Consider the following 54,968-nt stretch of genomic DNA (forward strand, 5'->3'; position numbering starts at 1 on the left):
ATTTCTCGGACGCAAGGGCGATGGCGAGCCTGGTGTGAAGAGCATTTGGCTCGGACTGCAGCGCATCAGAGACGTGGCAGCCGGGATCAAATACGCCAAAGAATCTCATGACTTATGAAGATGTGTGTAATGAGATGGCCTTAACGCGCGCTGTAACCCGACCTACGGGTAGCATTTTCCGGAGATCACCTTATCGGCAATCGAATACCGAAACGCAGCGAGATGCACACAAAAAGCCATATCAAAAAGATAGCCGCAGCCAGACTATCCATATATCAAAAGACCAAGCTGCCTACCATTCGACCTCAGATGCTAACTGCGGGGATCTTCGGGGCTTTCCTTGGATTCTGCTACGTCGTTTGGCTGCTACCAACCGATTTCCTGCTTGGCCAAAGCGGCTTATGGAGTATCGGAGACCCTGGCGCCTACGTTTCCGCTTTACATGCCTATTTGAACGATTCCTGGCATTATCCGCCATTAAAAACCACTTCACTCAATTACCCCGAAGGGGTCAATGCAGCATTCGCTGATATTTTACCGATCCTCGCGCTACCAATCAAGCTCTTGCGCTCATGGATTCCGCAAGACGTCAATTATTTTGGCTACTGGATTGTGCTTGCCTACACAATGCAAGGCATGTTCGCCGCCTGCTTAATGTACCTGATGGGCTGCCAAAGATGGACGTGGCTCTTGCTCACGACCACCATCTTCATCATGTCGCCAGCCATGCTGTTCAGAGTGCATGCGCATATTGCGCTAACGTCACACGCTTATATATTGCTCGCGTTACTTATCTACTTCCTCATGACTCGAGGAAGCATCAAATTCTGGAATAGCGTGATCGCTTACATCAGCCTGACTAGTGTCGCCTTACTCACACACCCATACCTATTTGCGATGGTGTATCCAATATATCTGGCCAGTATCATTGACTGCCTGCGATTGGGACTGTGCTGGGAAAAGGCGTTGGCAGCCATTGCACTCTCAGCAATCATCATTCTTGGACTGCTATGGTTTGGAGGCTATATATCGCACGGAGCAACATCGTTGAGCGGCGGCGGAGGATTTGGATCCGGATCGATGAATCTAGTCGCGCCAATCATGGGCGGATCCATCCTTGACCCTAGCGCCTGGCGCGATCATACCGGAATGTATGACGAATGGCCCATGCCTTACAATGCAACTGGCGGCCAATATGAAGGATACAACCATCTTGGGATAGGTGTCTTGGCGGCATTGTTAGGCGTGCTCGTTTTCAGAGCAAAATGGATTCTAGACCGATCACTGAATCACCCTGCGCTTCTGGTGATGATGCTGTGCTTTACATTTTATGCAATATCATCACAGGCCTACTTTGCCGGCCAATTGTTATGGTCATTCAGCTTGCCTAATAAAGCCGAAGTTCTCGCCGAGCAATTTCGAGCAAGCGGCCGTTTTTTTTGGCCTGTGGGTTATTTACTGACGCTCGTTGCATTGACGGGCGTGACGCGCATACGCTTGAAAACATCCATTACGGCGTTACTTGCTGCGATTCTGCTCGTGCAGTTCATCGACACAAGGCCATTACGCGGCATGACGCGATGGGCCGCCACATTATCCGCGCCCACACTGATGACGGACGACTGGTGGCAACAGCGAATAGACAACAAAACCGCTCTATACCTTTTTCCAACATTCGGTTGTGGCGCGCGCACCTTCGAGGACGTCTTACCCGCTCAACGCCTAGCCACCACACACGATATACCATTCAACACCGGAACATTGGCTCGGGGCTATGGTACATGCGAAGAAAAAGAATCAGCGCTAAATCAAGGTCTACAGTCGAACAACATGTATATTTTTCTTACCGAGCACTATGATAAGGAAACACTTAACGCAAGGTTTGGAGCAGACACCATTTCGACACACTGTGTTTTACGCGAAATTGGATATGTTTGCACCCCGTGAGCAGCAGATATGGCGAACATCCAGCTATTGGCTTGACGAGATTGCAAAGCTGCTGCGCTTCGGCATCGTCGGCATCTCCGCCACATTAACACATTTATTAACGGCCGGGATGGTCTTGAAATATTGCTACAGCTCCGTTTTCTTTGCCAATATCACGGCTTTCGTTATTGCTTTTCAGGTCTCTTTCGTTGGTCACCGCTACGTGACTTTCAAAAAAAAAGGCCATACCGACCGCTTTATTGTTGCGGCCGGATTAGGCTTCATCTTCAATAACGTCATATTGGCAGGATTAGTGTTCAGCGGCTTGCTAAATGGATTACTAGCAATCTTCGTGTCAACTCTTTGCGTTCCAATCATTGTGTACGCCTTGCTTCGCTTTTGGGTTTTTTCCAATGAAAATCAGCAATCCTGACTTTGTCACACTGGTTATCCCTGTTTACAACGAATCATCTTCGATCGTAAACAACCTACGAACCATCATTGATGAAGCGTGTCGCGCACCAGAGGTCGAGTATGAACTATTGGTCATCGACGACGGCTCCAACGACGACACAGTACAATTGATCGATGGTTTTCGGAACACTGAGCCTTCAGTAAAGTTGCTTTCTTTCACCAGGAATTTCGGCAAGGAAGCCGCCATTCAGGCTGGACTCGAAATGGCGCGCGGCGATGCCGTCATCATACTGGACTCGGATCTTCAGCATCCACCTAGCCTGATACCCGAGATGATAAATTTATGGCGCGCGGGAGTACCCGTCGTCGAGGCCGTCAAGCATGATGAAAGCGATAGCCGCACGATAGAACGATTCAGGGCCGAATTATTTTATCGAATCTTCAAATGGCTTTCTGGCCTGGATCTTCAAGGCCATTCGGATTACAAATTGCTCGATCGACAAGTTTTGAATTGCTATCTGTCATGGCCCGAACGAAAACGATTCTTTAGAGGACTAATAGAGTGGGCATCATTTCCGTGCGCGCGTATTCCGTTCATCGTGCCAGAGGGCTCTAGAAGCGACAGCAGGTGGGGATGGTTAGCCTTAACACGTTACGCTATCGATAATCTAACGAGCTTTTCCTCTATGCCGCTGCGGATTTTTTCGCTATTCGGGATGATCGTATTAGCGCTTGGCGCAGGGATCGGATTTCTGGGATTATGGCAAAAATTTCAGGGATACGCGCTCGACGGATTCACGACCATAAATTTACTGATCATATTTATTGGCGGATCCATTTTGCTTGGAATTGGAATCATAGGTCATTACCTCGCGAGAATATATGAAGAAGTTAAGCAAAGACCGACCTATCTATTGCGTTCCGCGACAGAATCGAACTCATTGATTGAAAATAGAGACCAAGGGTCCAGGATGACATAGAGACGGCATCGTCTTGATGCGTAACTGTTACGTCCCGTGTGATTATCTGCCTCGACGGAGCTATCCTTTGTTCCGTGCCCGCGAGGTGCTAGCGCACCTGAGCCATGAAGCAGCCACTCGCGGAAATCACAAGTCATCCTGCTGACAGCCGACCGAGAACCTGATTGCCGATGGACATCCGCCTGCACAAGAATGCCCGCACCACTCCGGCGATTCGTCGCGAGTTGCAAGCATCCACGTTGCCGAACAAGGTCCTCGCCGCCCAGTACAACCTATCGGTCCAGACCGTGAGGAAGTGGCGGCGACGCGAGGTGGTCAAAGCGTGTATACAATCTTCGGGGACTTGACAGATTACCGAAGCACCGAAGCCTTGCGTTTGCGTTAACAGGCCCTAACCGCGTATCAGAGTATCTTGGTCACCAGCTTGACGGCCATGTCCTGCGGATCGCTCTCGATGCGGAACCCAAGCGACTTGACCAAGGCCAGCATGCGAGTATTGGCGGTCAGCACTTCCCCTTCCATGAGGCGGAAACCACGCAGACGCGCGTTCTGCATCAGCGAGCGCATCAGCCGCGCGCCGATGCCCAGGTTCTTCCAGGTGTCCGACACCACGATGGCGAACTCGCAGGCCTCGCCGCCAGGACGCGACATGTAGCGCGCCACGCCCACCTCGGCCTCCGAGCCCTCGTACTCGACCACGCCGATCAGGGCCATCTCCCGGTCGTAATCGATCTGAGTGAAGCGTACCAGCATCTCCGGGGTCAGTTCCTTGATCGCCTGCATGAAACGAAAATACTTGGTCTGCTCCGAAAGCCCGCGCACGAAATCCTGCTCCATCTCCGCATCCTCGGGTCGGATCGGCCGGATGACCAGATCCTTGCCGTCCGGAAGCTGGACCCGCTCGATCAAATGGCTCGGATAGGGGTGGATGGCCATGTGACCATAGGTCGGCTGCTGCGGCGGGCGGTACTCGACCTTGATCCGCGCATCGACGGCGATGACCTCCTTATCGTTTCCGATCAATGGGTTGATGTCCATGGCGATGATCTCGGGCAGTTCGCAGACCATCTCCGAGACACGCTGGAGAATCCGAGCCAGCGCGACCCGGTTCATCGGAGGCATATGCTGAAAGGCCCCCATCAGTCGCGCGATTCGGGTGTGATCGATCATCGTCTGAATGATGAAGGCGTTCAGCGGCGGCAGACCGAGGGCCAGATCCTGTAGGACCTCCACCTTGGTCCCGCCCGAGCCGAAGCTAATGACCGGGCCGAAGATCTTGTCGCGGAAGACGCCGGTCATGAGTTCGCGCGCGGCACGACTCGACACCATGTGCTCGACCGTGATGCCATCCATCCGGGCTTCCGGGCGCAACCGCTTGGCACGCTCCAGAATCTCGGTGAAGGTGCGCCGAACCGACTGGGCGTCATCAATGTTGAGCTTGACCCCATCGACATCCGATTTGTGCTCGATATCCGGCGAATTGATCTTCATCACCACCGGAAATCCCAGCGCCTCGGCCGCCATCAGGGCCTCGTTGGGGGTACGGGTCAGCACCGCCTGCATGGTCGGGATACGGAAGGCGGACAGGATCGCCTTGGCCTCCACCGTTCCGAGCACCTTGCGACCCTCGGCCATGACGCCCTCGATGATCAACCGCGCGCCCTCGACGTCCGGCGGATCCTCATAGGACAGCGGCGAAGGCGACTGCATCAGCAGCTTCTGATTGCGCTCATGCGCAGCGAGGAAGGACAGCGCCTCGACCGCAGCCTCTGGATTGTCGAAATGCGGGACGTTGTGCTCGGACAGCAAAGCCTGGGCCTCGGCGACACGATTGCCGCCCATCCAACAGGCGAGCACAGGCTTGCGGCTGCTCTTCGACGCCTCGACCAGGTGACGGGCGGTCGCGACCGGATCCCCGAAAATCAATGGCGCCAGGATACAGAGCACGCCGTCCACCTCGGGATCGGCCAAACAGGCATCGAGCGAAATGCGATAGCGCTCGGGCGGAGCGTCGCCGATGATATCGATCGGATTGCCGTGCGACCAATAGTCCGGCAGCGCCTGCTCCAGTTTCTGGCGCGTAGCATCGCTGAACTGAGCCAGGGACAGCCCCAGCTCGACCGCGCGATCGGCCGCCAGGACGCCCGGTCCGCCGCCATTGGTGATGATGGCGATGCGATCCCCGGCGAGCCGGCGCCGCGTACCGAACACCTGGGCCGCCGAGAACAGCTGATCCAGTTTGGTCACCTGGACCACGCCCGCGCGGTCGGTGACTGCCTGGAAGACATCGGCGGAACCCACGAAGCCACCCGTGTGCGACTTGATGGCACGGGTTCCCGCCGGCTGGCGGCCCGCCTTGACCACGATCACCGGCTTGAGACGCGCTGCCGCGCGCAGACCGCTCATGAAATGCCGCGCGTTGCGGACCCCTTCGACATAGAGCAGGATGCACTGCGTCTGGGTATCCAGGGCGAGGTAATCCAAAATGTCGCCGAAATCCAGATCGGCCGCCGCGCCCAGCGAGACGACGGCCGAGAAGCCTACGCCGCGCGGCTCGGACCAATCGATCATGGCGGTACAGATGGCGCCGGACTGAGACACCAGGGCCACGTTACCGCGCCGGGGCAGATCCTGACCGACGCTGGCGTTGAGGCCATGCTGAGGGCGCATGACCCCAAGACAGTTGGGCCCCAGCACGCGGATGCGATTGCGCCGGGCCGCCTCGACCATCTTCTCCTGTAGGATGGCACCGCGCTCGCCATGCTCGCCAAAGCCAGCCGAATGGACGACGGCCGCTTTGACCCCGTAGCTTCCGCACTGATCGAGAATCGCCGGCACCGATTCGGCCGGGGTTGCGATCACGGCCAGGTCGACCTGCTTGTCCAGCACGTTCAACGAGGGATAGCAGGGTTGACCGTTCACCTCTTCATGCTTGGGGTTGATGGCATAGCAGACGCCTTTGAAGCCGCCCGCGAAGATGTTGCGGAAGACCATGCCACCGATCGAGCCTTCGTTGTCGCTCGCGCCGAACACCGCCACGGCACTCGGGGTGAAGAGTTGGTCAATATCCGTCAAACGCATGGGTCTGCCCTCTGAGGCATAAAAGGGGTTAATCTCTCGTTATGCCGCCAAAGAGCGGCAACCGACTATCTGAAGCCTAGCTCACGCACCCTGTACCGAGACCATCGGGTCACGCGTCGGGTACGCGTCCTGAGGAGCCGTCATGAATCTCGCCTTAATATCGCATCAGACCTGTATGGAACACAGGATGGGCGCACATCACCCCGAATGCCCCGAACGGCTCCACGCGATCCAGGACCGCCTGATCGCGTCGGGGATGGAGATGCTGGTGACTCATTTTGACTCGCCCGCAGCGACCATCGATCAACTCGCCCGTGTCCACGACCGCGCATACATCCAGAGCATCATAGATGCCGCGCCCAAGTCAGACGACGCCCTGACCTGGATCGACGGTGACACAGCGATGAACCGCCACTCCCTGGAGGCCGCGCTGCACTCCGCCGGCGCGGCCATACTCGGCGTGGATCTGGTCATGGGCAACCGCCATCACACCGCCTTTTGCACTGTACGCCCACCCGGCCATCATGCCGGACGCGCCAAGGCCAGCGGGTTTTGCATCTTCAACAACGTCGCCATTGGGGCAGCCCACGCATTGGAGCACCACGGCCTTGAGCGGGTCGCCATCATCGATTTCGACGTGCATCACGGGGACGGAACCGAAGAGATCTTCACCGGGGACGAGCGCATCCTCTTCTGCTCCAGCTTTCAGCATCCCTTCTATCCAGGGACCGGAGCCGATAGCGTTGCGCCGAACGTCGTCAACCTGCCGATGCCGAGATTGACCGACGGAGAGGCGTTCAAGGCGCAGGTCGAGGCCAACTGGCTTCCGAGACTCCATGCCTTCGCCCCCCAATTGATCATGGTTTCGGCCGGATTCGATGGACACGTCGAGGACGACATGGCTCACTTCAATCTGCGTGAGGCAGATTTTGGGTGGATCACGCGAGAGGTCCACAAGCTGGCGGCGAAGTACTGCAAAGAGCGGGTGGTCTCCTGTCTCGAAGGGGGATATACGCTATCCGCGCTCGGGCGTTGCGTCAGCACCCACATCGACGAGCTGATCGGTCATGTCTGAAGCGGCCGTATCGGCTAAGTTCGGGTGCTGCAATGCAGCATTAGAATAGACGCCCCACCCATCGGTTGCAATGACGTCCGTCGGACAAGCCGCCCCACGCGACCCCGACCTGCTCACTCTATCGAAGGCTCAGGATGACCGCGATCCTCTGGTTCAGACGCGACCTGCGTCTCGACGACAATCCCGCGTTGGCGGCCGCCTTGGCGAGCGGCCGCCCCGTCCTGCCCGTCTATATCCATGCGCCACACGAAGAGGCGCCCTGGGCACCAGGCGCGGCGAGCCGCTGGTGGCTGCATCGCAGCCTTCAGTCCCTAGATCGCTCGCTCCAGGACCGAGGAAGCCGGCTATGGATCACCCGAGGCGACAGCCTCGCCGAACTCCGACGCATCGTCGCCGCGACCGGTGCCGCCGAGGTCCACTGGAACCGGCTCTACGACCCGCGCATCCGGGACCGGGACGCGGCTATCGAGCAGGCGATCAGAGCCGACGGACTGCACTGCGAGAGCCACAATGGATCCCTGCTGTTCGAGCCTTGGGAGATCCTCACCGCGCAAGGCCAACCCTACCGGGTCTTCAGCGCCTTTTGGCGCAATGCGACGAAACGCCTCCCGGACATCCAACCGACGGCGCCAACCAAAGACATCCAATGGACGCGCATCGAGCCTCCGCTGCCGGGACTCGAGATCAAGGATCTGGCGCTTCAACCCGAAATCGCCTGGGACGCAGGACTCCAAGAGACCTGGACGCCCGGCGAACAGGCCGCCCAGGACATGGCCGCCCATTTCCTCGACACCCGGCTGTCGCGCTACGGCGAGGACCGCGACCGACCGGACATGCCTGGCACATCCAGACTCTCGCCTCATCTGCACTTCGGTGAAATTAGCCCGCGTCGCCTGCTGGAACTGACACGCTCACGCGTTGCGGACCCGAGCGAGGATCCCGCCGAACCCTTCATCCGCGAGGTCGGATGGCGCGAATTCGCCCATCACCTGCTCTACCACTTCCCGCAGACACCGACCGAGCCGCTGAATCCCCGTTTCGCAGAGTTCCCCTGGAAGCAGGACGAGACGGATGCCCGACTCCAGGCCTGGCGCCAAGGCCGGACCGGCATTCCCGTGGTCGACGCAGGACTGCGCGAACTCTGGGACACAGGCTGGATGCACAACCGGGTGCGCATGCTGGTCGCCTCCTTCCTGACCAAGAATCTGCTGCTGCCCTGGCAGAAAGGCGCGGTCTGGTTCTGGGACACCTTGGTCGACGCCGACCTGGCCAGCAACACGCTCGGCTGGCAATGGACCGCCGGCTGCGGCGCCGACGCGGCACCCTATTTCAGGGTCTTCAATCCGGTCCTACAGGGCCAGCGTTTCGACCCGGACGGTGCCTACATCAAACGCTGGTGCCCCGAACTCGCGCGTCTGCCGCTCAAGTTTCTGCACCAGCCTTGGACCGCGCCCACGACGATCCTGACGGCGGCCGGAGTGACGCTCGGTGTCGACTATCCGCATCCCATGGTGGATCTGGCGACCTCGCGCCAGCAGGCACTCGCCGCCTGGGAGGCAATCAAATGAGAGACGCTCAGCCGACCTGACCGAGCAGGCGGCGCACGGCAAGTCCGGCCAGGGTCAGTCCGAACAATGAAGGCATGTAGCTCAGGGTTCCATTGACCGCGCGGGGCCGTCCGCGCCCCGTATCCTCGGGGGGACGCGGCGGAATCGGCGACTCGTCGGACCAGACCACGGTCACGCCCCGCCCCACACCGCGTCGGCGCAGCCGGCTGCGCACCTCGCGCGCCAGGGGACAGACTTGGGTCTCCATCAGATCACCGACCCGCAGCCGGGTCGGATCCATGCGCCCGCCCGCCCCCATGCTGCTGAGGATGGGCACCCCGAGCCGCACCGAGGTCTCGATCAGGGCCACCTTGCTGGAGAGGCTGTCGATGGCATCGACGATCAGGTCGAAACCGCCGCCGACGAAGTCCTCCATGCGATCCTCATCGATGAACTCCGGCAGCGCCGTCACGCGGCAGCCCGGATTGATGTCGGCGATGCGCTCGGCCATGACATCGGCCTTGAGTCGACCGACCGTGGAGCGAAGCGCGACCAGCTGGCGATTGAGGTTGGAGGGTGCGACCCGGTCGTGGTCGACCAGGGTCAGGGCGCCGACACCGGCCCGCGCCAGCGCCTCGGCAACGAAGGAACCCACCCCGCCGAGCCCTGCGACCAGGACATGGCTCGCACCCAGACGCTCGACCCCCTCATCGCCAACGAGAATGCGGGTGCGGTCCGAGAGCCCCTCGGAGAAGCTGTTCGAATCTGCCTCGTTCATACGCGATCCAATCCCAACACTCGCCGCGCGTTCGCCGTGGTCGCGCGCGCGACTTCATCCAAACCAAGCCCCCGAACCGCGGCCAACGCCGCCAGAATCTCCGGCAGATATTCCGGGCTGTTGCGCTCGCCGCGATGCGAGGCAACCGTGAGATCCGGCGCGTCCGTCTCCAGAACGATGCCCTCCAAGGGCAGCTGACGCGCCAAACGCCGCAGCTTGGTGGAACGCTCGAAGGTCAGCATACCGCCGAAGCCGAGCGCAAACCCCAGATCCAGATAGCGCCTCCCCTGCTCCAGGCTGCCACTGAAGGCATGGGCGATACCGCCAACGACCGGAATCCGCCGCAGCGCCGCCAGCACCTGATCGTGGGCCTTGCGCACGTGCAGGAGAACCGGCAGACCGACATCGCGGGCGATCTGCAGCTGTGCCTCGAAGAGACGCAGTTGGCGCTCCGGATCCAGCCCCTCGACGAAGAAGTCCAGACCGATTTCGCCGACGGCGGCCGGACGCTGCTCGGCGAGCGCCCGCTCCAAGGCAACGATATCGGCCTCGCGATGCCGATCCAGATAGACCGGATGCAGACCGAGGGCCGGAAAGAGACGCGGCGCGCCCGCCTCCGAGCGCGCACAGCAATCGAGCAGGTGCGTCCAACCGTCGGCCTGAATCGCCGGAACCAGGATCGTGCTCAGACCGAGCGCCCCGCATCGGCGCCAGACCGCATCGCGATCCGAGTCGAAGGCGGCAACGTCCAGATGGCAATGGGTGTCGATCAATTCGAGCACAGATCCCCCGCGCGTCCCATCAGGCTCCGACATTGTTGCGCTGATCGCGCACGAAGATCGCCTTGTGCGCCCCGCGCCCCGCCGCACGCTCCTCCAGGTCGAACAGCTGGGTCGCCTTGAGCAGACCGCTGAGCTTGGCATACCCGTAGTTGCGCGAGTCGAACTCCGGACTGCGCTTGGCGATGGCGGTGCCGACCATGCCCAACGCCGCCCATCCCGTATCGTCCGCCGCGCTGTCGACGGCACCACGCAACAGGGTCAGCAGCTTGGCATCGCGCTTGAGTTCCTTGCCGCTCTTGCGGGTAGTGGCGTCCGTACTCGAATCCTCGCGCAGCACCTCGGTATAGACGAACTTGTCGCAGGCGGCCACGAAGGGTTCGGGCGTCTTCTGCTCGCCGAATCCATAGACCGTCATCCCCGACTCGCGCAGCCGCTGGGCCAGACGGGTGAAATCGCTGTCGCTGGAGACGATGCAGAAGCCTTCGAAATTGCGCGAATAGAGCAGGTCCATGGCGTCGATCATCATGGCCCCATCGGTCGCGTTCTTTCCCTTGGTATAGCGGAACTGTTGCATCGGCTGAATCGAATGCTGCAGCAGGGTCTCTTTCCAACTGCCCAGGTTCGGCAGCGTCCAGTCGCCATAGATGCGCTTCACGTGGGCCGTCCCGTACTTGGAGATTTCGGCCAGCAGGCCGTCGACGATGCTCGCCTGGGCATTGTCGGCATCGATCAGGACGGCGAGTTTGAGATTGACTGGATCGGACATGGATACCGGATTCCCTGAGTCGAGGATGAACGAAGAAAAACGCCCGAGCATGGCCCGATCGTTCTACCACATGAGGTCGTCGGGCACCTGGAAGTCGGCGTAGGGATCGTCGGCGTCCTTCTCCTCGGCCGCCTGGTTCTGGACCAGGACCAGACTCGCATCACGCGCTCGCACACGCTCCGCAATCTCGACCGGAACCACCTCATAGAAGGCATCCTGACGTACCACGGCCAATCGGCCAGCGACCAGCTTGGCATGCTGATCCTTATTGACATAGATACGCTTGAGCTTGGTGCCGTCGGTGAAGTTGAAGGCCAATTCGCCACCGTCGCGCACCACGCGATGGGTGTGGATCAGCTGACGAATCTCGTTCTCGGCCGCACGCTTGGCCGCCTCCTCCTGGCGCTGGCGGTTCAACTCGCGATCGCGCTCGGCCTTCTCGGCCTGCGCCCGTTGCGCGGCCTGACGCGCCTCGGCGTCGGGCTGAGGACCACGCTTGCCGGACTGCTTGACGTTTTTGCGCTTCGACGACCGCGCCTGCTTGAGCTTCTGCTCGTTGACCAGGCCGGCCTTCAGGAGCTGGTCTTGAAGTGAATTACCCACGATATGGTTCCCCGTTGATTGGAGTCGACGGACCCGGTCCAAGCCGGATGATCTCGACGACCCCATGGTAAAAAGGATGGCTGCAATCGACGTTGGTGAGAGGATCCGACAGCCGCGCCCGGGACGCAAGCTTGCCGTCTCGAACGGACAATTTTGTCCCCGACCAACTTGGATGAGTACAATCCGCGCGCGGCAAGACGACGCATTCACGCCGCCCGCCGCCACCGATTTCCGATCTAGTCCACATTCCAAGCCCTACTGATTACACGGAGTAGCCTTCATGACCCGACTTTTTCTGTTCGCCGCCTTGTCGCTCTCGCTCGTTCTGCCAGCCTACGCAGGGAGCGCCGCCAGCATCGGTTATGTCGACATGCAAAAGGTGCTGGAGGACAGCGAGCTCGGACAGCGTCTGCAAGAACAGCTGCGCAAGGAGTTCGAATCCCAGGCCAAGGAACTCGCCATCGAAGAACGCGAGATCAACCAACTCCAGCAGGAGCTGGCGCGTGACAAGCCGCTGATGAGCAACGACCAGGTAAAAAAGAAGGAAAAGGAGATCGAGACCCGCATCACCACCTATCAGAAGAAGGCCGCACCCGTTCAACAGGAGCTGATGAAGGCTCAGCAGAAGAAGGGGCGCGAGATCGTGGCACCCGCGCGCAAGGCGGTCAACGAGGTCGCTAAGAAGAAAAAGCTCGGCATGGTCGTCGAGCGCGGCATGAGCGGCCTCATGTACGTCGACGAGGGTTTCGACATCACCGCCGACGTCATCAAACAACTTGACGCATCGACCAAATAGGCGTTGATACAAGCCTGGGGCATCCAGCCGTCCGATGACTTCTGACGGCTGTGTGACCGGGCTGTTTCAGACGATTACCTATCGGGTATAATCCAGGCGCTTCGAGGCATTTCCCAGGCCCGCAGCACGGGCGCGGAAGACCCATCGGGGCCGCGCCAAACACACCTAATTCTTCGCTTCGCCGCACGCGGGTCGATCGGGCTTTGCCGGAACATTTGATGTGAGACTCCGAACCAGTACTGCGAGTCCGCGCGAGGAAAGCGGTTCTACTGGCATTTCAGGGAAACAGGCACCCATCCCCTGTCGCCAGACAACAGCGCAGCACGACCTCAACTGTCCCGAATCCCTCACCCCTGCCCGAACCGACCTCACCCACAACTCTCCGACCGCGCCTGTCGCGGCCATCCTCACTCGTTAAGGAGCGGAACCATGCTTGGTGAATCGCACGACCTGTTGCACGAATTTCCCGACTTGGAGAGCAAGATCGCGAATCTACGGACCCAAAACCCGGATTTCGCGTCGCTCATGGACCAATACGACAGCCTTGATGCGCGTGTCCGCAGCATCGAGGAAGTCGGCTCACCGGTTGCCGATGAAACCATCGAGGAACTGAAGAAGGAACGCCTCCGGCTTAAGGACGCCCTCTACGTCATATTGAAAGGCTGAAGCAACCAGCCTAGGGACCGAGCGATCTTCGCCGACGCTCGGCCGAGTGGCCGCCGTCCCCTTGCGTGAGATCGCCCGAGCGCGCGCTCGCAACCGAAGCTCGCAAGATCCCACTTACCGCAATCAGCCCGCACCAGGAACGCTCAAGCCAGTGGAATTCCGCATCTTCCCCGTCACGGCCTTTCAGCAGAACTGCACCCTTTTCTGGTGCAAACAGACGCGGCGCGCCGCCATCATCGATCCAGGTGGCGAGCCCGACCGTATCCTGGACGCTGTCCGCGAGCTGAATCTGGAACCCGAGCAGATCCTGCTGACCCACGGGCATCTCGATCATGTCGGCGCCGCCGCCATCATCGCCCAACGAATCGGGGTCCCCATCATCGGTCCTCACGCCGAGGACGCGTTCCTGCTCAAGGCCATACCCGGCCAGTGCGAGATGTTCGGCTTTCCTCCGGCCGAGGCCTTCATGCCGAGCCGCTGGCTGGAAGACGGCGAGACACTGGAGGTCGGAGAACGCCGGCTCGACGTGGTCCACTGCCCCGGGCACACGCCCGGCCATGTCGTCTTCGTCGACGCCGAGGCGCAACTCGCCCAGGTCGGCGACGTACTCTTTCGCGGCTCGATCGGACGCACGGATTTTCCGCGCGGAGACCATCGCCAGCTGATCGACTCGATCCAGCGACGCCTCTTCCCCCTGGGCGACGAGATACGCTTCATTCCAGGACACGGCCCCATGTCCAGCTTCGGCGACGAGCGCCGGACCAACCCCTACGTCAGGGGCTGAGAGACGAGAGCCAGCGGAAGAAGCCAAGGCGCCAATGAAACCCGAATCACACGACATCGGCGGCCTCGCGCGAACCGGACCGAGCCCTTCTCGAGCTCGGTTACAATGCCGCGCTGACACCAATGATTGGCGGAGCTGACATGCTATTCCAGCGATTCCTCAAAAAACGCAAACAGGCCGCCGAGGCGACTCAGCAGGCCGTCGCGTCACAGAATCAGCAGACACTGACCGAACAGGCACTGAGCCACGCCGATCCAGGCACCCGGAGCAAGGCGATCCGCCAGGTCGTCAGCCCATCCGTCCTCACTCGGATCTTGGCCCAGGATGCCGATTCCGGGGTCCGCTCCGACGCACTCGAGCGTCTGATGCAGATTCTGTGCGAGAAGACCCAGCCGCTCCCGCCGCGCGATGAGCTGCTGGCCGCCTTCGCCGACATCCAGGACGACGAACTGATCGAACGTATCGCCCAGCATGGCGTCGCCCCGGAACTGCGCCGGAGCGCCATCGAGCGCACCGGCTCGCAGCCAGTCCTCGCGCACTGCGCGGTCCATGACGCGCTGGCGGCAAACCGCGCCCGCGCCATCGAGCGCCTGGAGGATCGCGCCGGACTCGAGCAGGTGGTGCACGACATCGGTAAGCGCGACAAGAACGTCCTGCGCACCGCGCGCGAAAAGCTGCGTCTGATCGCGGTCCGCGAGGAACATCCGAAACGCATTCGCGCCCAGTGCGAGGACATCTGCTCCAAGATCGAACGCCTGGGGCGGCTCGGCAACTGGACCCAAGATCGCGCCTTGCTCGACCACCTGGAGCGCCAATGGGGCACGATCCAAGACGAAGCCGAGCCCGAATGGCACGCCCGCTTCCAGGCCGAGTGCGAGCGCTTCCTGACCGCCTACGAGGAATATCGTCGCGAGAATGCCGCTCAGATCGCGACCCAAGAGGCACAAGAGGCGGCGCGCGCCGAACGCGAGGGTCTGATCCAAGAACTCGCCGATGCCGCCGCGCTGACCGAGGAATCGGAACTCCAGGCAGCAGGCGAGCGCATCGCCGCCTCCTGGGACGCACTCCCTGCCGCGCCCGACACGACGCAACGCGATTTGGACGCCCGCTATCGCACCGGCTTCCAGGCGCTGGAGGCACGCCGCAAGGCCCTCTCCGATCGACGTCTCGCCAATGAGCGTCTCGCCAAGCTCACCCACTCGATCGAACGCCTACTCGGCGAGTCCAAGCCGCTGGACCATAAACAGGTCAAAACGCTGCTCGAGCAGGGGCGCACGCTAGCCGCCGAGGCGAGCGAGAACGCCCTGACCGAAGCCTTCACCGCCCAGTCCGAGCGACTGGACGCCCGCTTCAAACATCAGCGCAAAAGCGCCGAGCAGCGTCTGAGACAGTTTCCCGAGCGCCTCGAAGAGCTTGAGGCCCATTTGGACAGCGGCGAACTCAAAAAGGCCGACCCGATACACCAAAGCCTCCAGGCCGCCCTCGAACTGATCCACATGAGCGGACTGCAGCCCGCGACCGCCACCGAATTGGGACAGCGACTGCGCGTGCTCGCGCCCAAACTGCGCGAACTACAGAACTGGCGCCGCTGGGGCGCGGACCAGCATCGCGAAGGGCTATGCGCCGAGATGGAGTCGCTGATCGACAAGGATCTCCCGCTCGCCGCCGTGGCCGAACAGCTGCGCAGCCTGCAAGCGGACTGGAAAGGACTCGACAAGACCGGGTCGCCGGCGAATAAGGCACTGTGGGAGCGCTTCCAAGCGGCCTCCGAGCAGGTCTATACGCGCTGCCGTCCCTTCATGGAGGCGCAGGCGGCCGAACGCGAGGCCAATGCGGTGGCACGCGAGCGCGTCTGCGCTCAACTCGAAGACTTCCTATCCAAGGTCGACTGGGAACGGGTCGACTGGAAGAAGATCCTGCGCGCCGAGCGCGAGACCCGCCAGGCCTGGGCCGCGATCGGCCCGACCGATCCGCGCCAGCGCAAAAAGCTCGAACGCCGCTTCCATCAGCGGCTCAAAACGCTCGACCAGCGCCTGGAGCGCGAGCGACGTCAAAACCAGGCCCATAAGCAGAATCTGGTCGAGCAGGTCCGAGCCTTGATCGAGCACCCGGATCTGGATACCGCCATCGAGCAAACCAAGGCGCTGCAGCGCGAATGGCACACCACGGTTCCCGCGCGCCAGAAGGACGAAAACAAGCTGTGGCAGGAATTCCGCGCGGTCTGCGACGCCGTTTTCGAACGCCGCGCCGCGATCCAGCAGGCGCACGCGAACGAGATGCGCGATCACCTGTCGGCCCGCGACGCACTCTGCGACGAGGCGCTGGCCTTCGCCGAAACCGAGTCCGACCCGCAACGCCTGAGCACGGCCTTGCGCGACTTCGAATCACGCTGGAGAGAACTGGAGTCGCGCCCCATACCGCGCCAGTCGGCCAGCCAGTCGAATCAGCGTTGGCGGGACGTGCGCGCCGCGTTCGAGAGCCGCCGACGCGCTGCCGAGGACAGACATCGCCAGGCCGCGCTGGAACTGCTGCAGCGCCAGTCGGAGCTCTGCGAGCGCCTGGAATCGAGCCTATTGGACAACGACCCCGAGGGAACGGATCCAGCATCCGCCCAGCAGGCCTGGCAGCAGCTCCCCAAGCAAACGGATGCCGATCTTCAACAAGCGCTGGAGACACGCTTCGAATTCGCCCAGGCCGCTGCGACCGACCCCAAGCAACGCGAGAAACTCCGCAAGCGACGCGAGGCCAACGACCAGCGATTGAGCCAGCTCTGTCTACAGTTGGAAATCATCGCCGGCGTCGAATCGCCACCGGAACAGGCACAGCAGCGACTGGAATATCAGGTCGCGCGGCTATCCGAACGGATGATGGAGGGAGAGGAAGACCCCTTGGAAGGCACAACCCGATTGCTGCAGGACTGGTATCTCTGCGGCCCAGCGGCAGACAACACCACGCTCAGCCAGCGTTTCGAGCGGGTCCGTCTCAAGCTGTGGTCCAGTCAGGAACAGGGCTGAATCTCGAACGCCTCCCGGATGGAGCACAGCAGAATCCGGGAGGCTCACCGCCAACGCGCCGATCCGACCCAGCCTCGGCGCGAACCCTCATTCCTCGTGGATCTTGACGCATAGCAGATCGCAGGTGGCTCGACGCAACACGCTTTCGGCCGTGTCGCCGAAGAGTCCCAGCAATCCATGACGTCCGCGACTGCCGACGATCACCAGATCGACCTCCAGCTCGGCCGCAACCGTATCGATCATACGACCAGTCGCGCCGACCCGGATCAGCCGATCGGCCTCGGGCACCCCGAGTTGCTCGCCCAGTCTCAACATCTGGCTTTTGGAGAACTCCATCAGCTCATCCTCCAGATCCTTGGTATCGGGCAAGGCGATCTCGCCCGAGTAACCGAGATACATGGACTCGACCGCCGGAGGGATGTACTCGACCACATGGAGCAGCGTCAGACGCGCATCCAACAGACGACTCAACTGCGCCGCACGAGCGACGACAACCTCGCTTTCCTGCTCGAAGTCCACCGCAACCAGAATATGCAGGTAGGCATTGATCTCCATCGCGCACCTCGATGACTGTTCGGTCTGATCCACAGTATATCGGAGGATCGGCAGCCCGAACCGTCAGGCGGAGTTGCGGAGTTGAGCGGGGGCATTCTCCGCCCCCGACATGAGCAACGCGCCCTATCGCACGAACAGCTCGTCGAAGAAGGACTGCATCCGCAGCCAAGAACGACGGTCGGCCTGGGGATCGTACCGGAGGTTATCGATACCGTAGTCACCGGCATTCGGACTGGTGAAGCTGTGTCTCACGCCGCCATAGATGTCCATTTCCCAGTTGGCTTCGGCGGCCTCCAGCTTGTTTTGGAAGTTGGAGACGACCTCCGGCGACACGAAGCTGTCCGCATTGCCGTGCAATACCAGGATCTTAGCGGCGATGTGCCCTTTGGATTCCTCGGGCGCGGCCGGTAGGGAACCGTGGAAGCTCACGACGCCCTTGAGCTCGGCGCCACCATAGGCCATTTGCAACACGGTCCCGCCACCGAAGCAATAGCCGATCGCGGCAATCTGACCGGGCTCGACCAGGTCGCTCGCCATCAACTGTTTCAAACCGAGGCCGGCGCGCTCGCGCCACAGATCCACGTCCGCCGTGACCTCCTGCATCCAGTCCCGAGCCTGATCCGGTGTGTCGGTCACACGACCGTCGCCGTACATATCGGCGGCGAAGGCGACATAGCCAAGCTCGGCGAGCATCCGCGCCCGTTCCTTGGCATAGTCGTTCAGCCCCCACCACTCATGGATCAGCAGGACACCCGGTCGCTTACCGGTCGTGGCATCGTCCCAGAAGAGATAGCCGGTCAAATGGGTGCCATGGTCTTCGTACTCGATGGGCTTTGATTGAACCTCGGCCTGAGCCTGGGCGGTGACGAAGAGGCTTGCTGCAAACAACGACGAGAGTACGGCGATGCGATGACGCATGGTCTTTCTCCTGAATGGCGTTGAGAAACAACGTTAGCTGGCGGAGATTCCGCCCCGAGACTTGATGCTGGCGCGCGCGACGGGCAAGCTGCCGCCCTTCATTCTGTCCACCCACCTTCAAGGACACCCTGTTTTCGACATGCTTCACATCACGCAGCACATTCAGATCGACGAATCCGAACTGAGCGAGCGCTTCACCCGCTCCCCCGGACCTGGCGGTCAGAACGTCAATAAGGTCGAAACAGCCGTTCAGCTGCGATTCGATGCAGCGGGATCAAGGGCGCTGACGGAGGACGTCCGTCAGCGATTGCGTCGACTGGCCGGGCGCCGGATCGACAGCGCAGGTGTCATCACGATCGAGGCGCACCGCTTCCGCACCCGCGAGCGCAACCGGGAGGATGCGCGAGAGCGTCTCGCACAACTCATCCGCCAGGCCAGCCATCGGCCGAAAACGCGCATCGGCACCCGGCCGACACGCGCCTCCAAGGAACGACGCCTGGACAGCAAACGCCGTACCTCGGCGAAGAAGCGTGGCCGTCAATCTCGACCGAGCGAGGACTGAGCGACCATCAGGCGTCGACTCGGCATCGATCGGGCGCATCGCAGCACACCTCCGCTTTTCGACTGGATGCGCACACCGACCGAATCGCGCCCAGTTTCGACGCCCTGGCCTCCTACATGGCCATATCCAGCTCGTCCTGCACCTTGGCCAAGCCAGCGAGGGCACAGGCCTCGTCGGTCTCGCCATCCGGCGCACCGCTCACCCCGATCCCCGCAACCAGTGAAGAGCCGCCCACGAGCACCGGCACGCCGCCGGCCGACATCACCAATCCCTTGACCCGCCCGACCGGAGTGTCGGCCCTCGCGCTCATGGCCGAGGTCGCCGCATTGAAGTTGACGGCCGTATAGGCCTTCATCCGGCTGATGCGCAGGGTGATGGGGGATGCAATGGTGTCGCGCAGGCTCACCTGCACGTTGCCCTCCCGATCGACCACGGTCACCCCGATCTGGATACCCTTCTCACGGCAGGCGGCAACCGCGCCCTCGGCGATCTGTATCGCCGTGTCGAGCGACAGCCGCTTGAGCAAAATCACCATCGGCTCCTCGGCCTGCGCGGCACCAACCGCACACAGAAGCCCCATCACACCAAGCAATCGTCTCACCATCGGTCCTTCTCCATCGGTTGTGGGAATGCTGACGCGGATGAGCGCGCGGTCGCCCGGAGCAGTTCGAGCCGCGCTCTCAGCCTCGGGATTGCACGCCGTAGTGCGTTTCGATGTAGTCGTCGACCATACGCTTGAACTGATCGGCGATCCCCTCGCCCTTGAGGGTCGCAACCTTCTCGCCATCGACATAGACCGGGGCCGAGGGGCGCTCGCCGCTGCCCGGCAAACTGATGCCGATGTTGGCGTTCTTGCTCTCGCCCGGCCCGTTCACCACACAGCCCATCACCGCGACCTGCATGCTCTCGACACCCGGATAGCGGTTACGCCACTCGGGCATCTGATCGCGCAGATAGGCCTGAATGTTCTGGGCCAGATGCTGGAAGGTATCGCTGGTCGTGCGACCACACCCCGGACAGGCCGTGACCATGGGGGCGAAAGAGCGAAATCCCATGGACTGCAGGATCTCCTGGGCGACCTGGACCTCTCGGGTCCGTGCCTCGCCGGGCGCCGGGGTCAGGGAGACGCGAATGGTGTCGCCGATGCCTTCCTGGAGCAGCACCGCGAGCGCGGCCGTCGAGGCTACGATACCCTTGGAGCCCATGCCCGCCTCGGTCAGGCCCAGATGCAGCGCGAAATCGCCGCGATCGGCCAGCATCCGATAGACCGAGATCAGCTCCTGAACGCCGCTCATCTTGCACGAGAGGATGATGTGATCCCTCGGAAGCCCGATCTGCACGGCGCGCTCGGCGCTGGAGATGGCCGACTCGACCATGGCCTCATGCATGATGCGCTCAGCCGATTTCGGCTGTGCCGCGCGGGCGTTCTCGTCCATCAGACGGACGACGACCTCCTGGTCGAGACTGCCTCCGTTGACACCGATGCGCACCGGACGGTCGTAGCGACAGGCCAGCTCGATCATGGTCGCAAACTGGCTATCCTTCTTCTCGCCCTTACCGACGTTGCCCGGATTGATGCGGTACTTGGCGAGTGCCTCGGCGCACTCCGGGTAGTCCGCCAGCAGACGATGGCCGTTGAAATGGAAGTCACCCACCAGAGGCACCTCGCAGCCCTGGGCGGCGAGCGCATCGCGAATCACCGGAACCGCCTTGGCCGCCGATTCGTGATTCACCGTGATACGCACCAGCTCCGATCCCGCGCGCGCCAGCTCCGCGATCTGGCGGACCGTCGACTCGATGTCGCCGGTATCCGTATTAGTCATGGACTGAACCACGACCGGCGCACCGCCCCCGATGGTGATCGGGCCGACGGAGACTGGAAGGGTTTTGCGTCTTTGGATGGGGTCTAGAACTGGGCTCATGGTGCCTTTTCCGCGAGGGATTCGCTGATATGTGAATGATTGTAGTCTGACAGTTGAACGCGACTCGGAAACAGACGGAGTTTGCCTGGTTTCAACGACCTGGCATCTCGGATGGACCGGAGTCGACTGGATCGCCGCTCAGGAGAGCGGCGAACGCAATCCGCCAATGATCGCCAAATAGTCCGGATCTGTCTGCGGGATGATCCCATGCCGGATCAGGAAATCGATAATCACGAGATTGCAGTTGAGCTTGAACTCGCCGGTATCGCGCACGAGATCTCGGACCTCCTCGACCGGCAGACGGTAGAAGGCCTCGACCTCGCCGTCGGTACAGCGGGGCTCGAAATCCTCGGGCAGCTCCAGGTCGTAGCAGTACATGACGTCCGGCTTGAGTCCCCGCTCGGAATCCCGGCAGTAGGTCACGGCACCGACGGGCACGGCCCGATCGGCCAGTTCCGGTGGCATACCCGCCTCCTCGGCGCACTCCTTGCGCAGGTTCTCGACCAGGGTCAGCTCGAACGGCAGTCCGCCCGCAACCAGATTGTCCAGATATCCCGGATAGAGCCGTCGATCTGCCGCACGTCGACCGACCCACATCTCGATCCCCTTGGGGGTGCGCACGAATCCGTTCAGATGCTGCCCGAAGGCCCGCATCCCGAAAAAGGGCGCGCAGGCCCGATCCACCAGACAGATGGCCCGATCCCGATTGCCCGAGGTCACCGGATAGCGCTCGCCGTGGAGATGCGAGAGCACGCCCTCCTCCACCAGTTGTCGCACCAGATCGGCCAACAACGCCGTGCGGCCATCGAAATCGTTCGGGGCATGGGTCCAATGCACCGCCGTATCGGAAACCGCGAACTGCTTGGGCCAGCGCCGTAGCTGATCGACTGCGGCATGGCGCAGCATACCGATGCGCTCGCCGTCGAGCAGAAAGGGAACGAAATCGCCCGGATTCCAGGCATTGCAGGCTTGAATCTTATCGAGAAAGCTCATCGAAACTCCGAATGAGACGCCGCCCCGAGGCGGTCAACCTCGGTATCACTGCGGATCCGTCTTCTTGGCGCGTTCCCAGAGACGCTCCATCTCGTCGCGAACCTCGACACCAGGCTCCAGGCCCTGCTCGGCCAGCCCCGACTCGACCTTGGCGAAGCGCGACTCGAAACGATGATTCGCCGCCCGCAAGGCCTGCTCGGCGTCCACCCCGAGATGACGCGCCAGATTTACGCAGGAGAACAGCAGATCGCCGACCTCATGGACGCGCTCGGAAAACGGTAGATCCTCGGTCAGGGTCTCGCGGCACTCGTCGAGCTCCTCGGCAACCTTGTCGAGAACCCCATCGACCGAGTCCCAGTCGAAACCGACCCGTGCAGCGCGTTTCTGCAACTTTTCGGACCGAATCAGAGCCGGCAGCGCCTGGGCCACGCCAGCCAGGGCGCCCGTCTCTACAGCGCTGGATTTCGCCTCGCGCTCACCGGCCTTGATGCGTTCCCAACTGGCGTGCACCGCCTCGGGACTACCGAGATCCTGATCGTCGAAGACATGCGGATGACGGCGGATCATCTTGTCGCAGATGGATCGCACCACCTGATGGAAATCGAAATGCCCTCCCTCCTCGGCCATGCGCGAGTGGAAGACCACTTGGAGCAGAAGATCGCCCAACTCGTCGCGCAGCGCGGGCATGTCCGACTGCTCGATCGCCTCGGCGACCTCGTAGGCCTCCTCCAGGGTATAGGGCAGGATACTGGCGAAGGTCTGCTTCAGATCCCAGGGACAGCCGTCCCTCGGATCGCGCAGCCGCGCCATGATGCCAAGCAAATCCTCGATGGAAGCGTCTCGATCCATAGATCCGAAAGCAGAAGGCGAACCGCGCCGAAAACCGGCTCGGTTGGCATGGTAAGGAAGCCATCAGGGCAAGACGAAACCCGAATCCGACTCAGGAACTCAAGTTCATGCCCGAATGGTAGCGGAAGGCCCCACCGACGGTCTATGCCGCAAGCAGAACGTCTCCGCACACTCTAAAGCACGTACAAGCCATCCGCCCGGACTCACCGAGAATGGCAAAAAATATTTGACAGGACAATCTCGGAAAAAGATAATGCGCAGCTCGACGATTGATCGACGCATCTTATATGCGAAATCACACATCGTTGAACTATGCGCCCGTAGCTCAGCTGGATAGAGTACCTGGCTACGAACCAGGTGGTCGGGAGTTCGAATCTCTCCGGGCGCGCCATACATTGCGATGGCTTGAATGGATGACAGGCCATCTGAATGAAAGATCAAAGCACAATGCGCCCGTAGCTCAGCTGGATAGAGTACCTGGCTACGAACCAGGTGGTCGGGAGTTCGAATCTCTCCGGGCGCGCCAAATTCGAATAAAGGCCCAACATCAAATTGATGTTGGGCCTTTTGCGTTTCCGGTGCCCTCAAGCCACACACCGTCCTGGCGCCAATCTCCAAATCACAACAGCGCAGACAGTCTGCGACATCTTCTGCGCCACGGATCTGCATGCGGACATAGTCAAGCGTCTGCTGGACGCGCTCATCCGCCGCAGGAGCTGGAGCAGCTCTGGGGTGTCGAGCCAGGCAAGTTGCACCAGCATCTGCATCAGCTCGGCCCACGTCGGGCCGGAGACTTCATCCGGACACAGGCCAACCTGATCCAACAGCTCGCCGAGGTCAGCGCCCTCCTCGGCTCCGAGCACTATCCACTCATCTCGGACCACAAGGACGAGCTGCTGGTCCGCGATCAGAGCTACGGCGACCACGCCAAGCCCGAGGACTATCTGGACAGCTTCAACACCTTCATCAGGGACCAGCTGAATCAGTCCGTCGCACTGGCCGTCGTCGTCAACCTCCGCGCGACCTGACCCGCGAGCAGCTCAAGGAGGTGCGCCTACTCTTGGACCGGAACGGATTCTCCGAGGCCAAGCTCAAGACCGCCTGGCGCAACCAGAGCAACCAGGACATCGCGGCTACGCCTCCCATAACTGGACACCCGTGCAACGCAAATGGCTGCAGCAGCTGGCCAAGCAGCTGGCCTTCGAGACCATCGTCGACCGCCGGTTCGTCAATGCGCGTTTTGCCGACAAGGGCGGCGCAAGACAGCTCGACAAAGTGCTGGATGAGATTGATGAGATTGCGGATCATCTCTGGCAACAACCAGCGTGATTCGGTATACCAATGGCTCATTGCGCCGCATCCGTGCGCGGGCGCCACATCACCTGTATCGATCCAAAGCTTGACTTGAGCGGCACAAGGCGTACAAATGTCCGCTGTTCGCGAACAGCGAACGCGACGCCTACCCTGCCCCTTGCCATGAAGAGCCAAGACATCGTGCTGCTGCTCAAGCTCGTGACGCAACGTCAGTCGCGTGCCCAGCAACAGCTCGCCCGGACCCAGGCTCAGCTGGGACCCCTGCCGCACGACTGGCAAGGCTGGGAGCAAGAGGATGGCACTGTCATCGACGACCCGGACCAGACGAAAGCGCCCGAGAGGGCACTGACCATTCGCGGCCTTGAGTCCTCCCTGCATCTGAGCAAGAGCGAGATCAGCCAGTCATTGCGCCGGTCCATGGCCGTGGGGCTAGCCATGCGCTCGCGCTCGGACGGCCTGCCGCAAGCCAACGTCGGCGCCTTGCTCCAATTCATCATCTACGGTCTCAAATACGTGTTCCCCGCGACACCCGCGAGAGTGGTGCGTGGTATTCCAACCGGCTTCTCAGCTCCAGTGCTGCGCGGGGCCGTTGCCGGGGCCGAGCAATGGGTGTGGTCCGATCCGCTGGGCACCGCCTCCGGGCAGACCATTGCCCCCCTCTACCGCTCCGTACCCAAGGCCGTCAGACAGGATGCACAGCTCTACACCATGCTGGCGTTGATCGATGCCATACGCCTCGGTCGGGCACGCGAGCAATCCGAGGCCACCCGCATCCTTGAAACGCTGCTGCAGCCGCCGCGATGAGCGACATCGAGCAAAAACAACGCGACATGCTCCTGCGGGTCGCCCGGGCCTTGCCGCCGGATCTGATCGAGCGCATGGCCTTCGTCGGCGGCTCCACCACGGCGCTCCTGCTGAACGACCCCATTGCACGTCAAGGCGTTCGCTATACGCTGGACGTCGACCTCATCGTAGGTACCGAGGGGCGCGGACATTGGACCAGAATCCAGGACCGACTGCGCCAATGCGGATTCAGCGAATCCCCGGAGGACGACGTCATTTGCCGGATGCGCCTCGGCGAGCTGATCGTCGACTTCATGCCCACCGAAGCCAGCATCCTGGGCTTCACCAATCGCTGGTACCGCCGGGCATTGGAGACCTCGCAGACCTACCGTCTGGACCACGACCTTTGCATCAACCTGCTCGACCCCGTCTACTTCGTCGCCACCAAGCTGGAGGCATTCAAGGGACGGGGCAACGAGGATCTCCTGCGCAGTCACGACCTGGAAGACATCATCACCCTGGTCGACGGACGCAAGCCGCTCGGTGACGAGATCGCCTCGACCGACCAGGACGTCAGTACCTACATCGCCCAAGAATTCGCCCGCCTGCTGCGACATCCAGACTTCGACTACGCCATCGCCGGAAACATCACCGACCCTGGCCGTGCCGACATCGTCTGGGAGCGCTGGCGGCGCATTGCCCAAGAAAACGAGCACGACAGCCCATGACAGACAACCACATCGTCCAAAAGCTATGGAGTCTCTGCGACGTCCTGCGCGACGACGGCATCAGGGAGTGGTGTTCGGATAGGCAAAGCACATCTCATTACACACATCTTGACACTTGGCCAGACCCGCCAGTGGATACGCCTCGCTCCACTCGCGCGCAACGAAATAGTTGAAGAACTGCCACATCAAGACTGAGGAAACATAGCTGACCGATCAGGCACCTCGACTGGCGCTTGACCACAGTGCCAGGATCTCGTCCATCCCGGGAATCAAAGCTGGCAGCGACAGCTTCGAGTGGAGTCTATGCTTACGCGGACGAGGCGCTCCACTCATTAGCGGCGGCGCCAGTGCCGATGGATACCGACTTTCCATCCAGGCGTATTTCCAACAGCGTCAAGCGCTAGATTTCGACCCCATTATCGGCGAGTGGAACGCCATCACTCTTTCTAGCGGAAACCCTGATCATGGCCCAAAAGGACAGTGCCATCTCATCGGTTCACGAGCTCACCGGGCTTCAAGAGGCGATCTTCGCCGTCTATTCGGAGCTTTCGATAGCAAGCCCAGGGGCGCCGCCCTACAACGAGCAGTTTTCCTGCCGAATAACCGGGGCATTGGATCCCGGATTGCTCGTCCAAGCCTGGTCATCCTTGTCCGAGCGCCACCCCGCGTTGCGAACCGCCTTTGCCCGGACGAAAGACGGCAAGGTCGTGCAAGTCGTGCTGACATCGCGCCAACCTCATGTACTGGTGACTGAAGACGACAGCCCCGGTGAACGAGATGACATTGCCTGTCGCGAGCGCTCCCAACGCTTCGATTTGGCACGCGACCCTCTACTGCGCGTCGTGCTGATCGAACAGGCACCACAGGTGTGGCGAATGGTGGTGACCTTTCACCATCTGATTGCGGATGCCTGGTCCGCTCCGATCTTGATCGACGATCTGATCGCGCTCTACGAGACCGCATCGGGCCTTGCATCGACCTTGCCGGCACCACCGCGAACGACCCCCGGAGATTTTGCCGATGCACTATTCGCAAACCGGGGTCCAGCCAATCGCGCCTATTGGGAAGCAACGCTCAAGTGCGGTGAAATCGCCCGGTTGCCCTTTCTCGATGCATCGCGGCCTGCTGGTCGCAAGGAATGCCTCAAGAGCTTCATTCCGAAACAGACCGCCAGTCAGCTCTCGGCCCTCGCACAACGCCTTGAGATTTCGGAAAGCGCGATCCTTCACGCACTATGGGGCCTGCTCCTGGGACGACTGACCGGCACCTCGGAACCCATTTTCGCGACGGTCTTGGCCAATCGATCGCACGACATGCCCGACATCGAACGGGTCATCGGCATGTTCATCGTCACCGTACCCGTCAAGGTCTCCTTGTCCGACAACCCAGGCTTCGCCGAGACCTGCCAAGCGCTGCATCAGCAACTCGCAATCGCGCCCCATTGGTCATCGCCACCCTTGGCGGATATGCTCGCCGCCGCCAGGCTGCAGGCATCGGAACTCGACCACATGATGAACGGCCGTCCGTCCGGGTTGGCCTGGGGCGATCTCGAACAGCTATCGTTTCCCCGATCGGGTCTGCTGATCGACGACTACCGCGCCGAGAGCTGGGATCATTACGACTTTCAAATCGGCTTCACACTCGGTCGCGCCCCATTCATTGAGGCGCGTTTTGACTCCAACAGAATTGAGCGGGCTCAACTGTCCGATATTCTCGAAGCCGCCCAAGCGCTGCTCGCCAATTGCCTCGACGATCCTTCGGCCCCCATCACCTCGCGACCACTGAGCGCACACACTGGACCCAGGCTCTCGATTCTCGAAGGTCCGAGCAGGATGCTCGATCGAGCCTTGCCGGATTTGATCGCAGAGGTGCCGGGCGAGCGTCTGGCAACCAGTGACCGCTGGTGCCGACTCTCCTATTCGGAGCTCAGATCGCGCGCGGAATCCCTTGCCGCACGCATGGCGGCGACCGGCGTCGTCGCGGGCTCGCGAGTCGCTCTGTCGACACGGCCGAGGACCGATCTTCTCGCCCAGATCCTGGCGACCTGGATGCTCGGCGCCAGCTTCGTGCCCATCAATCCGGCATGGTCAGAGGAACGACGTTCGCGCATCCTCGCGGCAGCCCGCCCAACGATCCAGCTTGGCCTTGAGGATGCGGTCGAGGCGCTCGACCGTGACGATACGAAGGCCCTTGGCATGGCCTATCGGATCTTCACGTCGGGCTCGACGGGCACGCCCAAGGGGGTCGACGTGAGCCTGCGGGCGCTCACCAATTACTGCATCAGCGCGATCGACCGCCTCGGGCTGAAGGAGACGGATCGCGCACTCCAGGTGACCTCCGCCGCGTTCGACCTGGGCTATACGACCGCCTTCGGTCTGCTCGCGGTCGGGGGATCGGTCTTCTGGGCGGACCGCGAAGATCTGGTCGACCCGAATCGGGTCCTGAGACTGATGGCGGAGCATGAGATCAGCGTGCTCAAGATGACGCCGTCCTTTTTGACCCTCATGCTGTCGGCTCCGGATCCAAGCCTGTTCAGAGACCTGACGCACTGGAGGCTCATCATCCTCGGTGGAGAAAGCCCCAATCTCAATACGCTGTCCCAACTCGGGACATTCTGCCCGTGGCTGCAATTGGCGTTTCACTATGGCCCGACGGAGGCCACGATCGGCTGCACCATGACCAAGCCTTTTCCCATCTCGCGCATCGGGGAAATAGATAGCGCCGACATCGGATCGCCGGTCTTGAATACCCGGATCAAGATCCTCGATCCCTTCGGCCAACCCGTGCCACGGGGGATCGCGGGCGAATTGACGGTATTCGGCGAGGCGTTGGCGGAAGGCTATGCCCAGGGCGATACGGGCTTCATCGAAATCGGGCGCGAGCGGGCCTTTCGCACGGGCGATCAGGCCGTCATGGGCCGAGATGGCACCTTGCGGCTGCTCGGACGCCTGGATGAGCGGGCCAAGATCCGGGGGCATTGGGTGTCGCCATCGGACACGCGAAAGGCCCTGATCGGTCTACCCGAGGTGGAAGATGCCGCAGTCTCGATCCGGGAGCACAATGGCGAAACTCAGCTGGTTGCCTTCGTGGCGGTCGGAGACCGGGCGGTCTCGCCCTCTCAGCTGAGGTCAGGGCTGCGCGAGAGTCTTCTCGATGCACAGATCCCCTGTCAGTTCTACTTCCTGTCTCGGCTCTTGATGACCGAGAACGGGAAGCTCGACACGAGCAGCATGATCGCCTCGGCCAAACCAGCGCCTGGCGGGTCCGGCGTCGAAAAACCGACCACCCCGACAGAAAGGCTGCTGGCGGAGATCTGGTGCGACGTCTTGGGCGTCGAGGGCATCTCGCGACAGGATGACTTCTTCGTCATCGGCGGTCACAGCCTCAAGGCCATCGAGGTGTCCGCCCGTCTCGCTCGGAGCGGTCATTCGACGGTTCCATTGCACACCTTTTTCGAAGCCCCGAGACTCATGGATCTGGCACTGCGGATCGATGGGGACGTGTCCGGGAACAATGGGGGCGTTTTCCCATTGCTGGATACGGGCACAGCCGCCAGCGTCCTGTGCTTCCCTGCCACGATCGGCAGCGCCAGCATCTATCGCGAAACCTTGGATCTCATGGGGATCAGTTGCTCGGTCGATGGCCTCGAGGATGCGGACCGCTTCGACCAAACCGAAACACTGGAGGAGATGGTGCGAGAGATGCTGGTCTGCGCAACCGCGACCGGCAACGACTATAAGGCACTCCTGGGATGGTCGTTCGGCGCCAGCCTGGTGTTCGAGTCCGCCCGACAATTGGAACACCGTGGACACAGGCCGCAGCTCATTATGATCGATGGTCTTCCCGCCGACCCGGATGCCGATCCCAACGCGGCCATGGATGATTTTCAATCACTTGCGATGCAGCGCTATTGGTCGACCGTTCTCCGCAAGATGACCGAAAGCCTCGGCGCATCCGGACTGGAGCGATACCAGCAACAGCTCCGTGGTCGACGGAAGAAGTTGATGCGTTATCGCTTCGGCGGTCCGCTCAGAAACGACATTCTGTTCATCGCGGCGGACCCGAGCGGGACCATCGAGCCAGATAGAAGACAACGAATAGAGGCGTTGAGCTCCGGCGACGTTCGCATCAAGGTCGTCGCCGCCGATCACTTCAGCCTATTCCACCCGCCTCATGTCCATGACTGGATTGGCGAGGTTCGGGGAACCATATCGTAATTCCGACGCATGCCCCCACTTCCAGAGGGCACTAGGAACAGCTGCGCCACTCACGACCAGAACGGTGTCAAACCGTCACCGAATGTCGTGGCGCTCACCGTCCATGATCGTCTTTCAGACTGGGCACTTTAACGAGTGCCCAGACAGGCTGACACCTGGCATCGGCGACTCACACGCCCCAGCCAGATCTAGCTTCAAGAGACTCCGGAGGGACGCACGTGCTCAAGCCTATCTCGTTCCCCGATCTGCGCTCGGCATTCCTCGCCGACGGCGCGAGTAGCGGAATCCTGACACGCATTGCCGGTGACGGCAGCGAAACGGTTCTGTCGCCCGCCGGCCTGCGCGAGGCCGCCGACCGGATTGCCCGACAGCTCGACCATGGAGGAATCGGCCCCGGCGCTTACGTGATGCTCGTCATGCGCGACCCACTGGCCTACGTGACCGGGCTGTGGGGCTGTATCGCGGCAGGCTGCACGGCCGTTCCCATGCCGCCACTGGACAACCCGACCCAGCAGCAACGCACGCTGGCGGCGGCGGGCGTCATCGGTCGCTGCATCGTGCTCACAGACGAAGAGGACGCCAGATCCTCATTCGAGGGTACCGAGGCGATCGATCGCGCATACCGTCTGATCGGCGAGCGCTTCGATCGCATCGCCGAGCTGGATGAGACGCCATCGGCGACATCCCAGGTGGCGCCCCCGATTCATCCGGACGACATCGCCATCATTCAGTTCTCGTCGGGGTCGACGGCCGCCCCGAAGGGTGTCGAACTGACCCATCGCGCGGTGCTGGCTCAAATCGATGTGCTGCAACGTCATCTCGCGCTGACGGCAGACGACAGCTTCTTAAGCTGGATGCCCTTGTCGCACGACTTCGGGCTGTTCCACTTCCATATCCTGCCGCTGCTCGTGGATCTGCCTCAGGTACTGATGGCGCCCGACGACTTCGCTCGACGCCCCATTTCCTGGCTGCGGGCGATGGACAAACACCGCACCCGCCTCACCGGGGCCCCGAATTTCGCGCTGCAAATGGTGGCGAGCCTACTCAAGCCGAAGAGTGCCGCGCAGCTCGATCTGAGCGCACTGCGCAGCATCACCAATGGGGCCGAACCGCTGAACCCCGCGACCATTGCGGTCTTTCTCGATGCGCTCGCGCCAAGCGGATTGAGCCGCACGGCGATCACACCCGCCTATGGTCTTGCCGAGGCAACCCTGGTCACCGCGATCCGCACGCCGGGTGAGCCGCTTGCGGTAATCGCCGTCGATCGCGATCACCTCACCATCGGCGCGGAAATCGTCGAGCACGAGCCCGATGCCCCGAATACCGCCCATCTGTGCCTGCTGGGCCGCGCGGCATACGGTTTCGCGATGCGCATCGTCGATGAATCTGGAACGCCGCTGCCCTCGGGCACGGTCGGTCGTCTGGAGGTGCGCGGATCCTCGCTCATGCGTGGCTATATCAACGATCCAGAACACTCGCGAGCGGCCCTGCATGAGGATGGCTGGCTCGACACCGGCGACATCGGCTTCCTGTGGCAGGAGGAGCTGGTCCTGGTGGGCCGGCACAAGGATGTCATCATCGTGGCCGGTCTCAACTACCACCCGGCAGACCTGGAGCGGGTCGCCCAAGAGGCCCCGGGGCTCTCGGCTGCCAATCCGGTCGCCATCGTGCAGGCACGCTGTCCGCACAGCGATGAGATCCGGACGCTGTGCTTCGTCCGCTTTCGCGGCACGCCCGAGAAGGCCGAGAGACTGCAAACCGCGATCGCCGATCATGTCTTGGCCAAGAGCGGTCTCGCGCTCGATCAGGTCGTCCCGGTGCATCAGCTGCCCCGAACGACCAGCGGCAAGCTGAAACGCTACGAACTCGGACAGCACTTCGAGGCCGGCGCGCTGGGCGCCGAGACCGCCGACAGGGTGCGCGAGACGCAGACAGAGGCCGCTGCGTTCCGTCAAGCGATCGCGGGCGGCCATATCTCGGAGGTCACACGTCTGCTCTGCCGCTTGGCATCCCATCTGAGCGGCACACCGATCGAGCCGGAGTCGGGCTTGATGGACCAAGGGGTCAGCTCACAGCAGGCACTGGCGCTGACAGCTCGGATCGGCACCTGGCTGAATCGTCGCGTGAACATCGCCGTGCTCTTCGACCACCCGACCCCACGCGGATTTGCGCGCGCCCTGATCGCACAACACGCAGAGATCTCCCCCGCCCCGGCCCAGGTCGTGTCGGCTCAGGAAACGACGGCCTGCAGCATCGCGGTCATCGGGCTCGGCTGCCGCTTTCCGGGCGCGGAGAATCCCGAGGCATTCTGGGATCTTCTGATCGGCGACCGGAACCCGATCCGCCCGATTCCCGAGGATCGCTGGCCTGCCTCCGCCTGGCCCGAGGAGGCCCCCTGCCCCCCAGCCGCGCTGCTGGACGACATCGATCGCTTCGACGGTACCCTGTTCGGTATCGCGCGCGGCGAGTCCGAAGGTATGCAGCCACTGCAGCGGCTCTTGTTGCAGGTGCTCTGGCAGGCCTTGGAGCACAGCGGTCTCGACCCGGCGGCCCTGCGCGGCCAGCGGGTCGGACTCTTCATCGGACTGAGCGAAAGCGGGCTCGGTGCAGGGGACAGACGCCTGATGGACGATGCCGAGCGGCTCGGCGCCTATAGCGTGACGGGGCATGCCGGCAGCGTCGCCGTGGGCCGCATGGCGCATCTGCTCGACTTCAGAGGTCCCGCCATCGCCATCGACACGGCCTGCTCCTCGTCGTTGGTGGCACTGGACATGGCCGCACACAGCCTGCGCCAAGGCGCCTGCGATCTCGCGATCGCGGGTGGGGCCAATCTGATCATCTCGCCCGAGCTGCATGCCGGTCTGTCGCGCATGGGCGTCTTAGCCCCCGATGGCCGCTGCAAGACCTTCGCCGAGGAGGCCGACGGCTATGGTCGCGGCGAAGGTGCCGGGCTCCTGGTGCTCAAACGGCTCGCTGAGGCACGCCGGTCACAGGATCAGATCTGGGCGGAGATCCTCGGCAGCGCCGTCAATCATGACGGACAGAGTCAGAGTGTGACCGCTCCGAACGGCACGGCTCAGCGCGACCTGCTGCGGCGGGCGCTGCGGGAGGCCGGACTCGACGGCAAGGACGTGGACTGGGTCGAGACCCACGGCACCGGAACCCCGCTTGGCGATCCGATCGAACTGGCCGCGCTGCATGAGGTGCTGCGGCCCGAGTCACAGGCGCCCTTGCCGCTGGGCGCGGTCAAGAGCCGTATCGGCCATCTGGAGGCTGCGGCCGGAATCGCCGGTGTCATCAAGGCGATCCTGGCCATGACCCATGGACGCCTGCCGAGGAATAGACCGCGCAAGGCTCCAAGCAGCCGTTATGACTGGTCGACCAGCCCACTGACCCCGCTGGATCAAACACTGGATTGGGACGATGCGAAGCGCAGGGTTGCCGGCATCAGCTCCTTTGGCATGAGCGGCACCAACGTGCATGTCCTGATCGGACAGGGACAGGTCAGCGAGGCGGTCGCACCCATGCCAAACCGCACCCCGATCTTGGCGCTCTCGGCGCATACCCCGGAGGCGCTCCAGCAACTCCACGATCGCTGGAGCGCGCTTCTGTCCGAACGTCCGGCCGAACACTGGCCATCGCTGTGTGCCGGACAGGCCACCCGGCGCTGGTCCGGACCCTATCGGATGGCCGTGACGCGTCTGGACGCTGGGCGCGGATCCTCGCATCCGCCCGTCGTCAAGGCCAAGACCGTGACGCGTCTGCTGTTCTGTTTCACAGGCCAGGGGGCTCAATTCCCATCGATGGGAGCGGAACTCTTCGCCCAAGAACCCCTGTTCCGCGACGCCGTGATCGCAGCATCCGAGGCGGCTGGTCCCATCGACGGCAAGGACCTGCTCGCCTGGCTCTATGGTCCGGACGCAGCGGACGCTGCGCGCATGAACCGAACCGATCTGGCCCAGCCGGCGCTGGTGGCTGTGGCGCATGGCCTGATGCGACTCTGGGCGGACTGGGGAATCCAGCCGGATGCCGTCATCGGCCACAGCATCGGCGAGATCCCGGCCGCTCTAGCCGCTGGGCAGTTGGACCTGCAAACGGCCATGAGGCTCGCGGTGCGACGTGGCCAGGTGATGGAACATGCCGCGCCGGAGGGCGCCATGCTGGCGCTCAGGGCCGATGAAGAACGGGCGCTGGAACTTCTGCGGGGTTTCGATGAGGTCGTCATTTCCGGCTACAACGCACCAGGTTCGCTGACCCTGGCCGGCTCGGTCGAACAGATCGAGAGCCTGCTCGCCAGGGCCGAGGAGGCGGGACTGGCCGCACAAAGACTGCACGTCACCCGTGCCTTCCACAGCCCTCAAATGAGCCAAGCCTCAGCGGAGCTCGCCAACGGGCTGAGCCTCCCCGAGCGCGCTGGCGTCATTCCAGTCTATTCGACGGCAACCGGCGCCCTCCTCGGCGACAGCGAGATGACGCAACCCGGTTATTGGTCCTCGCAGATGCTGTCGCCGGTGCGCTTTCGACAGGCCGTGGCAACCGCCGCCGAGTCGGGCGATCTCATCTGCATCGAGATCGGACCGCGCGCTGTGCTGGCCAAGCTGGGTCCGGCCTGCGCGCCGGATGCCACCTGGATTGGCGGCGGGGATCGGCTCGAGGATCTCGCCCATGCCGTGGGCCAGGCATGGACCCATGGTGCCCCCCTGGATTGGCTACGCTATTTCGGGTCGCGCGGGGCGCCCGGCCAGGATCTGCCACGCCTGCCACTGAACGAGACACCTATTCCGCGCCGCACCTGGTCTGGCGCGGTGGTCGCGCCCAATGCGCCATCGGTTCCTCGAACAACGACTGCTGCATCGGACGCACCGCCACCAAGTGGCCATGCCCTGGACGCGATCGTGCTGCCGCTGACCAGCCGTGTCTCGGGCATCGAGACCGACCGAATCGACCCCGATCGGCCCATGGTCGCCTTGGGGCTGGACTCACTGGGCCTGGTGCAGATTCAGCGCTCGCTGGCGAAATCCTGCGGTCTCCAGATCGAGCTGAAGGCACTGTTCCAAACGCTCGATACGCCGCGCAAGCTCGCCGATCACATCGATGCGCAGCGACCGCAGCCAGCGCCACCCCCGACAGCAACAGCGGCCCCGGATTCAGCGCACCCCAGCCCGGAGGTCGTCGCCTTGATGCAGGAGCAGCTGCGCACCCTGCAACAGGTCATGGAGCGGCAGCTGACCCTGCTGGGCGCACCCGCAAGCGCTCCGAGCGAATCGGCCGGTCCGGCTAAAACGTCGCCTGTTCAGACACTGGTTCAGACACCGGCTCGGCCGCACGCCCGCAAACCGAATACAGGAGAGATCAAGGGACTGTTCCGCCAGCCGAGCCGTTCCGGTGTCGGACTCGATCCAGGTCAACGCACGCATGTAGCGCGTTTGACCCGGAGCTGGAATACCAAGTCCGCCGGCTCCAAGGCCGGGGCCGAGCGTGCCCGCAAGCGGGTCGCCAACAGTCGAGCGGTGTTCGGATTCGCGCCCGAGTACAAGGAGCTGACCTACCCGCTCATGGCCTCGCGCGCCCAGGGTTCACAGGTCTGGGATCTCGACGGCAACGCCTACGTCGATGTGACGATGGGATTCGGGGTCTATCTCTTCGGCCACAATCCGGACTTCGTCGCCCACGCCCTGAGAGAAGAACTCGACCGGGGCGCGCCGTTGGGGCCGACCTCGCCACTGGCAGCGGAGGTGGCCGAGCGTATCCACCAGCTCACGGGCGTGGATCGCTGCGCCTTCTTCGCGACCGGCACCGAGGCCATCATGTGTGCCGTGCGCATTGCGCGCGCCCTGACCAGACGGGATCGCATCGTCGTCTTCAAAGGGGACTATCACGGCAGCTTCGACGGCGTCCTGGCGACCGGCTGGATCGACGAAGACGGCAGCCCCCAATCGGCTCCGCTCACCGATGGCACGCCCCAGGGCATGGTGGATCCGGTCATCGTTCTCGACTACGGGGACATGTCCGGCCTCGACCTCATTCGCCGCCATGCCTCGGAGATCGCGCTGGTCCTGGTGGAGCCGGTGCAGAGCCGCAATCCCGAAAACCGGCCGATCGAGTTTCTGCAGGCACTGCGGGCGCTCACCCAGGAACGCGACATCCCGCTGCTGTTCGACGAGATCATCTCCGGCTTCCGCTTCGCGCCGGGCGGCATGCAGTCCATGCTCGGGATCAAGGCCGACCTCGTCACCTATGGCAAGGTGCTGGGCTGCGGTCAACCGATCGGCGTGCTCGCTGGCGATGCCAGGCTGATGGACGCGATCGATGGCGGAGACTGGGCCTATGGCGATGACAGCGGTCCGGGCACCCGCACCGCATTCGTCGCCGGCACCTTCAATGCGCATCCGCTCGGACTCGCTGCGGCGCGCGCCGTGCTGGACCGGTTGATCGCCGATGGAGGTGCACTGCAACAGGATCTGGCCAGACGCACCGAAAACCTGTGCGCAACGCTCGATGCGCTCTTCGAGACCGCTGCCATGCCGGTGCGCATGGAGCGGTTCGGATCACTGTTCCGCTTCGCGTTCGGACCCGGCATGGAGATCCTCAACAGCCATCTGCTGAACGGCGGCATCTTCGTCTGGGAGCAGCGCAACTGCTTTCTGTCGACCGCGCACAGCGACGACGACATCGCCAAGATCGTCGAGGCGACACGGCGCGGGATCGCCGCGCTCCAGGCCGCCGGCTGGCTCGGCCAGAGCCAGCGCCAGGACCAAACCGAGTCGGCGCGGCCAAGCCGGCTCCAGCCCGCAATCAGCGAAACGACGATGCGTCGCCATGCTGGAACCGCCCACCCAGGAACCTGGACCGATCTGGTGATCTTGCGTCTCAGCGTCGACAGGCTCGATCCGGACCGCTTGACGACAGCCTGGTCCGCACTCTGTCGGCGTCATGCCGCACTGCGGGCCTGTCTGGCGGCCGATGGCACGCGCTGCGTCGCCGATGGAATGGCGCCAGCACTGGAGCGGACGCAGCTCCCCGAGAAGCCCGAGTTTCGGATAGGGCTCGATCGATGGGCGCAGAGCGCACTCGCGAAACCCTTCCGGCTGGATCGCGCGCCCATCGAACCGGTGCTGCTCGAAACGGCGGCCGGAGAGCAGGCACTGGCCGTTCGAAGCAGCCATCTGGGCTTCGACGGCTGGTCCGTCGCACTCCTGCTGCGCGAGCTGTTCCAGTTGATCGATGACACGCCTCTGCCCGAGGCCGATCGCTGGAACGCCTATCTGGGCTGGGAGGCCCAGGCCGAATTCACACGGGCATCCATGCAGGCGCGCCCGATGCACCTACCCTGCGATGTCGAGCCGGCGTCCATGACGGCCGCCGGCGGGCGCATCACCCGCACGGATATCGGGACGCTCTTCGCTCGGGTGTCCGAGACGGCGCGCTCTGGCGGCCAAACCCCATTGGTCGGCATGCTGGCCGCCTTCGCACTGCTGATCCGTGGACTGACGGGCGAGGAGCGCGTGACCATTGGTCTGCCGGTCGCCGGACAGGCCCTGTCCGGCCTCACGGGACTGGTCGGCAATGTCTCCTTCATCCGGCCGGTGACCCTGGATATCGCGGACGCAATGACCCTGGCCGAACTGCGCCGCACCCTGCACCACAGGCTCTTGGAGCCAGGCGCCCATCCGCCGGCCGATGCCATGCCCGAGCGGCATGTCCTCTTCAACATCGACGGCCCGATTCGCTTTGGGGGTGCCTCGCGTCAGGTGGCGCTGCACTCCGTGCCGATCGTCGGGGCACGCGCGGATCTATTCGCCAACATCCTGCTGCTCGACGATCAGGTCATCTTGGATTTCGACTGGAACAGCGATCGCTTTTCGGAAGACAGCGCCCAGTCCTGGCTCGCCACCTTCCTCGAAATCGCCGAGCGTAGCTGCGCAGACCGAGCGGCCGTCGCCCAGATCCTCGCGGATCGCGCATGGCCTGCCCCGCCCGCAACGCCCGTGCAAAGAAAGGCGCCCCGAGCCGAGAAGCCCGCGCACCCCTCGACCGCGACCGAACAGACACTGGCCGATCTCTGGCGCGAGATCCTGGATACGGGCACCGATCTGGGATCGAGCGACTTCTTCGACCTTGGCGGCGGCAGTCTCCACGCGGTTAGGTTGCTGGCGCGGATCCGCGAGACCTTTGGGGTCGAGCTGAGCCTCGCTCAGATCTTCGGCGCCCCACTTCTGGAAGACATGGCGCGACAGATCGAGACCGCCGCAACCGCGGACGGAGGCATCGACCCCGTGCGTCCGATCCCGGCGCAGGTCCCGGCCACGCGCCAGCAGCAACAGCTCTGTCTCCTGGAGCAGATGAGCGAGGCCGGCCCCGCCTATAACCTCTGCCTGCGGTTGGACTTCGACTATCCACTCGACGCACAGACGCTCGGTGGCGCGCTGCGCCGAGTCGGCGCACGTCATACCAGCCTGCGGACCCGGCTGTGCATGGACGGTGAGTCCATCGTGCAGTCCATCGCGTCAGAGCCAGACATCTCGCTGCGTACGCTCGATGCGTCAACGGCCGAATGGATCGCGCCCTTCGTGCAGGAGCCGTTCGATCTGGCTGAAAGCCCACTGTGGCGCGCCGGTCTGGCGTTCCCAGGCGACGGCTGCACACTGGTCCTGGTCGTCCACCATCTGATCGCAGACGCCTGGTCGATGGAGATCCTGGCACGCGATCTCTTGGGCGCCTACCAGCAGATCCTTGCCGGACAGGATCCGGGCTTGATGCCGCTCGCAATCGACTACTCCGACTATGCGCTCGCACGCGCGCTCGGGACCGAGCACAGGGAGCGAGATCTGGAGCACTGGCGCACCAGCCTGCGCCACGCACCCCGATTGACGGCACTCGCAGGAGACGCCCCGAGACCGCCGACCAAATCCTTCGCCGGCCAGCAGACCAGGCTGACGTTGGCGCCCGCACTGCAACAGCGCATGCGCGGCCTGGCCAAGCGGCTGCGCACCAGCGTCTATCAGCTCGTCGTGGCCGCCATCGCCCAGCTCGTCGCCCGGCGCAACGGCAGCGGGAATCTGGTGTTCGGCTGTGTCGTCGCAGGCCGCGACCTGCCCGGCCTCGATCGGCCCATCGGCTTTTTCGCCAATACGCTGCCGCTGCATCTGGTCCTGCACGAGGACTGGCGTGCAGTGGATCTGATCGCGGCGGTACGCTCGGCCCTGATGGACGCGACCGAGCATTCCGGTTGCAGCCTGCAGGATATCTGCACGGCACTCCAACTCACCCCGGATCCAGCGGCCAACCCACTGTTCGAGATCTGCGTCACGCACGACGACCGCAGCGGTCTCAGCCAGCTTGGTGCCGAACTGGGGTTCGCATTCGCCGAACCGCCGTTGCCGACCTCGCAGTTCGATCTGTCCTTCTATGTCGTGGAAACAGGCGACGGAGTGAGTCTGGACCTCACCTATGCGACAGCCATCTTCCAACCGCACACCATCACGGGGATCCTCGACGAGATCGAGCGCATGCTTCAGGCCCTGTGCCACGATCCCGAGGCGCCGATCGCGTCCTGGTCACGGACGGACCAGCTCCGCGAGCCGTCCGCGCTGCAGAAACGGCTCTGGTTCGTGGATCAGTTCGAGAACGGCCAGCTCTACGCGACGGCGCCGACCTACTACAACATGGCCGCCACCTTCGCGCTGGACGCAAACGCAGACCCGGCGCTGCTACAGCAACGCTTCGAGCAGCTGCTCGCCGACACACCCGATTTTCGGGCGACCTTCAGGACCCTCGACGGCAACCCTCGAATCAGTGCGGCGAGCATCCAGGTGCCATCCTGCACGGCGATCTGCGGCGATGAGATCGACGCACAGGTCCGCCGCTTCATCCTCACACCCTTCGACCTGCAGACCGGACCACTGTTGCGGATGGCGGTCGTGGAGCACGCGCCTGCGCGGCGCGCGCTGTTGCTCGTCGGACATCACATCATCGTGGACGAGGCATCGCTCGCCGGAATCGCGGATTGGCTGAGGGTCGGCACCGAGATCCCCAAGCAAGCCGCGCCCGGTCAGAGTCCGGTACCGGACGCCAGTGTCTTGCAGCTTGAGCGGGATTTCTGGCAGCGCTATCTCGGTCCCAATCCGCCTCGGCTGCTGCTGCCGGTCGACCGGCCGCGCGCCGCCGTTCATGTCTTCGGCTCGGGCCTCAGCCAGGTTTCGCTGACCGCTGCCGAGTTCGCCGCGATCGAGCGGCTTGCAGCCGACTCGCATGTCGTGCTCGACGACCTGATTCTGACCGGATTCGTCGGCCTGCTGAGCCGACTCAGCGGTCAAGAGGAGATCGTGCTCGGACAGACCGTGCCGCGCCGATCCGGATACCCGCGCGGACAGGCCAACCTGGTCACGCTACGCATCGACCTGACCAGGCTCTCAGACACGACCGAGGCGATTGCCGAGGTCGCGCGCCACTCGACCGAGACGCTCGCCCATGCGCAGACCGATTTCGATCAGGTCGTTCTGGATCTGAAACCGGACAACGACATGAGTCGCACGGCGCTGTTCGATGTCCTCTATGTGCGTAGTGCCGAGCCCGTTGCGGGTCGGGGAATGGCCCCGGCCATCGGCTGGGGCAAATACGACCTGACCCTGGCGGCGAATCATGCGGGGGATGGCAGACTCGACCTGATGCTGGTCTTCAACAGCGAGATGTTCGACGCCGAGACCGTCGACCATTGGGGCCGGCTGCTGTGCCGTCTGCTCGCGGCCCTGTGCGCGCATGGCGATCGTCACTTTCTGAGTCTGCCGCTGGCGACGGGGACCGAGATCGATCAGCTCATCGCCGACGGCGGACCGCGCCGGACACAAGCAACCTGGCCCTATGCCAACCTGCCCGACGCGGTCTCGGATCGTGCGCGCCGCATGCCGGACATGATTGCCGTATCCGATGCGACCGGCACCCTCACCTATGCCGATCTGGAACTCCAGGCGCGCGCCCTGGCGCAAGCGCTGATCGCGCGCGGCGTGCTGCGCGGTGACCGCGTGGCCCTGATGCTGCCGCGCGATCGCGATACGGTGGTGGCGATGCTCGCGGTGCTCTGTGCTGGAGCCGCCTTCGTGCCCATGGATCTGAGCGCGGCCCCGGAACGGACGGCACGCATCCTCCAGGATGCGGGGGCCGTCTCGGTCATCGTCAAAGGCGCCATGGGTCGGGACCTGCTACCGCTGGACCTACCCCGCGTCGATATGACCCGACTCGCGGAAGACCGCTCCGGGGCCGAGCCTGAATGGCCCGAGGTACGTGCGACGGATGGGGCCTACGTCATCTTCACCTCGGGATCGTCCGGACGCCCCAAGGGCGTCATGGTCGAACACCGAAATGTACTGGCACTGATGCTCGGACAAGAGGATCTCTTTCCCGTCGCGCCCGGCGATCGCTGGAGCTGGTTTCACTCACCCGCCTTCGACTTCTCGATCTGGGAAATCTGGGGCGCACTCCTGACCGGGGGCCGGATCGTCGTGATCCCGGAGGCGGCGCGCGACGATTTCGCCCTGCTGCGCGCCCAGCTGAAGCAGCAGGAGGTGACGGTACTGAGCCTCACCCCCTCGGCCTTCAACGTCTTGTCGGATCAGGAGATGAACGAGGCGCAGGCCGACCTGGCCGTGCGTTCGCTCTGGCTCGGCGGCGAGGCACTCACGCCGACGCTGCTCCGCGCCTGGTCCGACCGCTATCCGGACTGTGCGTTGATCAACCTGTTCGGGATCACGGAGACGACCGTCCATACGACATTCCGGCGCCTTGCCAAAACGGATCTCGATCGCACCGACAGCCTGATCGGACGGCCCCTGCCCAGCTATGGGGTCACGATCCGCGATGCCGAGCTGCGGCCCGTTCCGGCCACCGTGCAGGGCGAAATCCTGGTCAGCGGATCCGGTGTCGCGCGCGGCTATCTCGGTCACCCTGAGCTGACGGCTGCACGTTTCGTCGAAGATCCCTATCGGCCCGGGTCTCGTCTCTACCGCTCCGGCGATCTGGGTCGCTATGACCTCGCGGGCGAGCTGACCTATCTGGGCCGCGCCGACAGCCAGGTGAAGGTCCGGGGCTTTCGTATCGAACTGGGCGAGATCGAAACGGCACTGAGCGGATTTCCGGGCATGCGCAAGACCGTTGTCGGGACGCGTCAGAGCGCAGGAGAGGAGACGGCGCTGGCTGCCTGGATCATCGCCGACGCGGAGCCGGATGCGGACCGCTTGAACGCCTATCTGGCCAAGGTCCTCCCCGCCTACATGATCCCCAAGCATCTCTATCGCGTGGACCACATCCCCTTGACGCTGAACGGCAAGGCGGATCTGCGTGCGCTTGCGGGCATGTGCGAGCGCCAAATCGGCGCGGCGAGCGAGGACGACGCCCCCAGCCCGGGGCTCGAAACCGAGATCGCCGTCATACTCTGCGAACTCCTGGGCCGCACCGAGATGTCGCGCAGCGCCAGCTTCTTCGCCTTGGGCGGGCACAGCCTCATGGCGAACCAGGCGGTCCTGCGGTTGCGAAAACGCTTGGGCCTCCAGCTGACGCTGCGCGATTTCTTCACCGCACAGACGATCGCCGCCCTCGCCGTCCTGGGACAGGACGGTCGGAACACGGCGACAACCGGCATCGCGCGCATCCCGGACGCGGACAGCTATCCGCTGTCGTCCGCACAACGGCGTCTATTCGCGATCCAGACCGCGCACCCGGACAGCGCGTCCTACAACATGGTCGGCGGTTTCATCGTCTCGGGCGCATTGGATCCAGACGCACTCGCCGCCGCCTTTGCCGATCTCGTGGATCGGCACGAGATCCTGCGTACCCGGTTTCTCATCCTGGACGGCGAGGCCCGTCAGCGAATCGATCCGCCGGGGCGAACCGTCGCACTCGACCTGATCCGCAACGCGGACGCTGCCGACGAGCAAGCCATCATCGATCGCGCACTGGACGCCGAATTCGCTCATGCCTTCACACTCTCCCAAGGCCCGCTGTTCCGGGTCCGCCTGACCGCATTGGGACCGGAGCGCTGGCTGATGGTGCTCAACCTCCATCACATCATCTCGGACGGCTGGTCGGTCCCCATCATGATCGCGGACCTGTCGCGTTGCTATGCCGCGCGAGCCGCTGGCAGCGGGCCGCCACAGCTCAAACCGCTGGCGATTCAGTATCGCGATTTCGCCAGCTGGCAGCAGACGGCTTGCGCGAACCCCGAGGCCGAGGCGGCATTGGCACATTGGCGTGCGCGTCTGGCCAGCGACGCCCCGCTCCAGACCACGCTGCCCACGGATTCGGCACGCACCAAGACCCGTGCGGGCCGTGGCGCCATGGCCCTTAGACGATTGGACGAGGAGCGCAGCCGCGCCTTGCGTACCGCAGCAGCACAATCGGGCCTGACGCTGTTCTCGGTCTTCGCGGCCACACTGCACATAGTGCTGGAGCTACGCGGCGAGAGCGGAGGCGCAACCGTCATCGGCACGGCGGATGCCGGCCGGGACGCGCTGGAAACCGAGGATCAACTCGGTTTCTATCTCAACCTCCTTCCACATGTCCTGAGCGGCTCCGCCGACCTGTCCATCGAGCGCTGGGTCGAGCTCAGCCGCGCCGAGACCGTCGCGATGCTGGCGCACAAGACCTATCCGTTCGACCGCATGCTGGAGGAGCTGGCGATCGACACCCTGCCCGGCCACAGCCCGGTCTTCGACATCCTCCTGCTGGTGCAGACCAATGCGGATCCGCAGACACGGCTCGGCGATCTGGAGCTCCGGATGCTGCCCGACCAGACCCGCACCGCGCGCTACGATCTGAGTCTGATGGTGGAGGATCGACCCGCGATCGAGCTCCTCATCGAATACGACACCGATCTCTTCCGTGCCCAGACCATCGACTGGGTCTTCGCGGATCTGCTATCGCTGCTCGACGCCTTCGTGGACTCGCCGAGTCTGTCGCCGCTCGCAATCTTGGGACAGACCGAACCGGCCATGGACCCTAGCCTCGGCCTGCTGGACCTGGCCGATCCGCTCATGGAGGTCTGAGCACGCCATGTGCGGGATTGCCGGAATCTATCAACACGGGGGCCTGCGGGGTGACGCCCAGACCATCCTGAAGTCAATGATGGCGCGGATCGTCCATCGCGGTCCGGACGAAGAGGGTCTGATGATCGGTGACAGGGTGGCCTTGGGCTGCCGCCGTCTGGCGATCGTCGATATCGCGGGCGGCCACCAGCCGATGTTTGCCGATGGCGGACGCATCGTCTCGGTCGCCAATGCCGAGATCTACAACCACCAGGAACTACGCGCCGAGCTTCGACTTCAGGGGGCCGAATTCGCGACGCACTGCGACGTGGAGGTGCTCCCTCATCTCTATCTTCGTGACGGGCTCCAGCTCGCCGAGCGCCTGAACGGACAGTTCGCCTTTGCCGTCTATGACGAGACCCGCGAGCGCCTGGTGCTCGGACGCGATCAGACCGGGATTGCACCACTGTTCTGGACGCAGACCGCCAGCGGCATCGTCTTCGGTTCCGAGATCAAGGCGCTATTGGCACATCCCGAAGTCGAGCGCCGGCTGGATCCGGCTGGATTGGACCAGATCCTGACCTTTCCCGGCCTGGTAAGTCCACGCACACTGTTCGCGGGGATCCATGCGCTCAAGCCGGGACACCTGCTGGTGGTCGAAGGAGACCGCTGCCGCGAGATCCGCTACTGGGACTATGCGTTTCCGACACACGCGGAGTGCGCCCAGACCGAAACCGATGAGGCCGAGCTGCTCGATGCGCTCGATGCCGCCTTGACCGGCGCGGTGCGTCGTCGGCTCATGGCGGATGTGCCGGTGGGACTCTATGTCAGCGGCGGTCTGGACTCCTCGCTGATCGCCGCCTTGACCCACAGGATCGCCCCCGAGCAGATCCGACACAGCTTTTCGATCACCTTCAACCGCCCGGAGATCGACGAGAGACGCTGGCAGGCGCTCATGGTGGATCGCCTGAGCACGGCCCACCATGAGATCGAATTCGACGAAGACGAGGTGCTGTCGAGTCTCAGAGACGTGGTCTGGGCCGGCGAGACCGCCCTCAAGGAAAGCTACAATGCCTGCACCCTGGCACTCGCCAGGCTGGTGCGGCAGCAAGGCATGCGCGTCGTCCTGACCGGAGAAGGCGCCGATGAGCTGTTCGGAGGCTACGTCGGCTATCGACTCGACCAAACGCGACGCGACAGCGGCGGGCTCGACCTCGACGCGCTGCTGGAGGAGGAGACCCGCGCCCGACTCTGGGGCGATAGCGGATTCTTCTACGAGCGCGACTACACGGCCAATGCCGAGCTGACCCAGGCGCTGTTCTCGCCCGAGCTGGCGGCGCGACGCCACGACTTCTCGGCACTCGCCGCATCGCCGGTCGATCTCGGCCAATTGGCCGGGCGGTCCGATTTCCACAAACGCTCCTATCTGGATCTCAAGCTGCGTCTGCCGGACCACCTTCTGGCGGATCACTCCGACCGCGTCGCCTACGCCGCAAGCGTCGAGGCCCGGTATCCCTTTCTGGATCCCGAGGTGATCGCCGTCGCGCGTCGCATCCCGCCCGAGCTGATGGTGCGCGGCGGCGAGGAGAAATACCTGCTCAAGCAGCTCGCGCTGAGATACCTCCCACCCGAACTCGTCGCGCGGCGCAAATTCAGCTTCGTCGCGCAGGGCAGCCCCCGGCTGCTGCGCCGGGGTCAGGATTGGATCCTGGACCTCCTGTCGCCCGACACCGTCGCAAGACGCGGGGTCTTCGATCCAGCGACCGTGGCGCGTCTACGCGCCCAATACGAGAAACCGGGATTCGACATCAGCCAGACCTACGAGGACGACTATCTCATGATCGTCCTGACCACGGAGCTGCTGATGGACCTGTTCGATCTCTCTTCACCCTGACAGGCCGCGCGTTTCGAGCGGCACACGTGAGCTGGGGAAAAAGCCATGACGATGCTCGATTACAGGACCGCCATTCTGCGGGCGGCGACCGATGCCCCTACCAAGGTTGCGGTCTCGGATGCGAAACGCTCAGTCTCCTACAGCGAACTCATGGGACTCGCCGGCGGCCTTGCCAAGGCGCTGCGCCCGATTCCAAGACCGGAACAGGGACCCGCCATCGTCGCGATCCTGTGTCGCGCGGGCAGCTTGCAGGTTGCCGCGATGCTCGGGGTCGCCGCGTCCGGATGCGCCTTCATGCCGCTCGACCCGGACCTTCCGCCAGCCCGCATTCGCGCCATGCTGGACAAGGCCCGCCCCTGTGCCTTGGTCCATGTGAGCGCGACCAAGGACTCGACCGTCTCGCTGGCACCCGAGCTCGCACGCATCGATCTGGAGGAACTGCAGTCCGAGACGCTGCAGATCGACGCCATGGCGCCCAATGCGCCCAGCTATGTCATGTTCACCTCCGGCTCCAGCGGCGAGCCCAAGGGCATCCTGGGGCGTCACAAGAGCCTCGATCATTTCCTGTCCTGGCAGCGAACGACCTTCCAGCTGACCAGGGACACGACGACCGCTCAGCTCGCGCCCGTGACCTTCGATGTCAGCCTGCGCGACACACTGCTGCCGCTGACGCTCGGCGGCAGGGTCACGATCCCGCCGCGCGAGGTGATCGCGGACCCGCCGAGCCTGCTGCGCTGGATCGAGGCGCAAGGCGTGACCCTACTGCATTGCGTCCCCAGCCTCCTGCGTCTGCTCACCCAGGCCCGTGCCGCGCAGCCCGAATCGGAGCGCGCCTCTCTGCACCGGCTGGAGTGGCTGTTCCTGGCGGGCGAACCGCTGTTCGGCCGCGACCTGATCGACTGGCGAGCGGTCGCTGGTGACCGGCAGCGCATCGTCAACCTCTACGGGCCGTCGGAGACGACACTGGCCAAGCTCTTCCTCGAGATCGACACCGACGCCCTGGTCGCGGATGCGCTCCTGCCCGTCGGGCATTGTCTACCCGACACGGCCGCATTGGTGCTGAAGGCGGACCGCCCGGCCCTGACCGGCGAGATCGGCGAGATCTGTATCCGCACCGCCTTTCCCTCTCTGGGGTATGTCAATGCACCCGAGGCAACGCGCGAGGTCTTCCAGAAGAATCCCTTCAGCGAACAGCAGAACGACATCATCTACCGCAGCGGCGATCTGGGACGCCTGCTGCCGGACGGTCGGCTGGAATGTCTCGGCCGCCGCGACTCGCAAGTCAAGATCGCCGGCAATCGGGTCGAGGCCGGCGAGGTCGAGCTGGCGCTGCGGACCGCGCCCGACATCGAGCAGTGCACGGTGGTCGTCAATCGCGAGGATCCGACCGACCCATTCCTGATCGCCTACCTCGTCGGCCCGGGCAACCGCGACGGCAACCGGCTGCGGGCGCATCTGGGCAGCCTCTTGCCAAGCTACATGACGCCCCGCTTCATCGTGCCGCTCGACGCGCTGCCGCTGCTGATGAACGGCAAGGTCGACAAACGGGCGCTGCCGCGTCCCGATGCACTGGTCCACGGCGCTGCAGGACCGGTCGCAGCGGCAACCGAGACCGAGGCGCTGCTGGAAGCGCTGTGGCGGAAGGTCCTTAAGGTCGATCGCATCGGTGTCGAAACCGCCTTCGCCGATCTCGGAGGCGACTCGCTGAAGGCCATCAAGCTGGTCGGCGAGATCTTTCGGGCCACCGGGCACAACATCAAGATCGCCGAGTTCTTCCAGGCCCAGACGATACGCAAACTGGCCGAACGCATCGTCCCTGGAACGGGCGCAGGCCCGACCGAGATCCCGCGCGCCGAACCGGCACCCCACGACGCCTTGTCCGACACCCAGGAGCAGCTGTGGGCCATGCAGCAGATCGGGATGAGCCCGGTTGCCTACAATCTCTGCTACGGCTTTCGCGCCGGGCCAGAGCTGGATCTCGACCAACTCGAACGGGCATTCCAGTCGGTGATGGCGGCCTATGACATCCTGCGCACCCGCATCACCGAGATCGAGGCCGTGCCGCGTCAGATGCTGGACCGCAATCTGGCGTTTCGGATCGAGCGCAGGGGGCTCACCGACGCGTCGGATGTCGATGCGGCAGCGGCCCGGCTCCTGATCGCGGAGCAGGAACGCCCGTTCGACCTGGCCCAGCCGCCGCTGCTCCGCGTCATCGCGGCGAGCGCTCCGGCAAGCCACGAGACGATCCTCATCGTCACCTTCCACCACGCCGTCTGCGACGGCGCGTCGCTCGACGTCTTCGTTCGACTGCTCGGCGAGGCCTATGCCACGGATGGCCCGACGCGACCGCCAAAACGCCAATATCGCGATGTCGTCGCCTGGCAGACCGAGCGCTTGTGTGACGAGAAGACGGTCCAGGGGCTCGGCCATTATTGGAGGGATGTACTCAGCGGGGCACCGGAATCGGTCGACCTGCCGGAGGCGAAGCCACGCCCGGCCCGCCAAGCGTTCGAAGGCCGCACCCTGCAGCATGAGCTGCCGCGCACACTCGGCGACGGCTTGTCTGCGATGGCTCAGGCGCGCGGCACCAGCCTGTTCAATCTACTGCTGGCCGGGCTGGCGATCGCCATGGAGCAGCGCTCGGGTCAATCCGACATGGTGATCGGCACGCCCGTTCTGGGCCGCAACCATCCGGACCTGGAGGATCAGATCGGCTTTTTCGCCAATACCCTGCCGGTTCGCGTGCGCCTGGATGCCGAGGAGACGGTCGCCGAGCTGATCGATCGCACGACGAGCTCCGTGCGCGAGGCGCTCGACCATCAGGAATGGCCCTTCCAGCGCATGATCGCGGATCTGGGCCGAGCGCGGGATCTCTCCCGCAATCCGATCTGCAATCTGCTCTTGGTCCTCTATGATGCCGACCGTCCGGAGCTGGAACTACCCGGCGTCACGCTGGCCCCACTGGGTCGCGACACCGAATGGCGATTCAGCCGCTTCGACCTCGTCTTCCACGTCACCCAGGACCGTCAGCGTGGCACCTTCGCCCTGGCCTTGAACTACGACACCGCCCTCTTCGATCCGGATCAAGTCGCGCGCATGGCCCGGCATTACGCGGTCATTCTGGAGCAGCTCGCGCCCAGGTGCGAGGCGCGTGTCGCGGACTTGACGCCCTATGACGCCAGTCAGGCCGGGCTCGTGGCCCGGCTGGACAAGAGCCGTCAAGGACGCCTGGCGCAGAGCCTGACCCAACTCTTCTCGGACATCGTCGATGATTGCGCGCACCGCATCGCGGTTACGGACGAACAGGGCGAGCTGACCTATGCCGAGCTGAACCGACTGGGCAACGGCATTGCCCGCGACCTGCTCGCGCGTGGTCTGAGGCCCGAGGAGGCGGTCGCCGTGCAGGGTGCACGCTCGATCATGGGCCTCGCCGCGATCCTGGGAATACTCAAGGCCGGCGGCGCCTATGTCGCACTCGACGAGCGCTGGCCTCGGGCGCGCATCGACTCAACGCTGGAATGGGCCGAGATCCGCTACGTCCTGACCAGCCTGCCGATGTCCGATGCGCCCGCATCGCGGACCCTGATCGACGTGCGTCAGACGCGCCCGAGCGATGAGGACATCGATCGAGCGCACCCCGAGGGACTGGCTTACATCCTGTTCACCTCCGGCTCGACCGGCGAACCCAAGGGCGTGCTGATCGAGCACCAGGGCGTTGCCAACATGATCCTCGAACAAATCGCGCTCTTCGGGATCGGACCGAACAGCCGCGTGCTGCAATTCGCCGCCCCGGTGTTCGACGCCTCTATCTCCGAGATCTTCACCGCACTGCTGGCTGGCGGACGGCTGCTGATCCCGTCGCAGGCCACGGTCGAGAATCCGCCCGTGCTCCGCCATTTCATGGAGCGGACCGGTGTGACCATCGCGACCCTGCCGCCGAGCTATCTCGCCGTCATCGGCGAACATCTTCCGGACAGCCTCGAAACCCTGATTACGGCCGGCGAGCCGGCACGCGTCGAGGATGCTCGGCGCTTCGGCGCCAGGCTGCGCCTCTTCAACGCCTATGGACCCGCAGAAAACGCGGTGTGCTCGACGGTCTTTTTGACCGGACCCGAGACGGCGGGACCTCGGATCCCGATCGGCACACCGATCAAGGGCTGCGGCCTCACCCTTCGCGACCGCAAGGGACGCCCCTGTCCGGTCGGCGTACCGGGCGAGATCCACCTCTATGGCACAGGGCTGGCGCGGGGTTATCTGAAGCGACCCGATCTGACGGCCGCCGCCTTCACGGAGGGTCTGGACGGAACCGAAAGCCGCGTCTATCGCACGGGCGACATGGGCTATCTGCGCGATGACGGTGAGGTCATCTTCACCGGACGTAACGACGACCAGATCAAGGTCGCCGGTCAGCGTCTGGAGCTTGCCGAGGTCGCCGCGACCCTCAGAGGAGCCCCGGGCGTCGCCGAGGCCGTCGTGACCCCACTGGGTCAGGATGGCCAGTATGCCTCGGTTGGCGCCTGGATCCTGCGCGAACCCGCAAAGGCCAGCCTCTGGCCGTCGATCGCCGAAGACTTCGTCTACGACGATATCCTCTACTCGGCCATGGCCACCGACCGCAGCCGCAACGCGCGCTACATGGAAGGGTTCCGTCGCTATCTGCCAGGCCAAACCGTCGTCGAGATCGGACCGGGACCCTATGCGATCCTCTCGCGCATGGCCATCGAGGCCGGGGCGCGCCTTGTCTACACCATCGAGATCAACCCAGCGATCGCCGAACGGGCCAGGGCGACGGTCGCCGAGCATGGTCTTGAGGATCGGATCCGAATCATCACGGGCGACGCGACCAGAGTCACCCTGCCGGAGAAGGTCGATTGGTGTATCTCGGAGATCGTCGGCTCGATCGGGGGCTCCGAAGGCGCGGCGGTCATCCTGAAGGCGGCCCGGGCGCTGCTGAAATCTCCCGAGAAGATGCTTCCGCGCCGCAGCGAGACACGCATCGCCGCACTGGAACTGCCGCCCAGCGCAATCGAGCCCGGCTTCTCGCCCCTGGCCGCGCGCTATGTCAGAGACATCTTCGCGCAGCGAGGGCGCCCCTTCGACCTGCGACTCTGTCTGAAGCGTCTCGATCGGGAGCGCTTACTCACCGGATCCGACCTGTTCGAGCGCCTCGATTTCACGCAGGACTGGGCCTTGGAGGACCGGCATGAGATCGCGCTGGAGGCGCTGCGTGACGGTTGGTTCACCGGCTTCCTGCTCTGGCTGACCCTGGACGTAGGCGCGAACCGCGAGGTGGACATTCTCAAGACGACGTCGAGCTGGCTGCCGATCTATATCCCGGTCTCGCTCGATGGATTCGCGATCAGAAAAGGGGATCGGATCGCGGGGACCCTGACCCGCACACTGGATAGCGACGGTCTGCACCCGGATTTTCAACTCTCCGCCGCGATCCTGCGCGACGGCAAGACGCTCCATACGCTTGAGATCGCCATCCCTCACAGACCCCAGGGTTTCGGTGACACGCCACTGCACCCGCATCTGTTCGACACCAGCGGCGCACCACGCGAGGTAAACGACGGCCTTCTCGACACTGTGCGAGCCTATGCGCTGCAGCACCTCCCACGTTACGCCGTGCCCAGTATCCTGCGCGAGATCGAGACCCTGCCACGCACCGTCAGCGGCAAGCTGGCGCGGGACGAGCTGCCCGACCTGATCCCCTCGGCAACCGAACAGAGCGATGAGGCATCGGGCGAGGTCTCGGAGATCGCAAAGACGATCGCCGAGGTCTTCGCCGAGATCCTCGGACATGCATCGGTCGATCCGCATCGCTCCTTCTTCGGGCTCGGAGGGGATTCCATCGCGGCCATTCGCGTCGTTGGCGCACTGGGGAAACAGGGACTCAAGGTCACGGCGACCGATATCTTCCAGCACCAGTCCGCCGTCGCGCTCGCCCCGCATGCCCGTGACATCAGCCTGACGCGCACCGAAGAGCACCTGGGGCCGATCGCACTGCACCCGATTCAACACTGGTTCCTGTCGCGCTGCGACGGTGACCTCAGCAAACGGTTCAACCAATCCATCCTCATCGATCTGCCCGAATCCTCGAAACCGGACCGCATCGAGCGCGCCCTGGCAGCACTGACGAAGCGTCATCCGGCACTGAGCTTCCGGCTGGATCGGCAGCAGGCACGGCTCGAACCATCCGGGACGCGGTGCGCGCTGGAGCAGCACGATCTCCGGACCCATGGTGCAAGGGAGGTGGAGACCTATCTCGAACGGCTCGCCGAGCAGGTGCATGCCGGTTTCGACCCCGAGACCGGACGCGTCCTCGCCGCCCATCTGCTGCGCCTGTCTTCGGGCGAGCGTCTCTTCCTCGCCGCACACCACCTGGCCGTCGATCTCCTGTCCTGGCGGATCCTTCTAAACGATCTCGCGGTTCTGCTCGAAGAGCCGGAGACCGCCCTGCCCTCGCCCGCGACCAGCTATGGCGCCTTGACCGCCGCGCTGGCCCGGGAGGCCCAATCGCCGACCACGGTCTCCGAGCGGCACTACTGGAGCCGGGTCGCGGCCGTCTGCAGAACCCTCGGTCTGCCGATCAAGCCAAACGGCAGCGCCCGCAACGCGACGCACCGCTTCGAGATGACGCTGACCGATGACGCACTGAGCCCGGATCTCCTGGGACGCAGAAATGGACGCGACCCCATCGCCAGCGGGCTGCTGCTGGCCATGACCGAGGCGGCCCAACAGGTCTTCGGCTGGTCCGAGACCGTCATCGACGTCGAGACCCATGGACGCGACCTGCCGGCGCACATGCCGGCCGCCGGAGACCTCGTCGGCTGGCTCACCCGCATCACGCCGGTCCATGTGACCGCCGGATCCCGAGACGATCCACTCGCGGCACTGCCGCGAGGAGGTCTGGGGCACGCCCTACTGGCCTGGATGCACGAAGACGGACGGAATCTGCGCGACGCACAGGCCCCCTTGGCGCTCAATTATCTGGGAGACCTGTCCGGCGACGGCCCGGCAGATCGGCTGCAGGTGGACTGGAACGGCCTGGGCAACCCGATCGACCCGAGCTCCCGCACCGGACATGCCCTCGCCCTGCTCGCCCATCGGGTCGCGGAGGGTCTGTACCTGTCGGTCACGGCGGACCTCGCACTCATCGACGAGGAGCAGGGACAACGCTTCGTCGAGGCGCTACGCGATGCGCTCGACCAATCCAGCGGCATACGCCACGCGCACCGGGCGAGCGAACTGGATATGGACGATCTGGCGGATCGGCTTGGTTTGTCACCCTAAATCCGCCCAAGGCATTGACCAAGCCGCCGCTACTGGCGGCCTAAGCGAGATGGAGCAAACGATGCTCAATGCCTCAATTTACGCAATAAAGAGCGCAACCTAAACCGTATGCTTAATCGCTCGTTATTCGTGATCTCTTGCTGTGCATGAATTGCGGAAAGCGAGTCCATGATTCCTCCCAACGCTTTTTCCATCTCGGAAAAATCGGGATTCGGCGAGGCATGACCAAGAGATGAAACACCACTAAAATTGAGTTCTTGCCTTACTTTCGTCGCTTGCCGTACAGATTGGGCCGCAGGGGTGATCTCGGGGTCATAAATCGCAATCCATGCTCCGAAATGAGGAATAAAGCGATTAAACCCACAAGCAGCAAGATCTGTGTCAGTCCAATGAGATCTATGAGTCTCGTATGGATAGCCTGGAACTTCTTGCGGCATGACTTTTTTGGGGACCGAAATTATCGCCTTCTTCCCTATCCTCTTGAGATGCGACAGAAACTCAATCCCTTCATCGCGATCAAAATGCTCCAATATAGCAAGCGCCAAAACAAGATCGTATGATTCATCATCCAATTTTCTCAAAATATCCAGAGCATTACCACAACTCACATCGTCGTAAACCCAGGAAGGTATGTACGGGATATAAGCCGCCGTACCTTCAATCCCATCGACACGAACTTTCCATTTTCCGCCACACTCCTGATCAAGCTTCGACATATAGGATTCATCATCATATAAATCCAGAAATACACGACAAAGCATTCCATATAGACCGAGCCCACAACCAACATCCAAAACGGAGTTGGGCTGCATTCTTCTTATCTCCTTTACAACGGGTGTTATTTGCTCGCAATTACTAAACGGCATATATTATCCTTAACAATAACAGCTCTTTAAACTTCAAGAATACAGCGATCTAACTTCACCAACTTCTTGATAAGAAGGTTCAAGATCGCATTTGTAGCAAAGAGACGGCAATTCCGAGTCCTTAATAAAGCCATTACGGACCGCCTCAAATGCCGCCCCAAGCCAAATACTTTCGATACTACTTGCTCTCACATCACCCATACTATACCCGTTTCATACGAATTTTCGGCTCAGGCTCCCTCGTTAACCGTCTGCCCGCCATGGTAATCTCCAGGCATGAACGACTACCGACTGAGCGATGAAGAGCTGGCTGAGCTGCGTGCGGCCCACCGCAGGGTGCGCGACATCCGCGAAGCTTACCGCATCAATGCGGTCATTCTGCTTGGTCAGGGTCGTGGGGTGAAGGACATTGCCGATGCACTGCTGCTGGACCCTGAGACGGTGCGCAGCTATTTCAAGCGCTACCAGAAGGGCGGCCTTGATGAGCTGCTGCGCATGAGCTATGTGGGCAGTGAAGCGTTGCTCGATAGCACCCAGTTGCGTGAGCTGGATGCGCATCTGCAGAGCACGCTGTATCAAACTGCAGCGGACGTGGCGCGCTACGTCGAGCAAAGCTGGGACGTGCGCTACACACCCAGCGGCATGAACGCGCTGCTGCATCGCCTCGGCTACGTCTACAAGAAACCGACGCTGCTGCCAGGCAAGCATCAGCCGGTCGAGGTTCAGGAGGCGTTTGTCTCCAAGTACCAGGATTTCAAGGACAAAAAGTCCGAAAAGGACGTGATTGTCTTCATGGACGCGGTTCACCCGCAGCACAATCCGGTGCTTGGCTGCGGCTGGATCA

General features: G+C 63.1%; 33 protein-coding genes, 2 tRNA genes and 1 pseudogene. 23 read left to right on the forward strand and 13 right to left on the reverse strand.

Annotated features, from left to right (window positions below; translation table 11 throughout):
- From THIDRDRAFT_RS24795 to THIDRDRAFT_RS26840, 5 genes and pseudogenes are all read left to right on the forward strand, one after another.
- Positions 1–118: IS4 family transposase (locus THIDRDRAFT_RS24795; protein ID WP_007042177.1), on the forward strand; the 118-nt coding region annotated here is incomplete at its 5' end.
- Positions 119–222: 104 nt separating this feature from the next.
- Entirely contained in the window at positions 223–1,947 is a 1,725-nt protein-coding gene (locus THIDRDRAFT_RS25745; RefSeq protein WP_007042178.1) for a DUF6311 domain-containing protein, read from the forward strand.
- Positions 1,931–2,359 (forward strand): GtrA family protein, encoded by a 429-nt coding sequence (locus THIDRDRAFT_RS17250; protein WP_007042179.1) that lies wholly within the window; start codon positions 1,931–1,933, stop codon positions 2,357–2,359. Before THIDRDRAFT_RS25745 ends, THIDRDRAFT_RS17250 begins: the two co-directional genes overlap by 17 nt.
- Positions 2,340–3,320 carry a glycosyltransferase family 2 protein gene (locus THIDRDRAFT_RS17255; protein WP_007042180.1) on the forward strand — a complete coding sequence of 327 codons (981 nt, stop codon included), beginning with the start codon at positions 2,340–2,342 and terminating at the stop codon, positions 3,318–3,320. The genes THIDRDRAFT_RS17250 and THIDRDRAFT_RS17255 overlap by 20 nt, the downstream gene beginning before the upstream one ends.
- Positions 3,321–3,490: 170 nt before the next feature.
- Positions 3,491–3,640, forward strand: a pseudogene (locus tag THIDRDRAFT_RS26840) (IS481 family transposase); the annotation flags it as partial.
- An 82-nt stretch (positions 3,641–3,722) separates the two neighbouring features.
- Here the strand turns inward: THIDRDRAFT_RS26840 and THIDRDRAFT_RS17260 are convergent.
- A complete protein-coding gene (locus THIDRDRAFT_RS17260) occupies positions 3,723–6,401 on the reverse strand; it encodes a bifunctional acetate--CoA ligase family protein/GNAT family N-acetyltransferase (protein ID WP_007042181.1) in 2,679 nt (892 codons plus the stop codon).
- A gap of 142 nt (positions 6,402–6,543) precedes the next feature.
- Between THIDRDRAFT_RS17260 and THIDRDRAFT_RS17265 the strand changes: the two genes are divergently transcribed.
- A complete protein-coding gene (locus THIDRDRAFT_RS17265) occupies positions 6,544–7,476 on the forward strand; it encodes a histone deacetylase family protein (protein ID WP_007042182.1) in 933 nt (310 codons plus the stop codon).
- 134 nt (positions 7,477–7,610) lie between these two features.
- Complete coding sequence (locus tag THIDRDRAFT_RS17270; RefSeq protein WP_007042183.1) at positions 7,611–9,044, forward strand: cryptochrome/photolyase family protein; 1,434 nt, start codon at positions 7,611–7,613, stop codon at positions 9,042–9,044.
- A gap of 7 nt (positions 9,045–9,051) precedes the next feature.
- Here the strand turns inward: THIDRDRAFT_RS17270 and THIDRDRAFT_RS17275 are convergent, their stop codons facing one another.
- The 4 genes from THIDRDRAFT_RS17275 to THIDRDRAFT_RS17290 all read right to left on the reverse strand — a co-directional run bounded on the left by THIDRDRAFT_RS17275 (position 9,052) and on the right by THIDRDRAFT_RS17290 (position 11,952).
- A complete protein-coding gene (locus THIDRDRAFT_RS17275; protein WP_007042184.1) occupies positions 9,052–9,801 on the reverse strand; it encodes a tRNA threonylcarbamoyladenosine dehydratase in 750 nt (249 codons plus the stop codon).
- Positions 9,798–10,583 (reverse strand): TatD family hydrolase, encoded by a 786-nt coding sequence (locus THIDRDRAFT_RS17280; RefSeq protein WP_007042185.1) that lies wholly within the window; start codon positions 10,581–10,583, stop codon positions 9,798–9,800. The genes THIDRDRAFT_RS17275 and THIDRDRAFT_RS17280 overlap by 4 nt, the downstream gene beginning before the upstream one ends.
- Positions 10,584–10,602: 19 nt before the next feature.
- On the reverse strand, positions 10,603–11,349 hold the full coding sequence (locus THIDRDRAFT_RS17285) for an NYN domain-containing protein (protein ID WP_007042186.1): 747 nt from the start codon (positions 11,347–11,349) through the stop codon (positions 10,603–10,605).
- Between the two features lie 63 nt (positions 11,350–11,412).
- The gene (locus THIDRDRAFT_RS17290; protein WP_007042187.1) at positions 11,413–11,952 is read right to left on the reverse strand and encodes a DUF2058 domain-containing protein; all 540 of its coding nucleotides are present in this window, start codon (positions 11,950–11,952) and stop codon (positions 11,413–11,415) included.
- Positions 11,953–12,232: 280 nt separating this feature from the next.
- Between THIDRDRAFT_RS17290 and THIDRDRAFT_RS17295 the strand changes: the two genes are divergently transcribed.
- From THIDRDRAFT_RS17295 to THIDRDRAFT_RS17310, 4 genes are all read left to right on the forward strand, one after another.
- A complete protein-coding gene (locus THIDRDRAFT_RS17295; protein WP_007042188.1) occupies positions 12,233–12,748 on the forward strand; it encodes an OmpH/Skp family outer membrane protein in 516 nt (171 codons plus the stop codon).
- Between the two features lie 429 nt (positions 12,749–13,177).
- Positions 13,178–13,414 (forward strand): HP1242/YdcH family protein, encoded by a 237-nt coding sequence (locus THIDRDRAFT_RS17300; protein ID WP_007042189.1) that lies wholly within the window; start codon positions 13,178–13,180, stop codon positions 13,412–13,414.
- Positions 13,415–13,565: 151 nt separating this feature from the next.
- Positions 13,566–14,198, forward strand: a complete 633-nt coding sequence (locus tag THIDRDRAFT_RS17305) for an MBL fold metallo-hydrolase (RefSeq protein ID WP_007042190.1) — start codon at positions 13,566–13,568, stop codon at positions 14,196–14,198.
- 140 nt (positions 14,199–14,338) lie between these two features.
- Complete coding sequence (locus tag THIDRDRAFT_RS17310) at positions 14,339–17,212, forward strand: DUF349 domain-containing protein (RefSeq protein WP_007042191.1); 2,874 nt, start codon at positions 14,339–14,341, stop codon at positions 17,210–17,212.
- A gap of 87 nt (positions 17,213–17,299) precedes the next feature.
- Here the strand turns inward: THIDRDRAFT_RS17310 and THIDRDRAFT_RS17315 are convergent, their stop codons facing one another.
- Complete coding sequence (locus THIDRDRAFT_RS17315; protein WP_007042192.1) at positions 17,300–17,767, reverse strand: universal stress protein; 468 nt, start codon at positions 17,765–17,767, stop codon at positions 17,300–17,302.
- 123 nt (positions 17,768–17,890) lie between these two features.
- Positions 17,891–18,685, reverse strand: a complete 795-nt coding sequence (locus tag THIDRDRAFT_RS17320) for a dienelactone hydrolase family protein (protein ID WP_007042193.1) — start codon at positions 18,683–18,685, stop codon at positions 17,891–17,893.
- 139 nt (positions 18,686–18,824) lie between these two features.
- Between THIDRDRAFT_RS17320 and arfB the strand changes: the two genes are divergently transcribed.
- The gene (gene arfB, locus THIDRDRAFT_RS17325) at positions 18,825–19,247 is read left to right on the forward strand and encodes an alternative ribosome rescue aminoacyl-tRNA hydrolase ArfB (protein ID WP_040845233.1); all 423 of its coding nucleotides are present in this window, start codon (positions 18,825–18,827) and stop codon (positions 19,245–19,247) included.
- A 112-nt stretch (positions 19,248–19,359) separates the two neighbouring features.
- Here the strand turns inward: arfB and THIDRDRAFT_RS17330 are convergent, their stop codons facing one another.
- From THIDRDRAFT_RS17330 to mazG, 4 genes are all read right to left on the reverse strand, one after another.
- Entirely contained in the window at positions 19,360–19,851 is a 492-nt protein-coding gene (locus tag THIDRDRAFT_RS17330; protein WP_007042195.1) for a GlcG/HbpS family heme-binding protein, read from the reverse strand.
- A gap of 76 nt (positions 19,852–19,927) precedes the next feature.
- Positions 19,928–21,169: a flavodoxin-dependent (E)-4-hydroxy-3-methylbut-2-enyl-diphosphate synthase gene (gene ispG, locus THIDRDRAFT_RS17335; RefSeq protein WP_007042196.1), complete on the reverse strand. Its 1,242-nt coding sequence runs from the start codon at positions 21,167–21,169 to the stop codon at positions 19,928–19,930.
- A 138-nt stretch (positions 21,170–21,307) separates the two neighbouring features.
- Positions 21,308–22,162: a DUF4743 domain-containing protein gene (locus THIDRDRAFT_RS17340; RefSeq protein ID WP_007042197.1), complete on the reverse strand. Its 855-nt coding sequence runs from the start codon at positions 22,160–22,162 to the stop codon at positions 21,308–21,310.
- Between the two features lie 45 nt (positions 22,163–22,207).
- Entirely contained in the window at positions 22,208–23,011 is an 804-nt protein-coding gene (mazG, locus tag THIDRDRAFT_RS17345) for a nucleoside triphosphate pyrophosphohydrolase (protein ID WP_040845229.1), read from the reverse strand.
- A gap of 314 nt (positions 23,012–23,325) precedes the next feature.
- Here mazG and THIDRDRAFT_RS17350 point away from each other — a divergent pair.
- From THIDRDRAFT_RS17350 to THIDRDRAFT_RS17390, 10 genes are all read left to right on the forward strand, one after another.
- A tRNA-Arg gene (locus tag THIDRDRAFT_RS17350) sits at positions 23,326–23,402 on the forward strand.
- Positions 23,403–23,460: 58 nt separating this feature from the next.
- A tRNA-Arg gene (locus THIDRDRAFT_RS17355) sits at positions 23,461–23,537 on the forward strand.
- Positions 23,538–23,760: 223 nt separating this feature from the next.
- On the forward strand, positions 23,761–24,039 hold the full coding sequence (locus tag THIDRDRAFT_RS26545) for a hypothetical protein (protein WP_007042199.1): 279 nt from the start codon (positions 23,761–23,763) through the stop codon (positions 24,037–24,039).
- Between the two features lie 73 nt (positions 24,040–24,112).
- Positions 24,113–24,340, forward strand: a complete 228-nt coding sequence (locus THIDRDRAFT_RS26550; protein ID WP_281054770.1) for a type I restriction-modification enzyme R subunit C-terminal domain-containing protein — start codon at positions 24,113–24,115, stop codon at positions 24,338–24,340.
- Between the two features lie 147 nt (positions 24,341–24,487).
- On the forward strand, positions 24,488–25,129 hold the full coding sequence (locus THIDRDRAFT_RS17365; protein WP_007042201.1) for a hypothetical protein: 642 nt from the start codon (positions 24,488–24,490) through the stop codon (positions 25,127–25,129).
- Positions 25,126–25,836 (forward strand): hypothetical protein, encoded by a 711-nt coding sequence (locus THIDRDRAFT_RS17370; RefSeq protein WP_007042202.1) that lies wholly within the window; start codon positions 25,126–25,128, stop codon positions 25,834–25,836. Before THIDRDRAFT_RS17365 ends, THIDRDRAFT_RS17370 begins: the two co-directional genes overlap by 4 nt.
- A gap of 464 nt (positions 25,837–26,300) precedes the next feature.
- A complete protein-coding gene (locus THIDRDRAFT_RS17375) occupies positions 26,301–30,053 on the forward strand; it encodes an AMP-binding protein (protein WP_007042204.1) in 3,753 nt (1,250 codons plus the stop codon).
- A gap of 218 nt (positions 30,054–30,271) precedes the next feature.
- The gene (locus tag THIDRDRAFT_RS17380; RefSeq protein WP_007042205.1) at positions 30,272–44,089 is read left to right on the forward strand and encodes a hybrid non-ribosomal peptide synthetase/type I polyketide synthase; all 13,818 of its coding nucleotides are present in this window, start codon (positions 30,272–30,274) and stop codon (positions 44,087–44,089) included.
- Between the two features lie 7 nt (positions 44,090–44,096).
- Positions 44,097–45,962 carry an asparagine synthase (glutamine-hydrolyzing) gene (asnB, locus tag THIDRDRAFT_RS17385; RefSeq protein WP_007042206.1) on the forward strand — a complete coding sequence of 622 codons (1,866 nt, stop codon included), beginning with the start codon at positions 44,097–44,099 and terminating at the stop codon, positions 45,960–45,962.
- 45 nt (positions 45,963–46,007) lie between these two features.
- Positions 46,008–53,258 carry a non-ribosomal peptide synthetase gene (locus THIDRDRAFT_RS17390; RefSeq protein WP_007042207.1) on the forward strand — a complete coding sequence of 2,417 codons (7,251 nt, stop codon included), beginning with the start codon at positions 46,008–46,010 and terminating at the stop codon, positions 53,256–53,258.
- Between the two features lie 65 nt (positions 53,259–53,323).
- On the opposite strand, the gene THIDRDRAFT_RS25755 is transcribed toward THIDRDRAFT_RS17390, so the two are convergent.
- Both THIDRDRAFT_RS25755 and THIDRDRAFT_RS27345 read right to left on the reverse strand, forming a co-directional pair.
- Complete coding sequence (locus THIDRDRAFT_RS25755) at positions 53,324–54,070, reverse strand: class I SAM-dependent methyltransferase (protein WP_007042208.1); 747 nt, start codon at positions 54,068–54,070, stop codon at positions 53,324–53,326.
- Between the two features lie 87 nt (positions 54,071–54,157).
- Positions 54,158–54,325, reverse strand: a complete 168-nt coding sequence (locus THIDRDRAFT_RS27345; protein ID WP_139058787.1) for an SPASM domain-containing protein — start codon at positions 54,323–54,325, stop codon at positions 54,158–54,160.
- 75 nt (positions 54,326–54,400) lie between these two features.
- Between THIDRDRAFT_RS27345 and THIDRDRAFT_RS17400 the strand changes: the two genes are divergently transcribed.
- On the forward strand, positions 54,401–54,968 hold a 568-nt coding region (locus THIDRDRAFT_RS17400), incomplete at its 3' end, for a winged helix-turn-helix domain-containing protein (RefSeq protein WP_007042209.1).

Origin of the sequence: Thiorhodococcus drewsii AZ1 (genome assembly GCF_000224065.1) — a bacterium.
Classification (GTDB): domain Bacteria; phylum Pseudomonadota; class Gammaproteobacteria; order Chromatiales; family Chromatiaceae; genus Imhoffiella; species Imhoffiella drewsii.

What these genes read in the sequence shown, in the direction of transcription:
- ispG (WP_007042196.1), bottom strand. Translation starts at nt 21,169, where the DNA reads ATGAGCCCAGTTCTAGACCCCATCCAAAGACGCAAAACCCTTCCAGTC.
- THIDRDRAFT_RS25745 (WP_007042178.1), top strand. Translation starts at nt 223, where the DNA reads ATGCACACAAAAAGCCATATCAAAAAGATAGCCGCAGCCAGACTATCC.
- THIDRDRAFT_RS17285 (WP_007042186.1), bottom strand. Translation starts at nt 11,349, where the DNA reads ATGTCCGATCCAGTCAATCTCAAACTCGCCGTCCTGATCGATGCCGAC.
- THIDRDRAFT_RS17330 (WP_007042195.1), bottom strand. Translation starts at nt 19,851, where the DNA reads ATGGTGAGACGATTGCTTGGTGTGATGGGGCTTCTGTGTGCGGTTGGT.
- THIDRDRAFT_RS17265 (WP_007042182.1), top strand. Translation starts at nt 6,544, where the DNA reads ATGAATCTCGCCTTAATATCGCATCAGACCTGTATGGAACACAGGATG.
- THIDRDRAFT_RS17315 (WP_007042192.1), bottom strand. Translation starts at nt 17,767, where the DNA reads ATGGAGATCAATGCCTACCTGCATATTCTGGTTGCGGTGGACTTCGAG.
- arfB (WP_040845233.1), top strand. Translation starts at nt 18,825, where the DNA reads ATGCTTCACATCACGCAGCACATTCAGATCGACGAATCCGAACTGAGC.
- THIDRDRAFT_RS17340 (WP_007042197.1), bottom strand. Translation starts at nt 22,162, where the DNA reads ATGAGCTTTCTCGATAAGATTCAAGCCTGCAATGCCTGGAATCCGGGC.
- THIDRDRAFT_RS27345 (WP_139058787.1), bottom strand. Translation starts at nt 54,325, where the DNA reads ATGGGTGATGTGAGAGCAAGTAGTATCGAAAGTATTTGGCTTGGGGCG.
- THIDRDRAFT_RS17310 (WP_007042191.1), top strand. Translation starts at nt 14,339, where the DNA reads ATGCTATTCCAGCGATTCCTCAAAAAACGCAAACAGGCCGCCGAGGCG.
- THIDRDRAFT_RS17275 (WP_007042184.1), bottom strand. Translation starts at nt 9,801, where the DNA reads ATGAACGAGGCAGATTCGAACAGCTTCTCCGAGGGGCTCTCGGACCGC.
- THIDRDRAFT_RS17390 (WP_007042207.1), top strand. Translation starts at nt 46,008, where the DNA reads ATGACGATGCTCGATTACAGGACCGCCATTCTGCGGGCGGCGACCGAT.
- THIDRDRAFT_RS17300 (WP_007042189.1), top strand. Translation starts at nt 13,178, where the DNA reads ATGCTTGGTGAATCGCACGACCTGTTGCACGAATTTCCCGACTTGGAG.
- mazG (WP_040845229.1), bottom strand. Translation starts at nt 23,011, where the DNA reads ATGGATCGAGACGCTTCCATCGAGGATTTGCTTGGCATCATGGCGCGG.
- THIDRDRAFT_RS17365 (WP_007042201.1), top strand. Translation starts at nt 24,488, where the DNA reads ATGAAGAGCCAAGACATCGTGCTGCTGCTCAAGCTCGTGACGCAACGT.
- THIDRDRAFT_RS17370 (WP_007042202.1), top strand. Translation starts at nt 25,126, where the DNA reads ATGAGCGACATCGAGCAAAAACAACGCGACATGCTCCTGCGGGTCGCC.
- THIDRDRAFT_RS17255 (WP_007042180.1), top strand. Translation starts at nt 2,340, where the DNA reads ATGAAAATCAGCAATCCTGACTTTGTCACACTGGTTATCCCTGTTTAC.
- THIDRDRAFT_RS17375 (WP_007042204.1), top strand. Translation starts at nt 26,301, where the DNA reads ATGGCCCAAAAGGACAGTGCCATCTCATCGGTTCACGAGCTCACCGGG.
- THIDRDRAFT_RS25755 (WP_007042208.1), bottom strand. Translation starts at nt 54,070, where the DNA reads ATGCAGCCCAACTCCGTTTTGGATGTTGGTTGTGGGCTCGGTCTATAT.
- THIDRDRAFT_RS17320 (WP_007042193.1), bottom strand. Translation starts at nt 18,685, where the DNA reads ATGCGTCATCGCATCGCCGTACTCTCGTCGTTGTTTGCAGCAAGCCTC.
- THIDRDRAFT_RS17250 (WP_007042179.1), top strand. Translation starts at nt 1,931, where the DNA reads ATGTTTGCACCCCGTGAGCAGCAGATATGGCGAACATCCAGCTATTGG.
- asnB (WP_007042206.1), top strand. Translation starts at nt 44,097, where the DNA reads ATGTGCGGGATTGCCGGAATCTATCAACACGGGGGCCTGCGGGGTGAC.
- THIDRDRAFT_RS17270 (WP_007042183.1), top strand. Translation starts at nt 7,611, where the DNA reads ATGACCGCGATCCTCTGGTTCAGACGCGACCTGCGTCTCGACGACAAT.
- THIDRDRAFT_RS17260 (WP_007042181.1), bottom strand. Translation starts at nt 6,401, where the DNA reads ATGCGTTTGACGGATATTGACCAACTCTTCACCCCGAGTGCCGTGGCG.
- THIDRDRAFT_RS17295 (WP_007042188.1), top strand. Translation starts at nt 12,233, where the DNA reads ATGACCCGACTTTTTCTGTTCGCCGCCTTGTCGCTCTCGCTCGTTCTG.